Annotated in this window: 49 protein-coding genes (1 of these 49 running past the window's edge); 30 read left to right on the top strand and 19 right to left on the bottom strand. The window is 35.9% G+C overall.

Annotated features, from left to right (window positions below; translation table 11 throughout):
• A protein-coding gene (locus ACRD62_RS15970) for an aldo/keto reductase (RefSeq protein WP_430821116.1) crosses the window boundary here: on the top strand, positions 1–920 show its 3' portion. It extends 34 nt beyond the left edge of the window; the window shows 920 of its 954 coding nt (coding positions 35–954); the start codon falls outside the window, past its left edge; its stop codon occupies positions 918–920.
• 503 nt (positions 921–1423) lie between these two features.
• On the opposite strand, the gene ACRD62_RS15965 is transcribed toward ACRD62_RS15970, so the two are convergent.
• Positions 1424–1708 (bottom strand): hypothetical protein, encoded by a 285-nt coding sequence (locus ACRD62_RS15965; RefSeq protein WP_430821115.1) that lies wholly within the window; start codon positions 1706–1708, stop codon positions 1424–1426.
• A gap of 136 nt (positions 1709–1844) precedes the next feature.
• Positions 1845–1997: a hypothetical protein gene (locus tag ACRD62_RS15960; RefSeq protein WP_430821114.1), complete on the bottom strand. Its 153-nt coding sequence runs from the start codon at positions 1995–1997 to the stop codon at positions 1845–1847.
• A 520-nt stretch (positions 1998–2517) separates the two neighbouring features.
• Here ACRD62_RS15960 and ACRD62_RS15955 point away from each other — a divergent pair.
• The 7 genes from ACRD62_RS15955 to ACRD62_RS15925 all read left to right on the top strand — a co-directional run bounded on the left by ACRD62_RS15955 (position 2518) and on the right by ACRD62_RS15925 (position 7497).
• A complete protein-coding gene (locus tag ACRD62_RS15955) occupies positions 2518–2826 on the top strand; it encodes a nucleotidyltransferase family protein (RefSeq protein WP_430821113.1) in 309 nt (102 codons plus the stop codon).
• The gene (locus tag ACRD62_RS15950; protein ID WP_430821112.1) at positions 2816–3154 is read left to right on the top strand and encodes a HepT-like ribonuclease domain-containing protein; all 339 of its coding nucleotides are present in this window, start codon (positions 2816–2818) and stop codon (positions 3152–3154) included. The genes ACRD62_RS15955 and ACRD62_RS15950 overlap by 11 nt, the downstream gene beginning before the upstream one ends.
• 232 nt (positions 3155–3386) lie before the next feature.
• The gene (locus ACRD62_RS15945; protein WP_430821111.1) at positions 3387–4004 is read left to right on the top strand and encodes a hypothetical protein; all 618 of its coding nucleotides are present in this window, start codon (positions 3387–3389) and stop codon (positions 4002–4004) included.
• Positions 4005–4183: 179 nt separating this feature from the next.
• Positions 4184–4747 carry a hypothetical protein gene (locus tag ACRD62_RS15940; RefSeq protein ID WP_430821110.1) on the top strand — a complete coding sequence of 188 codons (564 nt, stop codon included), beginning with the start codon at positions 4184–4186 and terminating at the stop codon, positions 4745–4747.
• A gap of 201 nt (positions 4748–4948) precedes the next feature.
• A complete protein-coding gene (locus ACRD62_RS15935; protein ID WP_430821109.1) occupies positions 4949–5431 on the top strand; it encodes a hypothetical protein in 483 nt (160 codons plus the stop codon).
• A 266-nt stretch (positions 5432–5697) separates the two neighbouring features.
• Complete coding sequence (locus ACRD62_RS15930; protein ID WP_430821108.1) at positions 5698–6150, top strand: hypothetical protein; 453 nt, start codon at positions 5698–5700, stop codon at positions 6148–6150.
• A gap of 129 nt (positions 6151–6279) precedes the next feature.
• A complete protein-coding gene (locus tag ACRD62_RS15925; RefSeq protein WP_430821107.1) occupies positions 6280–7497 on the top strand; it encodes an alpha/beta hydrolase-fold protein in 1218 nt (405 codons plus the stop codon).
• Positions 7498–7902: 405 nt separating this feature from the next.
• On the opposite strand, the gene ACRD62_RS15920 is transcribed toward ACRD62_RS15925, so the two are convergent.
• The 4 genes from ACRD62_RS15920 to ACRD62_RS15905 all read right to left on the bottom strand — a co-directional run bounded on the left by ACRD62_RS15920 (position 7903) and on the right by ACRD62_RS15905 (position 16128).
• Entirely contained in the window at positions 7903–8556 is a 654-nt protein-coding gene (locus ACRD62_RS15920; RefSeq protein ID WP_430821106.1) for a DUF4395 domain-containing protein, read from the bottom strand.
• Between the two features lie 161 nt (positions 8557–8717).
• Positions 8718–10727, bottom strand: a complete 2010-nt coding sequence (locus ACRD62_RS15915) for a hypothetical protein (protein WP_430821105.1) — start codon at positions 10725–10727, stop codon at positions 8718–8720.
• A 37-nt stretch (positions 10728–10764) separates the two neighbouring features.
• Entirely contained in the window at positions 10765–13515 is a 2751-nt protein-coding gene (locus ACRD62_RS15910; protein WP_430821104.1) for a TonB-dependent receptor, read from the bottom strand.
• Between the two features lie 339 nt (positions 13516–13854).
• Entirely contained in the window at positions 13855–16128 is a 2274-nt protein-coding gene (locus ACRD62_RS15905; RefSeq protein ID WP_430821103.1) for an inorganic phosphate transporter, read from the bottom strand.
• 216 nt (positions 16129–16344) lie between these two features.
• On the opposite strand from ACRD62_RS15905, the gene ACRD62_RS15900 reads away from it, so the two are divergent.
• The 3 genes from ACRD62_RS15900 to ACRD62_RS15890 all read left to right on the top strand — a co-directional run bounded on the left by ACRD62_RS15900 (position 16345) and on the right by ACRD62_RS15890 (position 18730).
• On the top strand, positions 16345–17379 hold the full coding sequence (locus ACRD62_RS15900; RefSeq protein ID WP_430821102.1) for a sensor histidine kinase: 1035 nt from the start codon (positions 16345–16347) through the stop codon (positions 17377–17379).
• A gap of 81 nt (positions 17380–17460) precedes the next feature.
• Positions 17461–18162 carry a response regulator transcription factor gene (locus ACRD62_RS15895; RefSeq protein ID WP_430821101.1) on the top strand — a complete coding sequence of 234 codons (702 nt, stop codon included), beginning with the start codon at positions 17461–17463 and terminating at the stop codon, positions 18160–18162.
• 130 nt (positions 18163–18292) lie between these two features.
• Entirely contained in the window at positions 18293–18730 is a 438-nt protein-coding gene (locus ACRD62_RS15890; protein WP_430821100.1) for an SPOR domain-containing protein, read from the top strand.
• Positions 18731–18774: 44 nt separating this feature from the next.
• On the opposite strand, the gene ACRD62_RS15885 is transcribed toward ACRD62_RS15890, so the two are convergent.
• Positions 18775–19395 carry an HAD family hydrolase gene (locus tag ACRD62_RS15885; RefSeq protein ID WP_430821099.1) on the bottom strand — a complete coding sequence of 207 codons (621 nt, stop codon included), beginning with the start codon at positions 19393–19395 and terminating at the stop codon, positions 18775–18777.
• A 194-nt stretch (positions 19396–19589) separates the two neighbouring features.
• Between ACRD62_RS15885 and lysS the strand changes: the two genes are divergently transcribed.
• Positions 19590–21311 (top strand): lysine--tRNA ligase, encoded by a 1722-nt coding sequence (lysS, locus tag ACRD62_RS15880; protein ID WP_430821098.1) that lies wholly within the window; start codon positions 19590–19592, stop codon positions 21309–21311.
• 69 nt (positions 21312–21380) lie between these two features.
• Positions 21381–22391: an NAD(P)H-dependent glycerol-3-phosphate dehydrogenase gene (locus tag ACRD62_RS15875; RefSeq protein WP_430821097.1), complete on the top strand. Its 1011-nt coding sequence runs from the start codon at positions 21381–21383 to the stop codon at positions 22389–22391.
• Between the two features lie 69 nt (positions 22392–22460).
• Here ACRD62_RS15875 and ACRD62_RS15870 read toward each other — a convergent pair whose 3' ends face one another.
• The 3 genes from ACRD62_RS15870 to ACRD62_RS15860 form a co-directional block, all read right to left on the bottom strand.
• A complete protein-coding gene (locus ACRD62_RS15870) occupies positions 22461–24410 on the bottom strand; it encodes a CocE/NonD family hydrolase (protein ID WP_430821096.1) in 1950 nt (649 codons plus the stop codon).
• Between the two features lie 82 nt (positions 24411–24492).
• Positions 24493–24843: a hypothetical protein gene (locus tag ACRD62_RS15865; protein WP_430821095.1), complete on the bottom strand. Its 351-nt coding sequence runs from the start codon at positions 24841–24843 to the stop codon at positions 24493–24495.
• A gap of 180 nt (positions 24844–25023) precedes the next feature.
• On the bottom strand, positions 25024–25497 hold the full coding sequence (locus ACRD62_RS15860) for a hypothetical protein (protein WP_430821094.1): 474 nt from the start codon (positions 25495–25497) through the stop codon (positions 25024–25026).
• Between the two features lie 372 nt (positions 25498–25869).
• Here ACRD62_RS15860 and ACRD62_RS15855 point away from each other — a divergent pair, with 372 nt between their 5' ends.
• Positions 25870–26520: a CPBP family glutamic-type intramembrane protease gene (locus ACRD62_RS15855; RefSeq protein ID WP_430821093.1), complete on the top strand. Its 651-nt coding sequence runs from the start codon at positions 25870–25872 to the stop codon at positions 26518–26520.
• Between the two features lie 223 nt (positions 26521–26743).
• Here ACRD62_RS15855 and ACRD62_RS15850 read toward each other — a convergent pair whose 3' ends face one another.
• Positions 26744–27949 (bottom strand): multidrug effflux MFS transporter, encoded by a 1206-nt coding sequence (locus ACRD62_RS15850; RefSeq protein WP_430821092.1) that lies wholly within the window; start codon positions 27947–27949, stop codon positions 26744–26746.
• Between the two features lie 211 nt (positions 27950–28160).
• Positions 28161–29321 carry a hypothetical protein gene (locus tag ACRD62_RS15845; protein WP_430821091.1) on the bottom strand — a complete coding sequence of 387 codons (1161 nt, stop codon included), beginning with the start codon at positions 29319–29321 and terminating at the stop codon, positions 28161–28163.
• 176 nt (positions 29322–29497) lie between these two features.
• On the opposite strand from ACRD62_RS15845, the gene ACRD62_RS15840 reads away from it, so the two are divergent.
• From ACRD62_RS15840 to ACRD62_RS15800, 9 genes are all read left to right on the top strand, one after another.
• Complete coding sequence (locus ACRD62_RS15840) at positions 29498–30862, top strand: 3-keto-disaccharide hydrolase (protein ID WP_430821090.1); 1365 nt, start codon at positions 29498–29500, stop codon at positions 30860–30862.
• Between the two features lie 82 nt (positions 30863–30944).
• Positions 30945–32273, top strand: a complete 1329-nt coding sequence (locus ACRD62_RS15835) for a Gfo/Idh/MocA family protein (RefSeq protein ID WP_430821089.1) — start codon at positions 30945–30947, stop codon at positions 32271–32273.
• 68 nt (positions 32274–32341) lie between these two features.
• On the top strand, positions 32342–33145 hold the full coding sequence (locus ACRD62_RS15830) for an FAD:protein FMN transferase (protein WP_430821088.1): 804 nt from the start codon (positions 32342–32344) through the stop codon (positions 33143–33145).
• 29 nt (positions 33146–33174) lie between these two features.
• The gene (locus ACRD62_RS15825) at positions 33175–34449 is read left to right on the top strand and encodes a Gfo/Idh/MocA family protein (protein WP_430821087.1); all 1275 of its coding nucleotides are present in this window, start codon (positions 33175–33177) and stop codon (positions 34447–34449) included.
• Between the two features lie 434 nt (positions 34450–34883).
• Complete coding sequence (locus ACRD62_RS15820; protein WP_430821086.1) at positions 34884–35327, top strand: YybH family protein; 444 nt, start codon at positions 34884–34886, stop codon at positions 35325–35327.
• Positions 35328–35615: 288 nt separating this feature from the next.
• The gene (locus ACRD62_RS15815; RefSeq protein ID WP_430821085.1) at positions 35616–35996 is read left to right on the top strand and encodes a hypothetical protein; all 381 of its coding nucleotides are present in this window, start codon (positions 35616–35618) and stop codon (positions 35994–35996) included.
• Positions 35997–36011: 15 nt separating this feature from the next.
• Complete coding sequence (locus tag ACRD62_RS15810; RefSeq protein WP_430821084.1) at positions 36012–36890, top strand: DUF5777 family beta-barrel protein; 879 nt, start codon at positions 36012–36014, stop codon at positions 36888–36890.
• A 24-nt stretch (positions 36891–36914) separates the two neighbouring features.
• A complete protein-coding gene (locus ACRD62_RS15805) occupies positions 36915–37328 on the top strand; it encodes a c-type cytochrome (RefSeq protein ID WP_430821083.1) in 414 nt (137 codons plus the stop codon).
• Positions 37329–37476: 148 nt separating this feature from the next.
• Positions 37477–38925, top strand: coding sequence for a methyl-accepting chemotaxis protein (locus ACRD62_RS15800; protein WP_430821082.1), 1449 nt, complete (start codon positions 37477–37479; stop codon positions 38923–38925).
• Positions 38926–38999: 74 nt separating this feature from the next.
• Here ACRD62_RS15800 and scpA read toward each other — a convergent pair whose 3' ends face one another.
• The 6 genes from scpA to ACRD62_RS15770 all read right to left on the bottom strand — a co-directional run bounded on the left by scpA (position 39000) and on the right by ACRD62_RS15770 (position 46315).
• On the bottom strand, positions 39000–41156 hold the full coding sequence (gene scpA, locus ACRD62_RS15795) for a methylmalonyl-CoA mutase (RefSeq protein ID WP_430821081.1): 2157 nt from the start codon (positions 41154–41156) through the stop codon (positions 39000–39002).
• Positions 41157–41190: 34 nt separating this feature from the next.
• Complete coding sequence (locus ACRD62_RS15790; RefSeq protein WP_430821080.1) at positions 41191–41562, bottom strand: four helix bundle protein; 372 nt, start codon at positions 41560–41562, stop codon at positions 41191–41193.
• Between the two features lie 53 nt (positions 41563–41615).
• On the bottom strand, positions 41616–43478 hold the full coding sequence (locus tag ACRD62_RS15785; RefSeq protein ID WP_430821079.1) for a methylmalonyl-CoA mutase family protein: 1863 nt from the start codon (positions 43476–43478) through the stop codon (positions 41616–41618).
• Between the two features lie 201 nt (positions 43479–43679).
• Positions 43680–44129, bottom strand: a complete 450-nt coding sequence (locus tag ACRD62_RS15780) for a DMT family transporter (protein WP_430821078.1) — start codon at positions 44127–44129, stop codon at positions 43680–43682.
• A 139-nt stretch (positions 44130–44268) separates the two neighbouring features.
• Complete coding sequence (locus ACRD62_RS15775; RefSeq protein ID WP_430821077.1) at positions 44269–45234, bottom strand: ROK family protein; 966 nt, start codon at positions 45232–45234, stop codon at positions 44269–44271.
• Between the two features lie 100 nt (positions 45235–45334).
• Positions 45335–46315 (bottom strand): hypothetical protein, encoded by a 981-nt coding sequence (locus ACRD62_RS15770; RefSeq protein ID WP_430821076.1) that lies wholly within the window; start codon positions 46313–46315, stop codon positions 45335–45337.
• A 192-nt stretch (positions 46316–46507) separates the two neighbouring features.
• Between ACRD62_RS15770 and ACRD62_RS15765 the strand changes: the two genes are divergently transcribed.
• The 7 genes from ACRD62_RS15765 (at position 46508) to ACRD62_RS15735 (ending at position 55696) form a co-directional block, all read left to right on the top strand.
• Positions 46508–47131, top strand: coding sequence for a TetR/AcrR family transcriptional regulator (locus ACRD62_RS15765; RefSeq protein ID WP_430821075.1), 624 nt, complete (start codon positions 46508–46510; stop codon positions 47129–47131).
• 14 nt (positions 47132–47145) lie between these two features.
• Positions 47146–48474: a TolC family protein gene (locus ACRD62_RS15760; RefSeq protein WP_430821074.1), complete on the top strand. Its 1329-nt coding sequence runs from the start codon at positions 47146–47148 to the stop codon at positions 48472–48474.
• A 12-nt stretch (positions 48475–48486) separates the two neighbouring features.
• Positions 48487–49626: an efflux RND transporter periplasmic adaptor subunit gene (locus ACRD62_RS15755; protein WP_430821073.1), complete on the top strand. Its 1140-nt coding sequence runs from the start codon at positions 48487–48489 to the stop codon at positions 49624–49626.
• A gap of 23 nt (positions 49627–49649) precedes the next feature.
• Complete coding sequence (locus tag ACRD62_RS15750) at positions 49650–53078, top strand: efflux RND transporter permease subunit (protein ID WP_430821072.1); 3429 nt, start codon at positions 49650–49652, stop codon at positions 53076–53078.
• Between the two features lie 250 nt (positions 53079–53328).
• The gene (locus tag ACRD62_RS15745; protein WP_430821070.1) at positions 53329–54129 is read left to right on the top strand and encodes an adenine nucleotide alpha-hydrolase family protein; all 801 of its coding nucleotides are present in this window, start codon (positions 53329–53331) and stop codon (positions 54127–54129) included.
• A 30-nt stretch (positions 54130–54159) separates the two neighbouring features.
• The gene (gene larB, locus ACRD62_RS15740; protein WP_430821069.1) at positions 54160–54894 is read left to right on the top strand and encodes a nickel pincer cofactor biosynthesis protein LarB; all 735 of its coding nucleotides are present in this window, start codon (positions 54160–54162) and stop codon (positions 54892–54894) included.
• A 46-nt stretch (positions 54895–54940) separates the two neighbouring features.
• Entirely contained in the window at positions 54941–55696 is a 756-nt protein-coding gene (locus ACRD62_RS15735; RefSeq protein WP_430821068.1) for a hypothetical protein, read from the top strand.
• Positions 55697–55843: 147 nt separating this feature from the next.
• On the opposite strand, the gene ACRD62_RS15730 is transcribed toward ACRD62_RS15735, so the two are convergent.
• Positions 55844–57505: a PA14 domain-containing protein gene (locus ACRD62_RS15730; RefSeq protein WP_430821067.1), complete on the bottom strand. Its 1662-nt coding sequence runs from the start codon at positions 57503–57505 to the stop codon at positions 55844–55846.
• Between the last annotated feature and the right edge of the window lie 166 nt (positions 57506–57671).

Raw genomic sequence — 57671 nt, 5'->3', positions numbered from 1 at the left:
TGCCCATCCTGGGTTTAGGAACCTGGAAATCAAAAAAAGGCGAAGTTTATACCGCTGTAAAAGAAGCCATCAAAACAGGTTATCGTCATATCGATTGCGCTGCGATTTATATGAATGAAAAAGAGATTGGAAATGCCATTAAGGAGTGTATTGAAGAAGGCATTGTAAAACGCGAAGACCTTTGGATAACCTCTAAGTTGTGGAATAACAGTCATGCGAAAGATGCAGTTATACCGGCTTTAAAAAAGACTTTAAGCGATCTTCAGCTCGATTACCTCGACCTGTATCTTATTCACTGGCCCATTCCTTTTAAACCACAGGTATTTTCAGCCATGCGGGCTGAACATTATTTGTCATTGGAAGAAATGCCAATATCAGAAACCTGGCAAGGTATGGAGTCTGCTGTAGAGCAAGGATTAACCCGAAACATTGGGGTTAGTAATTTCAGCATCAAAAAGCTGGAAGATTTAATATCAAATTCAACCATTAAACCCGCTGTAAACCAGGTTGAGATCAATCCATATTTCCAACAGGATGCCATGCTGGAGTTCTGTAATGCCAATAACGTTTATCTAACTGCTTATGCTCCGTTAGGTTCATCAGACAGGCCTGCCGGCATGAAAGGGAAAGATGAACCTGTATTGTTTGAAGATCCTATTCTAAATGAACTGGCCGGTAAAAAAGGGTTATCAGTTGCTCAGATTATTCTGGCATGGATCAGGCAAAGAGGCATTTCAGTAATCCCAAAATCTGTCAACCCTGATCGGTTGAAACAAAACCTGGAATCGGTCAACATTGAACTATCCGATGAAGATATGGCCCTTATTAAAGGCATTAATAAGAACCGCCGTTTTATCGACGGTTCGTTCTGGGAAGTTCCGGGTGGACCTTATACCGTTCAAAATCTTTGGGATGAATAAATATGCAATAAATACATGTTACCTGTCTTATGATTTTTCGGCCTCAGTAGGGATGATTTTTTAATAGTAATAGGTCTTTAGTAAGACCGGGAAGCTCCGAGCTTGCCTCGGAGATCACCCGGCCGCACTTAAGAGCTACAATAGTAAATTATCATCGCTAATGCAGCCGCGGTCTTTTTTTGTTTACTTTTTTTGACTGAAGAAAAAAAGTAAAAGCCCGCCGGCTTGAGGCAAAAAAAGTAATTATATCTAAAAAATTAAATATAGAGCCTGGAAGTAAAGTGAACGTAATTGATCGATATTCAGATTGTATTCCTGAGTCTTCTTGCAGATGATTCTGATTTTAACCCTTTAATAAAACAAGGAAACATCAATAAATTTTATTTATCTCGCTAAGAACGCAAAGACAGAATTACTTTCTAAAATGCTAGATTTTAAAAAGCTTAATCCTTTTGCGCAAAAAGCACCAATAAGAAATCCTTGTGGATTTTAGGTGATAACTACTAACTCCTCTTTTTACGAACCAGTTGTAAGCCTCCAAACCCGGCAATAATGGCCATGTAAAAACCAAAATCGTACCACCAGCCCGTGTTAAACGATTCGTAAATGGTGATGGACGAATTAAAGAGTCCCATGATCAATGAAAAGGGTGCAATCCAGCCATGCCATATGCCGGTAAAAAAACCTGCCGGACTATCGGGGGAATAGTTTCCTCCGCCGGGTAAACAGGAGGTTAAAATCAAAGTAATACCAATAACTGTAAGAATTATCCAATATTGTTTCTTCATCGTTTGAGTTTTTTTTAGTTAATAGTTATGTTGATATTTAGTGGAAGGCTGAAGTAATGTACCCTTGTAATAACCTTAACCAGCTATTTACTAAATTACTGATTTTTAATATGAAATTGCAACCAGATAATTTTCTTTAAATATTCTGCTTCTCTGAAGTTGAGAAAATGTTCACAACAGGGATAATTGAAGTCTCAGACCAGGCTAAGTAAGGGTTAAATACCGTTCTGACCAAGGCATTATAAACACCATTACAATTACCACCTTTAGTAAGCCTTAAGACTTGCATCAAAACCACGTTAGGTTTTACTGAAAACCACGTTACGTTTCACCCAAAACCACACTAGGTTTTACCCAAAACCACACTAGGTTTTATCCAAAAGCACGTTAGGTTTTACCTAAAACCACAGCAGGTTTTGCAACTTGCTATATTCTTTTGAAAAACCGATCCGTATTGACCTATTCCCATAGGGAGTTTTGGTAAAAAACAATAAGATTGTTAAACTTAAAAAATATTTTATTAGCATAATAAGCAACTTCTGCTATTTTTGTAATTGACAATACTTAACCAAATCATATGAACCTGCACTTACCTCTATACAATTTGCAGCCACAACAAAATCCGGCAATCTTGTTATCCGTATCTAAACGATTAGTTTTTCTGAAACATTTATAAGTATTTAAAATGATTTTGTACTTATAAAACAGAAATTTAGTGTAGACAAAGTAGCAATAGCGAATATAAGGTAGTTAGGCTCAAGCATGGATTTGCATTACGTAATAATTTACTAAATTTGAAAAAAAAGAATATGCAAAGGATTCTTGAAAATAATATTGAGAACTTAAGGTCTCTTTGTCAGACCTTAAAAATTAAAAGTTTATATGCTTTTGGATCTGTTGTGTCAGGAAACTTTACAGACAAAAGTGATATTGACTTCTTAATTTCCTTTGCTGACAATATTTCCATTGAAGAATACACGGAAAATTATTTTGAACTTCAATACAGACTTCGAGATTTATTTAAACGAGAAATAGATTTAGTTACTGAAAGAACTTTATCAAACCCTTATTTTATTGAGAGTGTAAATGAATCTAAAGAGTTGATTTATGAAGCGTGAAATTAAGAAATACTTATTTGACATAAAGACTTCAATTAACTCTATTTTTGACTACTTAGGAAACGAAAGAAATTTCTTTGAATATCAAAATAACAAATTGCTCAGACGAGGAATTGAAAGAGAGATTGAAATTATTGGAGAAGCTATGAATAGGATTCTTAAAATGGACTCTTCAATTGAAATAAAAAATGCTCGACAAATTGTAGATACACGAAATTGGGTAATTCATGGTTATGACAAAGTTGATGATGTTGTTATTTGGGGTATAATAACAAACCACTTACCAAAACTAAAAACAGAAGTCGAAACTTTACTAGACAGTGAATAAATGCCAGAGCCTAACACGTTGCAATAGCGCATAAGGGTTACGTGATTGTTTGGAGGGTCTCAGCAAAGGCTACCAGCGCCAAATCGCAGATTTGGCTTTAAAATGAAAATGTGAATCAAATATGCGTTTTGGCTTAGCGCAATTATGAAAGTCTGTGAGGTTAAATCCCTTACGGCGCCATGCAACCACCGTTACCAGCAAGGCTAATGGCTAAACAAGAAACTAAGATATTATGAAAAAATGGAATAAAGATAACGCGTTAAATTCATTGCATGAAGTTGTTGATCAAATTCCAAATGTTCAATCTGCAGGAAGAGGTTCTCAACAACATATGAGATGGCTTGCCAATACTTTAAGACTATTAGAAGAAATATTTGGAGCTAATTCAAGATATTACATGACATTATCAAATTTTTCATGGCAACAAAATGGACAAATGATTATTCGAAGCTGGGACCCCGAAGTAGCTATTAATCATAAGCATCAACAAGCTTACATTGAACAGATGAATCAAGCAAGTGGATTAATTTTAGCTGCAATAGATCATTTAACAAATTCTGAAATTGATGATGTTTATGATGGAATCAATACCCCGGAAGAAACAAGTGAGTTATTCAAAATCATCAATCTCGGAAATAACAAACTACGTAAAATAATTAGGGACATTCCAACTAAAGAAAAAGAGATACAAGATAAGTATGAAGATTTATTAGTAGCAAATGATATTGATTACTCTAAACCAGACATTATGAACCTGAACATCTATCCGCTATATTGTTCCAGCACTACCGGGCAACTATGCTATCCTTATGTTTATTTTTCTTTATTTAAAAACCTTATAAACATTTAACGATCCAAAGCTATTGGCAAACAATGTTTATTCTAAGTAATGAATATAAGGTAGTAATAGACTATTCTACAATATCGCAAGTAATTAGTTTAGTGATCAATATAAAATTTGAACTTTGAATTTAGTTGCATCACAACTTGTCAAGGTTAATCACAAATAACCAAACAAATAATTTACACATGAAAAGAATTAAAAATTCACTGAGAGTAGTAACTCCATATGTATATGGAACTCTGTTTTTATTACTCATCCTATTAGTAAATCAAAGTTGTGCAGTTATTGCAGGTGGCAGTAAGTATTATGCACATGTTGTTGTTGATGGGCATCCTAGTGCTGAAATCAAGTATGATGGCTTAACAAAAGGATATGGTAATACAACAATTAAATTGCCCCGAAGGGATGCAGACAAAATACTTCTCACTATTAGTGATGATGGTTGTCCAACTATACAAAGAAGTTATACTCAAAGAACATTCCGTGGTTGGTCATTTGTTGGAACTTTGGTTACCTGGACAGGTTTAACTGTTAATGGTGGTCCTTGGTTACCAATTCCTTTTGGTGTCATGGTTGACGGCCCAACTGGTGCCTGGTGGAAACCTGATGTAAATGAAAATGGTATCTCAAAAACGGATTATAAAAATTACAATTACAATATTAAATATACTGAATGTGATAAAGCTGCAGATATCCAGGAAAATAAAGATGTTCAATCTAATTCTGAGATAGAGCTGACAGTAAATTAAGAATTTTCAATCTAATCAGAGACCATGGCTATTGTAAAATGAATTTAATAAAGCCCTGTATACTGAATGAAAGCATAACCGGGTTAAACTTCTTAAGTTATTGTCGTGTCGCGAGATATTGTGACACGACAATAAGATTTTATTTCATAAAACCTTTACATTGAAAAAACTAAACCTAACAATTAGTTCTTAAAATCAAATATGGATCTACTATTTAATAATGCCTGGATTTTCTTTATTGTTGTTACAATTCTGAATGGACTGATAATGAAGCATCGTTCCAAAAGGTATATTTCTGAGAACCCAGGTTTACAATTTGGATATGATAAGTATTTTAAGGGTTTGATTTTCTATGGAAATATACCTTGGATAATAATAGCCATTGGCAATCTAAGTGGATTAACACATTCCATTTTTGACTATGTCAACCCAAAAACAATGAATCCGATAGTACTGGTTTTTCATGGAGCCATCGCTTTTCTTTGGATATTATGTGTCAGGTGGGTGTATTTTAAAGGAGGTGCTGAATTTTTCGAAACACACCCCGGACTATTTCAAAAATCAAGTTTAAGTGGAAAAACTAACATAACAGCAAAACAGGTAAAATTGTATTTACCTTTAATAATACTATCCGGAATATTTGCAATGATTATGATGTGGACTACAGACTTTACAAACCCATAATTCCATAAGATAACTAGTACAATATCCGAAATAAAGCAAATATGTATTACCCTAAAATAGTACTTGATTAATATATCAGGAAATAAAACGAAGCCATTAACCTATTGAATAATTGATTGTTGCAAAATATTGCTTGCTTTTAGTCCCTTACCTTAAGAATCAAATCCCAATACCCAATAATAATGTTTCATATTAAAATTAGCATTCAACTCATTACATTAATTTTATTAATAATTGCAGGAAGTTGTGTACCAAAACCTGACTCCATGTTTTCTGATAGTGAAACAGCACACTTTAGAAACTATTCCCAAAATGACACTATTTGTTTTTGTGATTCAATAGGCAATGTTGAAAAAATTGTAATTCAATCTATTACAGGCAGCTATTCTCAAACTGGGTTATTAGATAAGTATACGGATTTGAGAGTTGTGATTGTAAACAATGATTCGGTCCAGGACCTATTTACTATTTCAAAAAGTTCTTATTCATTAAAATCCAACATTGCTATCAGTTTCAAAGGTTTTGTTAATAACACTGCTAATAAAAATTTTGAAAAAGTTTATCGTGACACCATATTACTGAATGGCAAGCAAATATCAAACTACTACAGGATAGAAAATGAATCAAAAGAACATTCCATAAAGAGCATTATCTGGACAGACTTAGAAGGTATGACAGCCTATCAATTAGATGATAACAGATGGATGACAATTAAATAAAAAATTACCAATGTACTTTACAAACCTCAGTTGTGTTTTGGTTGTACTTCGTCCTTAATTTTGAAGTAGTTGAACCACCTTGAAACCTTTTGGTTAATTTAATAGATCCTCACACTTCAAAATAAATATATGAGAACCTATTGCCTATTTTTATTACTGCTGATTATTACCTGTTCTGTCAAGGCTCAAGAATTCTCCTCGTACGAAAAACCGATTGAAACAAGCTTTTATTCTCAGGCTTTGAATGACTCAGTAGGGTTAGAAATTACCTTGCCAAAAGAACTCAGGAATCAAACAAATAAAGAGTATCCCATTATATATCTACTGGACAAACAGTTATTCTACAACTATAATTACAATCTACACACTATTGACTATTTAAGCACATTACAATGGATGCCGGCTGCAATAGTTGTAGGAATCAATTTTTCTCCAAAAAACAGAGGTTCCTGGACAACTCCTAATGAGTCTGGTGGAAAAGCGGATGATTTGATACTTTTTATTGAGGACGAGTTGAATAATGAGTTGAAGAAGAAATACCCTATCTCAGATTTTAATTTGTTGATAGGTCATTCTCGCACTGCCATTTTTTCATCTTATGCCTTATCAAAGAGTCCGGATTTTTTCAATGGCATTATAGCCAATAGTGTTTCTAATTTTGATTTTGGGGATAATTGGCAACAAAAACAATTTGAGATTTTCCTCAATAAGATTACTTCTAATTCCCATAAATACTATTACTATTTTTCAGTTGGAGAAAAGTCATATGGAGATTTACATGAATCAGCAGTAGACACCTTAAACGCTTATTTGAATAACAAGAAATTGCCTGAGAATCTGGAATGGAAATACTACAAGCATCAGATATCCCACAAGCTCACACCAGGAGTTACAGTAAGTAATGCTTTAAGTGATATCTTCAGAAATTACGGCAGAAGAATAGAAGTATGCTTTGATATTGCAAAGGCATCTAAAGATAAAGTACCATGGAATGATTTTTTGGAATTATATTCATCTATTTCATCTGAATTAGGTTTTACAGTCCAACCATCCGAACTGTTCTTCAATAGTATTGCTTCAGAGTATTACAATGATTATGATGGCATTTATGGAAACAAACACCTGCATTTTACGCTGGAAATTCTTTTTAGAGCAATAGAAAAGTACCCTGAAGATTATGACTACTATGGTTGGATGGGAGAAATCTATATTACAATCAACGATTTTGAGAAAGGGGAAAATTATCTCAACAAGGCAATTGAACTAATAAAAAAGGACACATCCATCACGGAATTTGATCGAATAAACTACCTTAAAGAAATAGAAGCATTAAAAAATACGAAATAGTGCTGGAAGAAAGGTTGGTAATTTGGAAAAACAGTTAGCAGACAAAAAGATTGAGAAAAATTTATCAATTAAATATCAATTGTAAACAATACTACAACTAAAGAAAGACAAGATAGATTCAAAGGGTCGCATCTAACTTAAAGTTTTATTATTCAATTGCCAACTGCACTAACACCCTACATTACATACTAGTAATCAATGTGTTTATTGTAAAAATATCAAATAAAAAATAGACTATTGAGAATAGTAAATAACTAACGCCCAAAAAATATTTATTACTCCGCTTATAACCAAAAAAACCGCAAATAACTGCTTACAGAAAAAAGGTCAATTCTTCGGGGCTGACCCAGGGGAGGGGGAATTTCTGAAGCAATCATTTGCGGTAAATTTTTCTGAAGCTTACTTTTAATCAGCTAGCTTTTCGTCAACAATTTCCCACAAGTCACGCGGTTGTTCTTTAAACGTGTCGTTAAACAAATAGGCTGAAGCAGTAATAAAACCAATAAATCCTATAAGTATTATAAAATGTGTAAAAGGAGTTTTCTGTATTGGCTGACGATCTTTCACTTCACATACTTCGCCCGGACAATACTGGGCCTTTTCTTTATAAACCCACTTATAAAAAAGGCATCCCAAACATATTCCAAAAGCTGACTCAAAGAATAAAAAGATTAAACAGATCAGGCAAATGAGTCCGGTAATAATGCTGTATGAATTTAAAATAACAATTAAACCCAGCATTATAACTGCCAAAGCAAATCCAATATTCCAGGCAAACTTTTTTTGCTTTGCTCCTACATACTCGGGTACCTGATTACTAACAATCAATCTTCCGATAATAAGCATGGGTGCATATCGTGGATTAATAAACAAACGGATACCGAAATCAAGAAGAAAACCAATAATGAAATATTTAAGCAGAAACATTTCTCCTTTAAAAATGGCTGTCATTATTGATATAAAAGCAAATAAAAACAGCAAGCCCGCTGATGCTCTGATCTCTCGTTCGTTTAAAACAGGTATTGTATAACCTTCTACATTTTGTCCAAACTGACTCATAAAGTTAATGATTAAGTGAATTTGCTAAAGTAAAAGAATACCTTCTTAAATCAAACCTTCTTGTCTTAAATAGTTGTTAAAATTTTTATAGCCTGCTTTTTAAGCGAAAAAAAGCGACAGAATAAAATCCTGCCGCTCTTTTGTATTTTAAAAAATATCTCTTAGAATGAAGCACTAATCCATGTCCAACCAGAGATATCTATGGCATTAGAGTCTTTACCTGAATTTAATGTATACTTGTGTGTTTCACCAGTAATAAGTGTTGCATCAGCTGCAGCTCCATTAATCTGAACATTTGCCAAATCACCACTGTCTTTCATATCTAAATCAACAGTGTATCCTTCCATATGTAAACCTGTAATGGTACCTCCTGAAACAGATTTAAATTGAAGTCCTGTACCAGAAGTTGTACAAATAGCTGTTACATTCTCAAATGTAGGGTTGTTATTCTCTTTATCTCCTTCAAAAGCAGTTGAAAAACCTTCAATAGTATGTGAAATATAGGTATTCACAATACCTCCACTCCAGCCTTCAGTCCAGTCTACAGCATCATCTTCATTGTTTTCAAGGTAAATATTAGTAACCATAGCTGCACCACCAAAGAACTCAACACCATCATCAGCACCGTTGATAACAGCAATGTTTTCCAATGTTGTACCTGATCCAACAGCATACAATGAAACTCCGTTATACTGAGACTCTTCGTTAATTTGAGCACCTGTACCTTTGATAACCAAATATGTTATTGAACCTGAGTTATCAGCATTGTCATTTCCACCATATACAAATCCTCCAACCTCAGCTACTGAGTTAGCACCTGAAGTAGTAACACCTTTACCACAAATGGTTAATCCACCCCAGTCTCCAGGATTAGCATCTGCAGATGACAAAATAACCGGGTTCGTATTTGTACCTTGAATGTCTATTTCACCACCCATTAATACAGCGATATAAACTTCTGTTCCTCCTGCATCAGCATGAATTTTAGTTCCTTCAGGAATTGTTAATTTAGCACCATCCTGTACAATGTATGCACCTGATAAACGATAGTATTTTGAAGCATCTAGAGTTACATCTCCGGTTACGTCACCATTTAATTCAACAACTTCAGCAACTTCAGCATCAATCCATGTCCATCCTGAGATATCCAATGGCTGAGCATCTTTACCTGAATTAAGAAGATATTTATGTGTTTCATCAACGATTAATGTAGCATCTGCATCTGCTCCCTCAATTTGAACAGCTGACAATTCACCATCATCTTTCATATCCAAATCAACTGCATATCCACTTAAGTATAAACCTGTAATGGTACCACCAGAAACAGACTTGAATTGTAAAGCTGTTCCTCCAGTAGTAGAAATAGCTGTAATATTTGTAAAAGTTGGATTATTGTTCTCTTTATCTCCTTCGAATGCGGTAGAGAAACCTTCAATTGTATGCTCAATATAAGCATTGGTTACAGATCCACTCCAACCTTCAGTCCAGTCGATAGCATCATCTTCATTATTTTGAAGGAAAATATTGGTTACCTCAACAGCTCCACCAAAAAACTCTACTCCATCATCTGAACCATTAATAACAGCAATGTTATTTACAGTGGTACCAGAACCAACTGTGTAAAATGATACCCCGTTATATTGTGACTCTTCGTTGATTTGAGCACCGGTACCTTTAATTACCAAATATTCGATACTACCTGAGCTATCTGTATTATCATCACCGCCATAGATAAAACCACCTACTTCTGCTGTTGAATTAGCTCCTGAGGTAGAAACTCCTTTACCACATAAAGTTAAACCTCCCCAGTCACCTGGAACAGCGTTAGGAGAAGACATAACAACAGGGTTTGATGCAGTACCATTAATTTTTATTTTACCACCCATCAAAACAGCAACATATACTTCTGTACCACCTGCTTCAGCTACAATCTGAGTTCCTTCAGGAATGGTTAAGGTAACTCCTTCTGAGATGATGAAAGCACCAGTCAACTGATACTGAGACATTGAAAGTGTGTAATCTTCATTAAGAGTACCTTCCATCACTCCACTTTCTAAATTTTCGATTACTTCATCTTTTGACGGAACAGGGTTATTGTTATCGTCACAACTTGAAAACAAAGGCGCAGCTATTGCAGCCAATGCCAATACTTTAAAAGCAAATTTTTTCATTTTTTCCATTTTTAGGACGTTAAATTATTTTTAACAATTAGTTTAGATCAATACTTAATCCAAGGCTCAACGAAACTCCTTTTTTGTAAGAACTCACAACTTCAGTCCTTGCAGGCTCATCGCTTGTTGGTACAATCAATTGGGTTTGTTCAACCTTAGGGTTCAACAGGTTTTTACTTGTAAATTTCAATGATATTTTTTCCGATAACTTTTTACTTAAGATCAAATCCAGTGTAACAAAACCTTTTTCAACAATCTCACTGTTAAACAAAGTCTCTCTTCCAGAATAACTTTCAGGTGCACCTAAAGCAAATACCTTATCAGAAGAATAGTTGCCGGATATAGTTGCCATAAATGCCTTAGGTTTATTATTGGTAAAGCTTAATGCACCATTTAAAATTAATTCAGATGCTCCTTCCAGATCAGATTCTGTTTTATTGAAATACTGGAATTCATCCAATAAATCCTGCTTAAACCACATTTTAGTTACATTCACTGTTAAGTCTAACTTAGGCATGTCAGATGTTACAGGTTTAATAAGGTCAATTCTTGATTCCAACTCAAAACCATAAACATTTGCCTTATCACCGGTATTAGCAAAGTAGAAATAGCCTGATGATCCTCTGGTTTGTGCACGGTTAATAGGATCATTAATAATCTTATAGAAACCGGCAACAGAAATTAACTGCCCAGGTGTTGGAAACAGTTCCCATTTAAGATCTGCATTGTAGTTTTCCGAAATTTTTAAATCAGGATTACCTTTTGTTACACGACCTGTAGGTGATACATACTCGAAAGGAGCAATCTCTTTAAACTCTGGTAAGGTTAACGTTTTACTGGCAGCAAAACGGATTGCACTTTTATCTGACAATTGATATTTCATATTAAGAGCTGGAAGTATATTGTTGTATGAATTAGAAGAACTTCCGATACGCCCAACGTAATTTGCCACATCCCAATTTACGTCCAGCTGATCAACTTCGAATCTTACCCCCACATTGGCACTAAACTTATTCACATCCAAACCAAAACTTGCAAAACCAGCATAAACAGATAGTTTTCCGTTATATAAGTCTGGCTTGCCTTCTCTGATTCTTATAGTGCCATCGTCATACAAATCTCCATCCAATAAAACCTCATCAACATTATCCAATGATGAAACAGATCTTCCTCTTGCATAAACTCCAATTGCCTGAGAATTAAAATCTCTTTTCTTCTGTCTGAAGTTTCCTCCAAAATCGATTTTCATCTTCTTACCTTCTTCATTTACGAAGAAGTATTCATTATTGATAAATCCGTTCAATTCACCATCCTCGATATTTTGCATTGATTTTTTCTGTTGATAATCGCCAACGTAAGCAAAGGCAAAAGTTCCATCAGATAAAATATTTCCCTGGTTACGAATACGATTAGGTTCTTCAGCATCAACCCTATTGTAACCAAATGCCCACTTCAACTCATCCTTTTCACCGAACTTATGAGTTCCTAATAACTGATTAATCAATAATGTAGTTTGTTTAAGGTTTTGGTCGCGAACAAAAGCACCATCTTCCTGCGGATCCTGGTCTCTTACATAGCCTTCACCATTTCTACCACTTTCATACAACTGATCAGTGGTTTTATGAACCAATAAGCTATTAAAGTTGATACTATGATTGATATTAAAATCGTAACCAAGATTCAATAAACCGGTTGTATTGTATTCGGTTTGAAATTGCTCAACATCATTATAACTGTTATTAAGGTTATTCATACGATAGCTTTGAAATAACCCTGTCTGATAACTTGAAGATCCTGATTGAGATACAGTAGCAAAAATGCTAAGATCTTTATCAGACAACTTAACCTTTTTACCACCCATTGCAGAAATACCATAGTTGAGTGGCATGCTCTTTTTAACAGTACTCCAACTTTGATATTGAACAGCATCTAATGTGTTGTATGGAGATGAATAATAACCCAGAGTTTGATCATTCAGGTTTTGAGTACCATAAAAATTACCAAATACTCCATTCGTTAATACATTAGTATTCGCTCCACCTGAAATCCCAATATTTACTTTATCTGTAAAAGTTTTGGAACTAATATCAACTGCTCCTGAAGTAAGATCAGCATAGTTTTCAACACTGTATGTTTTACTAACTCCAATATTCTTGATAACATTGGTTGAAAACAAATCCAGATCAATGTTCTTTCGTTCAACATCATCAGACGGTATAGGTAAACCATTCATTGTGGTTGACAAGTATCGATCGCCTAATCCTCTAATATAAACATCACCTGATCCTTCACTTTGAGCAACACCCGAAATTTTTGAAGTCGCATCTTCAGCATCTGATACTCCCAGAGCTGACATACGACTGGCTCCAATACTTTCTTTAATCACTTCAGCCTTCTTTTGCTCCAGCATCAAAAAGTTCTCCGATTCACGATTGGCTTTGGCAACAACCTGAACTTCTTCTAAATCCATTTCGGCAGTACCTAGTTGAAAATCTAAAACAGTCTCTCCATCAGCTGTAATAACCACACCTTGTTTTACTTGTGGTTCGTAAGAGATATACTGAACACGGATGTTATAAGTACCCGCTTCCAAAGGAGGCATTTGATACTCACCCATAAAGTTAGTAATGGTTCCGGTGGTTGTACCATCAACAACAATGGCAGCTCCTACCAACTCTTCTCCGGTAGCTTTGTCTGTGATTTTTCCTCTTAAAATTCCTGTTTGGGCCATCCCCTGTGAAAAAACGGCCACTAAGATTACAATGGTTGCAACGATTTGCTTTTTCATTTTTCCTCTCAATTCTTAAAAAATTACAGGAGCAAAAGTATGGCACCCAATCATGAGAGGCGATAAGAGATAATTAATTCAATTTTAAGTATTCGTTAAGTAGCTTTTTGATCTAATCAATTACATTACTGCACGTTAAGTTAATTTACCTGAGAATCATACAGAGGCTGTAAATTCGCACTTAAAGTTCATCTAACATTCAATTAACAATTGGTCTGATGATTTGATATTAAGTTAAAGAAAGTAACTTGACTTTGTCTTAATTTCCTGTTATCACAGACTAAAAAGACATATAATTAATAGAATTCTGAAGTGATAACTGCCCGGTATATAAAAAATCTACTTAGCAGCACCAATAAAATCACGGTGCGATTTCAGAAGGTTGATTGAATAAAGAAGAATGTTTTTTGTTTCGGCAAGTAAGTCGAGATATAAAATGCTCATGCGAGTTCGACCATGACCTGATTGAATTCGTTTAATCTGATTTTTACGAAGTTCTTCCAGAAATCCTAACAGGAAATTTTGTTTTATCACCATATCTCCTATCAACGCATATTTGTGTTCTTTCTCGATATGGACCAAATGATTGAAAAAAGCTGATACCTGATCGAGTAATTCCCTTATATCACTTTGCTGTTCGGCGTTTAATCCTTTATGATGATTTTCGAAATGGATATAAAGAGGTTTGGTAATACCAGTCAGACAATTCACCAACTCTGTAAGGTAATCAAAGGCCTGAATGAAATACTGACCTGAATCAATACCGTCTTCATTCATCTTTGAATAGGCGTAAAACATTTGGGATTTACCATTTCTGGCATACTTTCTAAGCTTATCCGCCTTACTGTTTGCTTCTCCAAGCTGACGAAGATCCTCATCTATAAATCCCTGAATAGCCAGTGTATATATTTTTGAAGCCTCTAATAAATTACGACGAATCTGTTCTCCACCTGATTCAACAAGAAAGTCCATGTTGGTTTCAGTTTCTTCATTGAATTCCTCTTTCAAGGCTTTCTTCTCTTCCAAACGACTATTATAATATCGTTTCGTTCTGAAAAGAATATATAATACCAAAGCGGTTGCAATAATAGTTGCCGGCCAACTTCCGTACCATATAATATAAGCAAAAATAAAGGCTCCTATAAAAGCAAGACAAGCGGTAAAAAACCAACCTCCGATAATCGTTAATACTCCGGATACACGATAAACGGCACTCTCTCGTCCCCAGGCCTGATCAGCCAGTGATGAACCCATGGCCACCATAAACACAACAAATGTTGTTGATAATGGAACACGCATATACGTACCAATGGATATTAAAATACTTGCAACCACAAGATTTACTGAAGCTCTTAAAGTATCGAAATACAAAGTTCGATCATTACCCCCGGAAGCATCATAACTTTCAACTCTTTTATATCTTGAGTCTAAAACATTTACCAGTTTAGATGGAAGAAGAGAAATAATTGCATGGTGTACCTGCAGAAAGTTTCTGACTATAACTTTTGAAAGATAGGAGGGTTCGAATCGCTCATAACCCACCGATTGTCTTCCAAGATAAACCTCTGTTTCGGTTACACCTTTCGCTTTACGCGAATAAAACATGGTAATGATCATTACAACACCGGCAAAAGCCAGAATACTTTGATAAGTAAAATCCTTCAGTATATCCTTTTCCAGAAAATTGGAACTCAAAAAATCCATTGAGAACGAATCGGGATCAATACTACCCGATGCCAGAAAAACTTTCAAACTTTCGAGAGCTGCAAGTGGTAAACCAATAAAATTTACCAGATCATTTGCAGCAAATGACATGGCAAGGGCAAATGTTCCGAACAAAACCACAATGCGCGGTATATCAGTATTAAATGATAAACCCAGAAAAAGAAACACAAAGGTACTTAAGGCAAAAACGCCAAAAAGTAATTCAGGTAAATACTGCTGAGCCATAATGAACCACTGAGCATCTCCAAATAAACTTCCACCAAGTGCTTTTTTGGCTACCATAAATACGATTGCGGTGATGGAGATTCCACCAACTATGGCAAAAAGAACTTTAAATCGGTTTTTATAGTTAAAGGTAAAAATCATTCGGGAGACAAACTGAACAATCATACCTACAATAAATGCCAGAAATATAGACAGAACAATCCCTGCCAGAATTACAAATGCTTTATCTGTGTTTATCAGGTTTTGTACTTCAACTCCATCGATTCTAGCCTGTCCTTTTTTGATAAAACTTAATGCCAATGCTCCACCCAGCAACTCAAAAACAACTGCCACAGTTGTTGAAGTGGGGAATCCAAGTGTATTGAAGCCGTCAATTAACAGAATATCTGTTAGCATAACGGCAATAAATACCACCATCAAGTCAGTAAAACCAAAACTCGAAGGGTAAATCACACCCTTACGGGCCACTTCCATCATTCCAACCGATAGAAAAACACCAATAATAATACCTGTTGCAGCAATCCAGTAAACTACTCGTCGATTGGCTACTTTGGATCCGATAGCAGCATTCAGAAAATTCACCGCATCGTTGGATACTCCAACAATCAAATCGGCCACGGCCATTAAACCAAGAAGAATTACTGCAATCCAGATAAACGTCATTTTACTAATTTTTCGCCGTAAAGATAGACTCAATATTTACAGCTAAGATAAAACCAATTGTTAAGATTTTGTTACCAAATTCAATTAATTAAGCCGTCATAACCAATAATTTGGGCTTTAATCCTTTAGATAACATTCCATTAACCTAAACCTTAGGTTTTATTAATAATTGAACTTGACATTTTTACTTTACCTTTGTTTCAAAATTAAAGACACATGAAATCGTTGGAACCTCAGAAAATTACAGGATTTATATCTTTAGGTTTTCTTTTATTGGCCGCCATCTTCTTTTTAGCAAATTTCTATAGCCCAAACTTATATTATTCTTTAGCCATTTCTATACCTCTTTTCTTTGCGTTATCATTTGCTTTGGTAAGTTATTTCATCAACAACTTTATCTATTCGCGAATTAAGCCAATTTATAAATCAATTCACGGATTTAAGCAGAATGATAATCAGACTGAAGATCCAAGTAAGAATGATATTCTTTCATCGATCAATAAAGAAGTTGCCGACTGGATGAATAACCGAAACCAGGAAATTCTGGAGCTGAAGCAAATGGAAAAATACAGGAAAGAATTTTTGGGTAATGTATCTCATGAGCTGAAAACACCCATCTTTAATATTCAGGGATATATATTAACCTTACTCGATGGCGGATTAGACGATCCTAACATCAACATGCTTTACCTTAACCGAACCGAGAAAAGTATTAACCGCATGATTAGTATTGTGGATGACCTTGAAGCTATTTCAAAACTGGAAGCCGGTGAGTTAGAATTGAATATTACTTCGTACAACATTATTCAAATGTTTGATGAAGTTATTGAAATGCAGGAGATTCGTGCCAATGAAAAACACATAAAACTGAAATTTGGTAAAGGATCAGAACGTCCTATCATGGTGAATGCAGATAAAGAAAGAATGTTTCAGGTAGTCATAAACCTGATTGTTAACTCTATTAATTACGGTAAAAAAGGAGGACAGACAACAGTCAGTTTCTATGATATGGATAATCGTGTACTGGTAGAAATAAAGGATAACGGTATCGGAATCGCCGAGGAACATCTTCCACGTATCTTCGAACGTTTTTACCGTGCTGATAAGAGCCGAAGCCGTGAGCAGGGAGGTACGGGCCTTGGACTTGCTATTGTTAAGCATATCATTGAGGCTCATAAACAAAGAATTAATGTAAGTAGTAAAGTTGGCCAGGGAACTTCCTTTACTTTTACTTTGGAAAAAGCTCCTTAATGTTATCTTTACATATTGATAATATTTAAAAAATATTTTTTTAATACTTACAGTTACTTTCGCAGTAAATTATAAATAAACATGGATACATCGAATTACAAAATACTTTTGGTTGATGACGAACCCGACATTATTGAGTTTTTGGGTTACAACCTACGAAAAGAAGGTTTTACTGTATTTACTGCCAACAATGGTGAACAAGGGTTAAAAGTTGCTCAGGCCGAAATTCCCGAATTGATTATCCTTGATGTGATGATGCCTGAGATGGATGGTATTGAAACATGTGAAGAAATTAAACGAATTCCGGCGCTTAAAAATTCTATTGTTGCGTTTTTAACTGCCCGTGGTGAAGATTATTCTCAGATTGCCGGATTTGATGCCGGTGCCGACGACTATATAACCAAACCCATAAAACCAAAAGTGCTTATTTCAAGAGTTAAGGCGCTTTTAAAAAGATATCATCCAAACGACGATTCCAAAAAAACCGAATCATCGTCTGAAACCATTAACATTGGTGATCTTACCATCGATCGCGAACGTTACATTGTAATCAGTTCAGGAGAAGAGATGGTTTTGCCAAAAAAAGAATTTGAGTTGTTACTTCTTTTGGTTTCAAAGCCTGAAAAAGTATTTACACGCGACGAGATTTACAACTCAGTATGGGGAGATAACATTATCGTTGGTGACAGAACCATTGATGTGCATATCAGAAAGTTACGAGAAAAAATTGGTCAGGACCACATTCGCACTATTAAGGGAGTTGGATATAAATTCGTAGACTAATCGTATAATTATTAACGACATAAATCAATTTCACAGTTAATTATTGCTCAAACTCATCATAATTATTACTTTTAGCAAAGATTATTATGAAAGGTAATCAGCAGATAAAGTGGAATACAAACTGTCGTTTATGAAAAATATTATTAGCATGATGCTTGTTATAGGTTTGATTACCTTGGTTAGCTCATGTAAAAACACTCCGGAGAAACAAGCTCAGAAACCACAGACTAAAGTGGTTGAAAAACCTGTAAAAGATACTCTTGCCGTAGATACGTTAAAAAAAGTAGCAGAGGTTGAGGTTAAAAAACCAGAGCCCCCTAAACCCGATGACAAGTACTTCTTAATAGCCGGAAGTTTCCAAAGCAGAGAGAATGCAGAAATTTTTAAACTACGTCTGGAAGAGCAAGGTTATTCATCCAACATAATCGAAAGAAGACACGGACCTAATACAGAGTTTTATAAAGTATCGTACAAATCGTTTTACGATAAAAATGAAGCTTTTGCCGAACTACGAAGAGCCCGAAATACAGAAGGGAAAGATAATGTGTGGCTTTTGGTAAAAAAATAACCAAATCAATTACATATATCAAAGGAGGCTTAACGCCTCCTTTTTTATTTAAATATCTCAACCATCGAATTAGATTTTGTCACCAACTGAGTTTTAAAGCCCAATTCTTCAGCTACCTGCAGATTGATTTCAGAATCATCAAGAAACAATGTTGTTTCAGGCTTTAATCCTGATAGCTCAATTACCTTTTCAAAAGCGCATTTTTCAGGTTTGCTGCATCCCAATTGATATGAATAATAGGCCGCTGTAAACAATTCTTCGATATGTTCATAGCCTTCCGCCATCTTACTAAACTTTTGTAGATGAATACCATTGGTATTACTTAAAATGTAGGTTGGATAATCTTGATGCAGCTTTTCCAGTATCTGTACTCTTTCGATAGGAAAGTCAACCAATATGGATTGCCAGGCGTCAATAATCTGTTCATCAGAAATATGAATGCCCGTTTCCTTTTTAATGTTGGAAAGAAATTCTCTTTCATCAATATCACCCCGTTCAAAAGCTTTAAACAAACCAATGTGATGACTTTTGGTTATCTGACTCTCAATACCTTTTAAGCCAATTTTTTTAAACCCATCAATAGCTTTTTGTACATCAATATCAATTATGACTCCTCCCAGATCAAACAAAAAAGCTTCAATCCCTTTGAATCGCTGTAAATCCATTTTATCGAAAATATTTTAATACAAGAATACATTAAAAATTGTAAGACTTATCAGAGTCTGCAACTTTGAACTGCCAAATTCAACTAAATACATTATCTTTGCAAGGATTTTTTGGCTTCATGTTAACTGAAGCCGAAAATGATAGCAACTTTTTAAAGTTGCTTTTATGTAATTCAGAAAAATTCATAAGCAGAATGAGTACGTTGGAACTGAGCGAACAGGAAATTATCAGACGCAATAGCTTGCAAGAACTGAACAAGTTGGGTATTAACGCATATCCCGCCGAACAATATAAAACCACTCACTTTTCAAGTGAAATAAAACAGGAATTCGATCCTGAAAAAGAAAACCTTAAGGAGGTTTGTATTGCAGGTCGAATCATGAGTCGTCGTATTATGGGTAAAGCCTCGTTTGTTGAGTTGCAGGATTCAGAAGGACGTATTCAGATCTACCTTAATCGCGACGATTTATGTCCGGGTGAAGACAAAGAACTTTACAATATAGTATTCAAAAAATATTTAGATATCGGCGATATCATTGGTGTGAAAGGTTTTGTGTTTAACACTCAAATGGGTGAAACCACCGTTCATGTCAAAGAAATGACCATCTTAAGCAAATCGTTAAAACCTCTTCCGATTGTTAAAGAAAAAGATGGTAAATCCTATGATTCTTTCACCGATCCTGAACAGCGTTATCGTCAGCGTTACGTTGATTTAATTGTGAATCCGGCGGTAAAAGACGTCTTTAAAAAGCGTGCAACCATTATCAAAACCATGCGTCAGATGTTCGACGAGATGGGTTATCTTGAAGTTGAGACACCAATCCTGCAATCCATTCCGGGTGGTGCTTCTGCACGTCCGTTTATCACGCATCACAATGCATTGGATATTCCATTGTATTTGCGTATTGCCAATGAGCTTTATCTTAAGCGATTAATCGTTGGTGGATTTGAAGGTGTTTACGAGTTTGCCAAGGATTTCCGTAACGAAGGAATGGACCGTACACACAACCCTGAGTTTACTGTAATGGAAATTTACGTGGCTTACAAGGATTACAACTGGATGATGGAATTTACCGAAACCATGTTGGAAAAAGTAGCCATGGCTTTACACGGTACCACGAAAGTTAAGATCGGTGATAAAGAGATTGATTTCAAAGCTCCTTATCGTCGTTTGAGTATGATTGACGCCATTAAAGAATATACAGGCATCGATATCACGGGCATGAATGAAGAACAGCTTCGTGCTGTTTGTTCCGATTTGGAAATCGAAATTGACGATACCTTTGGGAAAGGTAAGTTGATTGATGAGATTTTTGGTGAGAAATGTGAAGGTCATATGATCCAGCCTACATTTATTACTGATTATCCGGTTGAGATGTCACCCTTGTGTAAGAAACACCGTGATAATCCAGAATTAACAGAGCGTTTTGAATTGATGGTTAATGGTAAAGAGCTTTGTAATGCTTACACCGAGTTAAATGATCCAATCGACCAGTTGGGACGCTTCCAGGAACAATTACGACTGTCGGAAAAAGGTGATGATGAAGCCATGTTTATCGATCACGATTTTGTACGTGCTTTGGAATATGGTATGCCTCCTACTTCGGGTATGGGTATCGGTATCGACCGTTTAACCATGTTTATGACAGGCGAAGAATCAATTCAGGATGTATTATTCTTCCCACAAATGCGTCCTGAGAAAAAACCTCAAATAGATACTGATGACAAATTTACTGCTTTGGGTATTCCTGAAGAATGGGTATCTGTTATCAGAAAAGCAGGATTCAACAAAGTTAGTGCGTTGAAAGAAGTAAAGCCTGGAAAACTATTTCAGGACATCTGCGGACTGAACAAAAAGCATAAATTAGGCTTAACCAATCCTTCACAGGACGACGTTATAAACTGGTTAGCTTAAACTTTAAGAGATATTTAATAAAACAAAAGAGGCATTCTTGCCTTTTTTGTTTTATTTTAATGGTTTAAAATGAACCAAATGCATATGGATGAAACATCAACGGTAGGAATAATTGGTAGCGGCAGCTGGGCTACAGCCATAGCAAAGATGTTGTTGAACAATGTTCCTTCTATCAACTGGTACTTCCGTAACCCAATACACATTACCGAATTCAAAAAGAAAAAACACAACCCTAATTACCTTTCAAGTGTGATGTTTGAAACAGAGAATATTTTCTTCTCTGACGACATCAATGAAATTGTAAAAAGATCAGATATAATCATACTAGCTGTTCCTTCAGCGTTTATAAAATCAGCACTTTCCGATCTTACTGAGCCATTGAATGATAAATTCATTGTATCGGCTATTAAGGGTTTGGTTCCCCAGGTAAACTTGATTATCGGACAGTACCTGCATAAATTTTACAACGTACCAACCGACTCTATTGGAGTTATCAGCGGACCTTGTCATGCTGAAGAGGTTGCACTGGAACGTTTGTCTTATCTTACGATTGCTTGTCAGGATATTAAACTTGGGCGAAAATTTGCCTCATTCCTCGATTGTTCCTATATCATGACATCTGTAACGGATGATATTTATGGGACTGAGTATTCAGCTGTTCTGAAAAACATAATGGCTGTTGCTTCCGGTATTTGTCACGGATTAGGATATGGTGATAACTTCCAGGCAGTTTTAATATCCAATGGAATACAGGAAATAAAAAGATTTGTAGATACAGTACATCCGATAACACGTGATATCAAGAGCTCGGCTTATCTTGGTGACCTGCTGGTAACAGCCTATTCGCAATTCAGTCGAAACCGGATGTTTGGTACCATGGTAGGTAAAGGATACTCGGTGAAATATGCACAAATGGAGATGCTGATGATAGCCGAGGGATATTATGCAGTTAAAAGTATTAAGGAGATCAATGATAAATACAAAGTAAACATGCCAATTTGTGAAGCAGTTTACAATATTATCTACGAGAAAATATCACCAGCCATTGAAGTTAGGTTGCTGACAGAACATTTAAGATAATCCCGACTTAGTCGGGATTTTTTATTGGTTTACTAATTCACCACAATTTAATTAATAAGAAGTTAAGCACTATTCCTTCAGCAGGTTAACTTCAATAAAAGATTGGTTTTTTGTTGAGTGATAGACCTTATGCGTCGCTTTTATAAAATCGTCAGGCAAGGCCTCAAATATATTATCCACATATTTCTGCGGATTTCGGTCAACTAAAGGAAACCAGGTACTTTGAACCTGAATCATTATCTTATGCCCTTTTTTAAAGCAATGTAATACATCCTGCAACTCCAGATTAATATCTTCTACTTTACCCGGCTTAAAAGGCTCAGGGTGTTCATAACTATTACGGAAACGACCACGGATTACTTCGCTGCGAACCATTTGTTGATATCCGGCCATTTTTAATCCTGGTCTGGTGTGTGCATTATCCTCCGCATCGGATGGATAAACATCAATTAATTTCACTACCCAATCGGCATCGGTTCCGGTTGTAGATACTTTTAAACGAGCCATTAATGGTCCCGCTAAAATCACCTCCTCATCCAGTACATCCGTTTCAAAAACCAGTACATCAGGTCGACGGGCAGCAAAACGCTGATCATCAGTCATGTATTCTTTGGTCATACCAAATGCAGTCTCTTCGGTATATGGAACAGGCTTTGAAGGGTCGCTAACGAATTCATCAAAAGGTTGTTCTGTTGATTTAACAGCTGAAAACGACAGTTTGCCCTCCTCATGAAAAAAGAGTTTTTTTGACTCCACATCTTTTGGCGGCCATTGATCGAACTCTCTCCATTCGTTTTTACCAGTCATAAACAGTGTCCCTTCAGCCACATCCAAACTACCTTCATCCTTGAGATAATACTTAAAAAACGGTAGTTCAATCTGGTGACGATAATACAACGATGTTTTTTCCTCGAAAGAAACATTTCCCAAATAATCGCCATCTGTGCGAGCCCATCCACCATGAATCCATGGACCGATTACCAAACGGTTGTTTCCATTTGGTGAATTTTTCTCAATGGATCTGTAAGTTTTAAAAGTACCATAAAGGTCTTCTGCATCATACCATCCACCAACAACCAAAACAGCAGGTTTAATATCTTTCAGATGAGGAAGAATATTTCTGTCTTGCCAGAATTGATCGTAATTTGGATGCTTAGCCAATTCATTCCAGAAGGCAATGCTATCGCCAAAAAAGTATTTTTTTACATTTGACAATGGTCCAAGCTTCATGAAAAAGTCATATCCATCAGGATTCTTCCAGTCATAGGGTTCAAGCCAGTCTTGATATGGACTTTGCCGGGGAATATCCATTGCAGCAAAAAATCCCATGTTTAATAAAAAGAAAGCACCATGATGATGTGGATCATCGTAGAACCAATCTGAAATAGGTGCCTGGGGTGATACACATTTTAAAGCAGGATGAGCATCAATAGCTGCACATGAAGTATAATAACCCGGATATGAAATCCCCCACATTCCGGCTCGACCATTATTGTTTTCCAAGTTTTTAATCAACCAGTCGATAGTATCATAAGCATCTGAACTCTCATCCACATCACTATTTGAGTTTTTATTCGCAATAAAAGGAGCCATATGTTGGTAAGTACCTTCCGACATAAATCGACCTCTAACGTCTTGAAATACAAAAATGAATTTCTCACGAAGAAACTCAGGAAACAAACCCCTTCTGAAATTAAATCCATAATCCTCACCATAGGGTGCTACATTATATGGAGTACGGTTGTATAATATAGGATAGCTCTCCGAGTTATCCTTAGGGGTATAAATGACTGTAAACAATTTAACCCCATCGCGCATGGGAATTTCTACTTCTAATTTGGTATAATTTTCAAGCAAATAATCTGTATCGTGATTGCTACCCTCAGTTATATTTACATGTCCTATAAAAATACCAAACAGCAATATTATCCTCAGTATACTATTTTTAACTGCATCCACAGAACGGGTATTATGACTTATAATAATGTACTTAACTATTAGTTTCGGTATTTGATTCATATCATTTATTTAATCTACAAGATGCTCTACGAACTTATTTCAAATAAGATATACGTAAGATATAGTAATTAGTATATTTTTTCTAGAGCAAGCTAAAAATGAAAGTCCCAAAATAAACTAAAAGATTTGTCAAAGTGAATAATTTAGTCTTAAGTTTTTCAGCATAACTATACCATAATAACAATCCACTGACAAAAAATCCTATAACATAAAGTATAACAATAAGAAGGAAGGCAAAAATTCCTAACGGATTAAAATCATCATCTAAACGATAGAAAAACCAAAAACAAAAGATTGAGTTAACTGATAAAATAACAGAAACCAGTCCTACTATTATCTCTGAAATTGAATATTTTTTTTCGTTAAACTTTTCTTCTTTCTTGTCTTCGCCACCATTATCTATTAAAGGGTGCTTAAATATTCTTTGTGGCATCTAAAAAAATAAAAATAGATTTATTACGGCTCAATAAGAACAGGTATTCATTCCTGAAATCGATTTTATAAATTAATGAATAATCGTCAAGTGTAAAAGAATAATTATTTTTTAACGCATATGTGTTTTAGTACGTTGACGTAATTCAGAACAAAAATAACATAATCTCCTATTCCAAAGCTATTTATGGGCCGAAAAATTAAACCCTATTTGAAAACCAAATAGTGCTGTTGCTTCTGCATCATAACCATCCAAACCAGCAACGAGTCCGGCAAAGAATTGATCGGAGAAATGGTAATTATAAAAGATCTTCCCGTAATAGGGTTCAATTGATTGATTTGTTTGATTTCCAAATTCTATAAGTTCAACTTCACCATTAAGACTATAAACTGAACGTGTTGTAGAATAACTTTTAAATCCAATACCTGTACCAATAGCTAATTCATGCTTTGCAAGATTTGGATTATTAAATAATTCAAAGGGTTTAAACAATAACAACAAACTTGCAGAGCCCATTAAATCACCTCCATAATTTGTTTGATCTATACTACCATCAAAAGAACTTAGGGTACTATTATTTCTTGCATTCCAACTATTCTCAATATTATTCGAAGGAATAGTTGAAACAAAGCTAAAAGTAGGTGCAATCTCCAATGATTTAAAAAGTGGGATACCAATATCAAAAGAATAGAAATATCCGTCAACCGCATTAATTCCACTGGCGGTTCAAAAACTTCCTCTTATCGCCCACCTTTGTTGGGCTTGTAAATTTATAGTAATAACACTAAAGAAAAGTGCTAAAAGTAAAATTAACTTATTCATAGTTTATTAGGTTTGGAATTAAAAATACACCATCAAGATAAACAAAATATTATTATTTTGCTATACATTTATTTCAATTGAAGCAAAGAAATATCAAAGAAATCAACTCAAAAGTTCCAATAATATGAGTTGATTAATATAAATGACTTATCTTTTTGTTTATTATTATATTTCAACTTTGTAAATAGTTACTATTAATTAGATATGAAAAACCCTAAAGAACAAACGAATAAAAAACTACTTATTGAAATAGGGTTAGTTCTTTTGACCGGAGCAGGAAAATTTTTGTTTATGGATTATCTTAATTGGCGCTTACTTTTTATTGTTTGTGCAATTACTTTTTGGGTATTATATGTAGTATTTATTCAAAAAAAAGATAAAGAAGCTTTACACATGTGGGGCTTTCGGACTGATAATTTTTGGAAAGTAACAGGCATGGTGACACCATTTGGAGTTATAGCCATTATACTATTTACATTAATAGGTTGGTACCAAAACACACTTAATTTTACATGGCACCTGCTGCCCATCCTGATTTTATATCCCATGTGGGGTATTGTTCAGCAGTTTTTAGTCATTGGAATTATTGCAGGCAATCTACAATCAATGAAGACATATAAAATTCCTGCATTTATAAATATTATTCTTACAGCAATATTATTCGGATTATTCCATTATCCATTTTGGTGGTTAGTGACCGGCACATTTTTTCTCGCATTATTTTACGGCTACATTTATCTTAAGCAACGAAATATTTATGTGTTGGGCATTTTTCACGGATGGTTAGGTGCATTGTTCTATTATACTGTAGTAGGCCGGGATCCTTTTTTGGAAGTGTTTGGTAAATACTTTTAGAAAATATCTATCAAAAAACATTTAGACCCAATAAAAGAGGTATAAAAAGACTTCCAGATTTGATAATGAGCAGTAGAAGATATATTGAAAAAAACTAAGAAATAGATAATTCTGGTAATTTGTATTCTATACCAATTATCAATGATTGGTATAGAACATTTTCCATTTCACTATTAAATAATTTCTTAAAAAAACCAACCTTTAAATTCTAATCCTAATTGCATTATTTTATCACTTGTTTGTTGAAAGACCAAAAAAAGATCACAGCAATAATACTGCAGACCAGCATGGTCGAGCCAATTGGAAGAAGTGTTCCATTATAAAACAATGCTGGCATAGATCCAACAACAAAACTCATAATAAAACGGGTAACACCAATCATTGCATTGGCCGACCCACTAATTTCTGGTAGGAGATTTAAAATCGTGGCAGTAGCATTCCCAAAAACCATTCCTAAACTACCTATATATAAAACTACTCCACCAAATACAAGTGAAAAATTCGCATCTTTATTTAATGTTGCAATAAAAATAATTAGTCCGGCAAGCAGTTGAAGTACCAAACCAAACTTAAGCATACTCTGAGGTTCAAATTTCTTAAGCAACCTATTGTTTACAAACGACAAAACAACATTTAAGGCTACATTGGCCGCAAACAACAAAGGGAATACTCTGGGTTCGAGACCAAAATATTCGAGATACATAAATGAAGAGCTCGTAATAAACACGAACATACCAGACATTGAAAAAGCAGTGGCAATCAATAACAGAACGGCCTTTTTTGAGCGAAAGAAAATCAGATATTTCCCAATAAACTGTTTCCATGTTATTCTACGCTCAATCAAATGCTTCTCCCTTGATTCAGACATAAAAATGACAAACAGAATCCATAAGACTAAAGCAAAAACAGCCAGGAAATAAAAAATAGCATGCCATCCAATTAATTGACCTAGAGCTGTTCCAATAATTGGAGCAACAAGTGGCGCAAACATCATTATCATACCAATTACTGTAGCAAGACGCGCAACCTGCTTCCCCTCAAACCAGTCTCGAACAAAAACCATAGCTGTTACCGATGCAAAACCTCCACCAAAGGCCTGAATCGCTCTTAAAATCCAAACCTGTTCAATAGACGAACAAAAGGGAATAATAATAGCAGCTATACCATATAACGAAATACCTGTCATAGCAAGAGTCTTCCTTCCAAAGGCATCAGATAATGGTCCTCCAAAGAAATTACCCAAGGCGAATCCTAAAAAATAAACGGTCAATGAAATTTCTACCTTACTTATATTAACACCAAAGTAATCAGCCATAATGGGCATCGATGATAGATAAGTGTCAATTGCCAGAGGCGACATTGCTGTAAGCATGGCCAATAATAAAGTGATGGATGGCAAAAAGTATTTCGAATGTCGGTTTATAGGCATATAAAAATTGTTTATCATTAAAAAAACAACCGTTTCTTCAATGGCTTAATTAAATTTTAAAATAAATGTTGGAATTAGAAAAACTCTGACAGATTATAAAATCAAGACAAAATTAAAACAAATGAATTGTTTTAATGGTATTACATGAGTTAATAAATCTAAAGTTTATTGAATAAGATTTCTATCGCTAGTTTAAAAAAGTTAGGAAAGATTACTTATTGTCATCCAATAGTATAAGCTTAAGATCCAGATTTGTTCGATTCTTACCACTCACATAGAATAAGGCAATAAACTCCTCTGTTTCTTTGAGATGTTTATCGGAGAATGATCGAATGGAATCTTCATTGGTAAAGAATTCTGCCATGGCAGTTAGTCCCAATCCATGATCGGCAAAAAACATAATATGATTGGTATTATTAGAACCTTTAAATTTAGCCGCAATAGCATGTTCAAAGGTTCTAGAGTCTGATTTCAACTTCCATGTTGAGTCAGTTTTTGATTCATCACCAGTATAACTAATATAGACATTGTCTGCAATATTACCCGACAACTTTATATTAGTTGAGAATTCATTAAACACATCTCTGAACTGCGTATGGTAACGCATTGGACTCAAATAAATAATATTTTGGTCTTTTATATCACTTATTAAAAAATCCGTAGCTCTTCTAACTGCAAAATCTTTTCTGTGAGATGTGAATAATCGAGAGAAATGTCTTAGTGTTGCAGCATCTTCAAATGTGACATAATTATTCCAGGCTGGTTCATAACTATCTTCAGGAAGATTAAGGGAATCCAACATCTTTTGTAGTTGGAGGTCAGAATTAATACGTGTATCTCTGTGAAAGATAAAACTGCCGCCTGGTCCGGGACCTGAATAGCCATAAATGGGGCTTAAGTATAATGTATTTTGATAATTGTTCTTAAAAATAGACGACCATATTCTATCTTTTGGCTTACTGCTAATTAAAAATAATACGGCCAATAAAAGGATAAAGAAGAATGCCAGTATAATGGAAAAAACAGGCTTCTTTCTGCCAGATTTGCCATTTGTTACCTCTTTAAAACTTACTTTATATTGCCCTGTTTCAATAAAAATAGCGATAGGATCATTCTGTCCTTCTTCCTCGAAGTATCTCTTTAGTTTTTTTCGTAAATGGTAAATATTAACCCTGACAGTAGCTTCACTTTTTTCCTGTTCATATCGCGCACCAAAAATCTCATGACCGATATCGGCTGCTGTAATTTCTGCATCCTGGATCGACTTCTCAACAAGAAACTTTAATAAAACATTAGTGGTAGTCGATTTTGAGAATGTTTTACTACCAAGTATGCGTTTTAACGTTTCTTTTTTGTCTTGTTCTGTAATCATTAGGATCTTCTTAAATGTAAAGAAAACAAAAAATACAATCCTCACAAAACTAAGACCTTAAGTCTTGTGTTTTAACCGTTAAAACAAGGGTAAAAACAACGTAAAAACCGCTTTTAATAAGTTAGTTGAGTTAAATTTAAAAACATTCGTTTTTTAACAGTTAACTCAAGTATGATATGAAAATAAGAAGTATTGTCTCTATCCTTTTCATTTTTGCTCTTTCGATACAAGCGCAAAAAAGTTCAAAAGAATTATTTAATGGAAAAAATCTTAAAGGTTGGCAACCACTTAACGGACATGCCACTTATATAGTTGAAGATGGCGCTATTGTTGGAATAACAACCGAAGGATCTCCAAGTACCTACCTTGCTACCAAAAAACAATTTACCAACTTCATTCTTGAATATGAAATAAAAATGGATGGCGGTCTCAACGGTGGCGTGCAGATTCGAAGTCAATATGACAAGACCAGGGGAGTTCATAGTGTTTATGGGCCACAGGTTGAAGCCGATGATTCACCCCGCGGATGGTCTGGAGGTATTTATGATCAAAGCCGAAATAACTGGCGGTATCCTGTTGAGTATAATCCAGAAGTTAAAACGGCGTATAAAAACCAGGAATGGAATAAGGTAAAAGTGATTGCTGCAGGTAACAGAATCGCAACCTGGTTGAATGGGGTAAACATTGCTAATCTGATTGAAGAAGAAATTGAGACTGGATTTGTGGCTTTACAGGTTCACTCTGCCGGGGGCGAATCAATCGGTAAAAAAACACGCTGGAGAAATATTACCATTAAAGAGATTCCAGCTGATTATGAATTTGAAACAACAGCTCCTGAAATTAGCTACTTAAAGAATACTCTGACAAAAAATGAGACCGCTGACGGTTGGAACCTACTTTGGGATGGAAAAACAACACAAGGTTGGCGCGGAGCCAAACTTGACGATTTTCCAACTAATGGCTGGACCATTCAGGATGGAATTTTATCCGTACAATCATCAGGAGGAGCTGAATCTGAAAATGGGGGCGATATTGTAACCACTCAGGCATATAAAAACTTTATTCTGGAAGTCGATTTTAAATTTACCAAAGGAGCCAACAGTGGAATTAAATATTTTGTAAATACCGAATTAAATAAAGATAAAGGTTCTGCCATCGGATGTGAGTTCCAGATTTTAGATGATGATATTCACCCTGATGCTAAAAAAGGAGTTAATGGTAACCGCACTTTAGGATCACTCTACGACCTGATAAAAGCAAGTGGCAGAGAATATATTCCATCGCTTGGCCCATTGAAATATGTAAACCAATATAATTGGAACAGAGCCCGTATTGTTGTTAATGGCAAAAAAGTGGAACATTACTTAAACGGCTGCAAGGTGGTTGAGTATGTACGAAACACACAACAATGGAGAGCTTTGGTTGCTTACAGCAAATATAGTATATGGCCGGGCTTTGGAGAAGCCGAGGAAGGCCTGATATTACTTCAGGACCATGGTGATGAAGTTCACTTTAAGAATATTAAAATAAAGGAACTATAAAAAACCCTGAGAATATACTGTATAACTTACATAACAAAGTCATGAATGCATTTCACATATTAAATCCAATTTTCTATTTAAAATGACAACACGAAGAAACTTTATAAAAAATACAGCCCTTGGCATGGCAGGTATCAGTTTACTGAGTTCAACAAAGGCGTATGCCAACATCATTGGCTCCAATGAAACTGTTAATGCAGCCATCCTGGGAACAGGCGGACGCTCTTATGCTTTAGCTCAATCGATTGGTCTTGCCAGTAACATCAAATTAGTTTACGCATGCGATGTTGACTCTAACAGGTTAAATGATTTTAAGAACTATTGCAATAAAACATTGGGCTATGAACCATCATTGGAAAAAGACTTTAGAAAAGTTCTTGAGAAGAAGGATGTAGATGCAATATTAATTGCAACACCTGAACATTGGCATGCCCCGATGGCGATAATGGCATTACAGGCTGGTAAACATGTGTATGTCGAAAAACCCTGTAGTCACAATCCATATGAAACAGAATTGCTTATTGCTGCCCAGGCAAAATATCAAAAAGTGGTTCAAATGGGCAATCAACAACGATCATCTGAGAGTTCATCCATTGCTATTAAAGATATTCGTGACGGCCTAATTGGGGACGTTTATAATGCAAAAGCATTTTATTCCAATACCAGAGGTCCTATTGGTACAGGAAAAGTAGTATCTGTTCCCAACCATCTTGATTGGGATTTATGGCAAGGGCCCGCTCCACGTGAAAACTACAGAGATAATGTGCATCCGTATAACTGGCATTGGTTTAAGACCTGGGGCACGGGAGAAATACATAATAACGGAACCCATGAAATTGATATTTGCCGATGGGCTTTAGGTGTTGACTATCCTATTCGTGTTGTTTCAACCGGAGGAAGACTTCATTACAAAGGTGATGACTGGGAATGGTTTGATACACAATTGGCAAGTTATGAGTTTGAGGGTGGTAAAATGCTTTCATGGGAAGGCAACAGCTGTAATGGGTTTAACAAAGGAGGCGGCCGTGGAGTTTATATATACGGGACCAAAGGTTCAATGCATTTGAATAGAGAGAAATATACTTTATATGATCTTGGAGGAAGAGAAATTAAAACTGTAAACGAACAACATAAAGGTACTTCAAATAACACGGCTGATTTATCCGGATTTGATGGATTGACAGTCAAACATATTCAGAATTTCGCCAATGCTATACGTACCAATGAGCAACTAAAATCGCCTATCGCTTCTGCAGGAATTTCAACTCAGTTATGCCATTTGGGTAATATAGCTCAAGAGGTTGGAGAGAGTCTTAAGATTGATCCTGCTACAGGAAAGGTAGTTGGCAACAAAGCAGCAGCTAAACTCTGGAAACGTGAATACGAAAAGGGCTGGGAACCCAAAATATAATCTTAAAAAACACAAAAACCTATCTTACACTTCAGTGAGATAGGCTTTTAACTTTTTATTGTATCAAAATGAATATCAATCTTTTTCATAAAACCTTTTTGTCGATGAATACCCGTATGGATGTTGTATTATGGGGAAATGACTATTCGTTGCATTGTGAGGTTTTTGAGGAAATCAAGAAAAAAACTATTGATCTGGAAAGAATTTTTAGTCGTTTTGATTCTCAGGCAGAGACCTTTTACGTAAACCAAAATGCATTTAAAAAAGAACTAAAAGTTAGTTCCGTATTATTTAAAGTAATCGAAAGTTGTATTGAATTTAAAAATCTTACAGAAGGTTACTTCGATGTTTGCTATCAAGGTAGAATGAATGAAGACCTTACAGAGAGGAATGATTTACAACTAAATAATAATACATCCGGGATCAGGTTTTTGAATGACAACATCAAACTGGATTTTGGTGCAATTGGCAAGGGAATTGCCTTAGCTCATGTTCGTAACATCTTAAAATTATATGGGATCGAAAATGCATTGGTTAGTTTTGGCGAAAGTTCAGTACTAACAGTTGGAAGGCATCCATTTGGAGAATATTGGCCTTTTTCATTTCAATCTCAGAACGGAATTAATGAAGAACTGCAACTCACAAACGATTGTATTTCCATTAGTGGATTACATAATGGAATGGCTCATATCAAGAATCCTAAAACAGGTCAATTATGCCAATCAAAAAGGACTGTTTGTGTTGTAACTGATGACCCTATAAGTGCCGAAGTGTTATCAACAGCTCTAATTGCAGCACCCATTGAAAAGCATTCTCAAATACTAGAAAATTTCAAGGTCAGGAAAGTATTGTACAACTCATTTTCAGCCTAATTAACACAACCTAATCATTGAAAATATCCATGAAGGGAAACAGAAGAGATTTTATAAAAAAAACTGCCATAGCAGGTGCCGGTTTGGCTTTAGCTGCTTCTCCATTTGGCAGAACATTTGCGGCCTTAGCCAGCGATAAGAAAGTGCGTCTGGCTGTTATCGGAACCGGTAGTCGAGGAAGATATCTTATGGAACTTCTCCTGGCTCAAAAAGTGAATCCTAATTATGAACTTGTTGCAGTATGTGATAATTACGGACCAAGCTTAAATGAAGCAGTTGCTTTAGCGAAACGATATAAAATTAATCCCAAAACCTATACTGACTATAGCCAATTAATCAACCAAAGCCCGGTTGACGGTGTTATTATTGCCACTCCTTTGCACCAACATGCTCATATTACTATCGATTGCCTGAACAAAGGTATTCATGTATTGTGTGAGAAAGCTATGGCTCGTACTCTGGATGATACGAAGGCTATGTATGATGCTCATATAAATTCCGGATCAATCCTATTGATCGGGCATCAACGGCTTCATAGTAATCAGTATATAAATGCTTTGGAGCGAATTCACAATGGAGAAATTGGAGTCATTGGTCAGATGAAAGCCTATTGGCACAGAAATCATAATTGGAGACGGGATGTACCGGATAATCAACCTGATCTGGAGCGCAAAATTAATTGGAGACTTTATAAAGAATATTCAGCCGGCCTTTTAACCGAATTAATGTCTCATCAGTTACAGGTTGCGAATTGGGCAATGAAGAAATACCCTGTTTCTGTTATGGCTACAGGTAGTATTCAATATTATAAAGATGGAAGGGAAGTACCCGATAATATGGCAGCCATTTTTTCATATGATGATGGTACCCAATTTATCTATGACTCAATGACTATTAACAAAGCCGAAGGATGTGAAGAACATATAATTGGTGATTATGCGACTATGAAATTAGAGTCAAATAATATTTTACGGGAAGACCCAATTAAACCCGAACCTGCACCAGGTATTGCTCAATTGATTAATGACATTCAGAATGGTCTCTTTAAAAGTGCTCCCATCGGAGGTTCAAGTTGGGCCGCAGAAACAGCCGTAAGCTACAATGGTGAAGAGATTTACAAAGGTCAGGATGGAGATGGAACCCGGGAGGAAATCGTTCATTTTATAGACTATATCCAGCAAAAATCATCCCCTGAATGGATGACAAAAGAAGGTTATTATACAAGTATCTGGTCACTATTAACTGAGAAATCCATAGAATCAGGTGAGCGAATCACATGTCCTGATAAATATCTGATCGGATAAAATTGTTCATGGAATTTGGTATAACTCAAATCAGAAGAATTATGAAAGACATCACAATAAAAAGCAAAAATATCCGCAGAGAAATGATTATCTGGCTACTTCTCCTTGGCATATCATTTGGCCTTAATATATATTCCATCATTAAATATCAATCTCAATGGAGCGAATTGTATAGTTCATTGGGTTTTGTAATAGCAATAAGTTGTACTCTATATATTGCAATCGCAATAATCCGATTGTTTTATTGGGTAATACTCAAAATAGTACGTCGAAGTTAAAATGCATGCTATAACAACATCAGGATAATTATTGGATTAACATATTTTTCTAAAGCCACTTCTATTTTGAGGTGGCTTTTTTAATCGCAAAAAATGATGTTGACAAATGGCAATAAGGCGCCATAACTTTATGCTTTTCAGATTAAAATGGACATCATGAAAAAACCAGTCATTTACTTTTTCGTTAGCTTACTTTTATCCAGTCAAATCGTTCTCTCTCAGAATATGCAGAAAGAAATTGAAAGTACCATTGAATCTATCATGCAGAGTTCAATGGATAAAGACATTGATAAGTCGATGTCGTTCTGGAATAACAGTGACGACTTTCTACTTATTGTGGATGGACATGAATATAACATTACTCAATTAAGAGAAATGTATGAAAACTTCCTAGGCAATATGGAGAAACAAGAGGTACTTAAAAATTCTGTTGAGGTCACTCCTCTTGGCAAGTATATTGCTCTTTGTATCTGGAAAGGTACAGAATCTATTAAAATGAAAGACTCAGAAACAGTTGAAGCCAATTGGATATCGACACTGATTATGGAAAATAAAAAAGGGGGTTGGGTCATCATACATGGCCATACCACCCATTATTAATAAAAACGATAAGCGAATAAAGGTCATCCAAAACAAGATGACCTTTTTTTGAATATGATCTACTCTATTTTAGAGTAAATTCTGCAATCCTAAAAACTACATAAACGTTAAATTGTACTATACATAATTTATGTTTGTTTATGCATGCATGATAGAGGAATAATCCTATTAAAAAACTATATTAAATTAAATAAATTCTGAACTTATAATATTACAGCTATTTAGATTAGTTCTTAAGTATATTTAATCTATTTTTATAATAATAACTTAACTATAGATAAGCATCTTATGTATAGATTTGTAACCAAACCAGCATTTTTATTTATCTTCCTTCTTTCAGTATGCTTTCTCAGTAATTGCCAATACGAGTATGTTGAAATTGATCTGCCAAATGAAACTGTTCTGGTTAGCTTTTCGGATGAGATACTACCAATCTTTGACAACAATTCTTGTACAGCCTGTCATTCAAATGGATCAATAATTGATTTACGACGGGATAATGCCTATAGTTCAATTGTTCCAGATCTCATCAATAAAGAAGATCCATCTCTAAGTCTTATTTACCAATATCCTAATCCAACCTATAATGGTCACCAATATAAGAAATATACTCCATACCAGGCTGCGTTAGTATTTAATTGGATTAAACAAGGTGCCATGAATAATTAAACGTCCTTTAAAACTATGAAAAGAATCCTTCCTATAATATTATTATCATTCACATTCATTTCGCTATGGGGACAGCAAGAAACCCCGAATAATGATAAACCCAAAGATCTTCCAGTCAGGGAACCTTTTCTTAGTGGAGTTTTATTAGATAACCAAACTACTTTTGTCCCCGTTAAGAACACATTTGAATATGTGATACAGCATAAGTTTGGGACAATGGATAATGGTTTTAAAGATGTATTTGGCATCTATGCACCTTTAGCATCAATAAGAATGGGGATAAACTATGTTCCAATTAAAAATATGCAAATTGGATATGGATTAAGTAAACATAGGATGTATAGTGATTTTTCAGTTAAATACACTATTGCCGAACAAACCCGACAAAATTCTATGCCTGTTGCCATTACCTTATATGCAAATTGTGCAATTGATGCTCGTGACAAAGATGTATTTGGAAAAAATTACACATTTAAGAATCGTCTTGCTTATTTCTCTCAAATTATTCTTAGCAGAAAGTTCGGGGAACTCATGACAATCCAAGCCAACGGTAGTTTTACACATTATAATAAAACTGACCTTGAAATTGACCATGATAAAATTTCAATTGGAGTTAACGGTCGAATTGCCATTAATTACAAATACTCCATTATATTTCAATACGATCACCCTTTAAAATTAAACTCTATTACAGAGCATCGTGAATTTGTGGACCATCCTAAGCCAAATGTTGGAATTGGATGGGAAATTAGAACTAGTGCACATGTATTTCAGTTGTTTGCCTCTTCTTCCGACAATTTTGTTTCACAACATAACACCATGTTTAATCAGAATGATTGGTTAGATGGTCAGCTTAAATTTGGTTTTACAATTACACGCTTATATAATTTTTAGTACCAAAATTTAAAATTACATAATATGAAAAAAAATTTCATTCTTATCCTGGGATTCAGTGTTATTCTCACAGTATCCATGTCGTTTATCCCAGGAGATAATCAAGATTACAAGAAAAAGGAGGTTCCAAAAGAGTTTGTAGAGAAAGAAAATCCTTATAAGGGAGATGAATCTCTTAAAATGATAGGACTTCGAAACTTCAACCGACATTGTGTATCATGCCATGGAAAAAAAGGTAAAGGAGATGGAGTGATGGCTAAGAATATGAAAGTTTCACCAGGCGATTTAACCTTACCAGAAATGGATCAATATACAGATGGTGAGATTTATTACTTATCATTTATTGGTATAGAAAACAGACCTGATTTTTTAAAACTAATTCCAAGCGAAGAAGATAAGTGGGCAGTTGTGAACTTCGTGCGTACACTGAACGATTAATTGGTTCTGAAAGTTGAAATCGCCATGATAGAAACGTAAACCATTCGATTGTTGAGATAGCTTAGAAAATATTCCCCCATATTTTTTGGAAGTCTTCAATGCTTAGAATCAGTTAAATTAACCAAACTACAACTTATAATAACCTGCTATGTCATTGAAAAGAAAACTAATATTCCTTGTGATTCTTCCTGTTGTAGCCAGTGGAGTAATTGCACTTATTGTATCTTCATTCAGAATTTATGATCAGGGACTCGAAGATCTTGAAACCAAAAGTAATGACATCTTAGATTTATACACCGTTCATTTCTTAAGATATCATACAGATGGTAGTATGTCAGAAGATAATAATGAATCTTTGAACAGTTCCTACAATTTTCGCATTGTATCTCAGAACGCTCTAAATGAAGCTCACAACTCCACACCAGAAGAAGTTGAATATGAAAAAACACTTTCTGAAGGTGATCTGAATAATCTGAAAATCATTGATGAAAATTCAAGTGAGATGAAGATTATCAGACCGGTATACTACTCTGAAGAACAAAACTGTGCCTTCTGTCATAATCAGAACCAGAGTCTAAGTGTATCATCCGGAGATCATATCCGTGGTCTTTTTATTGTTTCATCAAGTTTAACACCAGTATACTCCAATGTCAAAAAATCAATATTTCAGATTTCCGGATTTAGTATTATCATAGCCATAATAGCGATAGTATTAGGTATAATAGTAATCCGGAAAATCAGTAAGTCTATTAATAACATTTTGATAGCAAGTAAAAAAATTACTGAAGGAGATTTAAGTACAGACATTGAGATAAATAATAATGATGAACTTGGGGAGATTGCATTTAGCATACAGAAAATGATTGAAAGTATGCGAAGGATACTTCAAACCATTATTTCTGGTGCCGATCAATTAGCCAAAACAGGAGAAAAGATTAGTGAAAATTCTTTAATTGTTTCACAAGCTGCAACCGAACAAGCCAGCTCTATTGAAGAAGTATCAGCCGCGATGGAGGAAATGTTAGCTTCGATCCAGCAAAATACGATGGTGAGTGGTCAAACACGTGATAAGGCACAACTTGCTTATAAGTCCATGCAGGACGTGGGAAACTCGGCTGACAAAAGTATGGAGTCGATACAAAGTATTTCAGATAAGATCATTATTATTAATGACATTGCCAGTCAAACTAACATTTTAGCTCTTAATGCAGCTGTTGAGGCAGCCCGGGCTGGTAATGAGGGGAAAGGATTTGCTGTTGTAGCTGGTGAAGTGAAAAAACTGGCAGATTTAAGCACCAAAGCTGCCGATGAAATTATCAGATTATCAGGCTCCTCAGTTAAAGTAACAGCTGAGGCTGTTGAATTAGTATCAAGGACTTTACCAGAAATTGAAAAGACAGCAGAATTGAGTCAGGAAGTAAATGCAGCCAGTAATGAGCAAAATATTAGTAGCGAGCAGATTAATTCAAGTATAATCGAATTAAACCGATCAACTCAATTAAATGCTTCAACAGCAGAAGAAATGGCTTCCAGTGCCAGAGAACTAAACTCACAGGCACAACAATTCAAGGAAATAGTATCATTCTTCAAGTTATAAACGAGATAACCTAGAAAATATAAAGCCACCTTTATAGGGTGGCTTTAATATTGAATTAGCTATAATTCTATTTTTTATTCAGCGTGTTGTTCAATTAACAGGTTAAGAATATCACAACCTGCCTTGGCAACAGAAGTACCAGGACCAAAGATAGCCACAGCACCTGCATCGTAAAGGAATTGATAATCCTGAGCTGGAATTACACCACCACAAATTACCATGATATCCTCACGACCCAAATTCTTCAATTCCTCAATAATTTGAGGAACCAATGTTTTGTGACCGGCAGCCAATGAAGAAACTCCCACAACGTGAACGTCGTTTTCAACAGCTTGCTTAGCAGCTTCGGCAGGCGTCTGGAACAATGGTCCCATATCAACGTCGAAACCTATATCGGCATAACCTGTTGCAACTACTTTAGCACCGCGGTCGTGTCCATCCTGACCCATTTTAGCGATCATGATACGTGGTTGACGACCTTCTTTTTCGGCGAAATCCTTAGCCAACTGCTGGGCTTTTGCAAACTCTTTATCGTCTGCTGCTTCTGCACTGTACACTCCTGAAATTGATCTGATTACTGCGTTATATCTACCAACAATCTTTTCACAAGCATCAGAGATCTCACCTAATGAAGCACGTTTTTGAGCAGCGTCAACTGCTAACTCAAGTAAGTTACCTTCACCGGTTTCAACTGCTTTGGTAATTGCAGCCAATGCAGCTTGTACCTCTGCCTCGTTACGGTTAGCGCGAAGTTTTTCCAAACGCTCAATTTGCGAACGACGAACTTCTACGTTATCAACATCCAAAATGTCGATAGGATCTTCTTTCTCTAAGCGGTACTTGTTAGTACCCACGATAGTTTGCGTCTTACTGTCGATTTTAGCCTGTGTACGGGCAGCAGCTTCTTCGATACGCATCTTAGGAATACCTGATTCGATCGCTTTAGCCATACCACCTAACGACTCAATCTCCTGGATGTGAGCCCAGGCTTTGTCAACCAACTCCTGAGTTAATGACTCAACATAGTAAGAACCGGCCCATGGGTCAACAGCCTTACAGATTTGAGTTTCATCCTGGATGAAGATCTGAGTGTTACGAGCAATACGAGCTGAGAAATCAGTAGGTAAGGCAATCGCCTCATCCAATGCGTTGGTGTGTAGCGACTGAGTGTGACCTAAAGCAGCACCCATTGCCTCGATACAAGTACGTCCAACGTTGTTGAAAGGATCTTGCTCAGTCAATGACCATCCTGAAGTTTGCGAGTGAGTACGCAATGCTAACGACTTAGGATTCTTAGGGTTGAATTGCTTAACAATTTTAGCCCATAACATACGTCCTGCACGCATTTTGGCAATCTCCATAAAGTGGTTCATACCAATAGCCCAGAAGAATGACAAACGAGGAGCAAATGCATCGATGTCCAATCCGGCTTGCGTACCTGCACGAAGGTATTCTAAACCATCAGCTAAAGTATATGCCAACTCAATATCAGCGGTTGCACCTGCTTCCTGCATGTGGTAACCCGAGATAGAAATAGAGTTGAACTTTGGCATCTTTTGAGAAGTATATTCAAAGATGTCAGCAATAACTTTCATTGAGAACTCAGGTGGGTAAATATATGTGTTACGCACCATGAATTCTTTCAGGATATCGTTTTGGATAGTACCTGAAAGTTGCTCTAATGTAGCACCTTGCTCTAAACCTGCAACGATGTAGAAAGCCATTACCGGCAATACAGCACCGTTCATTGTCATTGATACTGACATTTTATCCAATGGAATACCATCGAATAATACGTTCATATCAAGGATAGAGTCGATAGCCACACCAGCTTTACCTACGTCACCAACCACACGCTCGTGGTCTGAATCGTATCCGCGGTGTGTAGCCAGGTCGAATGCTACAGAAAGACCTTTCTGACCAGCAGCCAGGTTACGACGGTAGAATGCGTTTGACTCTTCAGCAGTTGAGAAACCTGCATACTGACGAATAGTCCAGGGACGCATTGCGTACATACCTGAGTATGGTCCGCGAAGGTATGGTGGTAAACCCGAAGCATAGTTCAAGTGCTCCATTCCTTCCAGGTCATCTTTGCTGTAAACTGGTTTAACAGGGATCTGTTCGGCTGTCATCCAGTCTTTTTCAATCCCGTGTTCTTTTTCCCAGGCTTTGGTGTCTTTTGACCCGTCAGCCTTGGTTTTAATATTTATGTTTTTAAAATTTGGTCTCATTTTTTAGATTTTTAGATGATTAGACAATAGACAATTAGAAATTCTCTGAAAGGACTTTAGTGTCAAACGATGAAATCATTTTTTGAAGTTCATCTAATTTTACTAAAAACTCCTCCAGAATAGATTCTATTATAAACTCAAGATCAAATGATAGATACAATTGAGTTTCCAGCTCCAATGCTGAACTATAAGCAATTTCCAGAAAGCGACTAAATTCCTTATTCGTTTTTCTACCGGTTCCTTCTGCAATATTTGAAGGGATAGAAACAGAAGCTCGTCTCATTTGGCTAACCAATCCATAAATTTCAGATTGAGGAAAATCAGATGTAAGCTTGTAAATATCTTTAACAAGAGATCTGCTTTTCTGCCAAATTTGTAGTTCCTTAAAATTATGCTTCCTTTTCATTGCAACAGATAATATCAATCAGATTATCTATAAGTCTATAGTCTCAAAGTCTACTATTCTAATATCATTTTGTTGAACCCTTGAAGAGTCTCCAACACGTTTGAACGAACATTAACGAAGTTGGTAATACCTTTCGCTTTCAATTCTTCAGCACAAGCAGGAGCTCCGGCTACAACTAAAGGAGTATCGCCTAATAATTCGAACGCTTTAGGAGCAGCTTCTGCATATTCGTCATCAGAGCTACATAAAACAACAATGTCAGCACCGGCAGCTTTAGCAGCTTCCACACCTTCTTCAATTGTTTTGAATCCTAAGTTATCAGCGATTTCGTATCCTGCACATCCAAAGAAGTTACCTGAGAACTGAGCACGAGCTAAACGCATTGCAAGATTTCCGTATGTTAACATAAATACCTTAGGACGTTTTGCTGCTTTTTCAGTAGCTAAACGCAATGCTTCAAACTCATCAGCTGCACGGAAAGTAACGATTGGCTCAATTTCTGTTTCGCCCTGACATGAAGTACAAACTTTCTCTAATTTAGAGAAGTCGATTTTTGAAGAAATTACTTCACCTGTATTAGGATACTGGTTAGTACCTAACAAGTTTTCGCGACGAGTTGCTACTGCTATACGACGTTTGTCAGCAGTTTCTTTAACCATTGCCTGAATAAATCCTTCTTTTAAAGCAGCCAAGTAACCGCCTTTTTCTTCAACCTCAACAAATAAAGCCCATGCCTGCTCAGCAATGTTATCTGTTAAGTTTTCGATATAATATGACCCTGCTGAAGGGTCAACAATCTTGTCGAAGTGAGATTCTTCTTTTAATAATAATTGTTGGTTACGTGCAATACGCTCAGAGAATACATCAGTTTCTTTATATAAAGCATCGTAAGGCTGAACTGTTAGTGATTGAGTTCCACCTAATGTTGCCGACATAGCTTCTGTTTGAGTACGTAACATGTTTACGTTTGGATCGAAAATGGTTTTATTCCATTCTGATGTTTCACTGTGAACATGCAATTTACATGCCTCAACGCTTGATGGTTGGTATGCCTCTACAATTTTAGCCCATAGCATACGTCCAGCTCTCAACTTGGCAATTTCCATGAAGTAGTTACCACTTACACCAAAGTTGAATTTGATGTTTGCAGCAGCTGCATCAATAGAAAGACCTTTTTCAGTTAACTGAGCCAGATACTCGTTACCCATTGCTAATCCAAATGCCAATTCCTGAACGATAGATGCTCCGGCATTGTTGTAGTGCTTAGCGTTAACAGCAAATGTTTTGAATTGAGATAAGCCTGAAGTTGCTTCAACCAATTCTTTAACACTGTTAATAGCTTTGTCCATTTCGCAACAAGCTTTACCCTTAATGGTTAAGTCACCAATTGGATCGAAGTTGATTGAACCTTTTACTTCAGCTACATTGCTTTTTTCAATTACTGCAACAACCGCTTGCGTCAACAAGCTGTTTCCACAACAAGCTGAGAAGTTAATTTCTACATCTTCTGAAAGAACACCAGCTAGTAAAGCCTCGATGTTAGCTTCTGTAATGATTTCTTTATCTTCGATAATAAAACCAATACTGTCTACTCCTTTAGTAAGAAGATTTACTGCTTTTTCGTTTGCTGCTTTTACATCAGTCACTTTAATGTCCTGACGTACGAACCATTTATTGCTTTTAGCGTTATTACCTCTAACATAAGGAAACTCGCCAGGCTGGCTCTCTAAGTAATTTAACGAATCAAGGTCTTCAGAGCGGTAAAAAGGTCGAACGTTGAACCCTTCATTGGTTCTCCAAACGAGCTTCTTTTCAAAGTCTGCTCCTTTCAGGTCTGCTGTGATTTTATCCATCCACTCTTGAGTAGATACGGGTGGAAAATCACTAAATAACAGTTGTTTTGTTTTATCTGCCATAATATATAACTGTTTGTTTTTTTCCGAAGGCGCAAAAATACACCTTTTCATGAGACTAAAACGAATATTTAACGCTTTTTAAAACTGTTCTTAAGCATGATTATCAATATCATATGCAGTAATTGGCATATGTTGATGGCATCAATTTCTCTCCAAGTGTTAACAAATCAACAGGTTATTAAAGTTTTTTTTCTTTAATCATTAAAAACGCTGAATAAAAAATACTCCAACGATAATAAAAAGAATACCCGCAATTTTTCCAATTGAAACAGGCTGAGGATTAACACTAAACCACCCAAAGTGGTCAATAACAGTTGCTACAATCATTTGACCGCCTATGGTAGCTCCCAGCATGGTTGCAACACCAATTTTGGGTATTAAAATAACAACTGAAGATACAAATATCGCCCCAAGCACACCTCCAAAAAACAGGTATACAGGAATTTGCGATAACACTTCAGCCTTCGGGATTTCGGTTCTGAGTATGAGGTTTAAGATGAACAGACAAATGGTTCCAACCAGAAAATTGGTAAACGATGCCTGAATAGGATGCTTAAGAAATCCTCCCAATTGAGAGTTAATACTTCCCTGAACAGCTAAAAGTCCACCAATTAAAATGGCAATTGTTGTTAATACGTATTTTATATACATAAATACTATTGAGTGTTTGCGTTGCAAAGTTAAGGTAAATGCCAGAGAGATGCCATATTATTATGGATGACAATACGCTTAAAACGAAAAACGGGTCAATCGTAATTGATTGCCCGTTTGAATATTTGAAGTTTATTTTTTAATTTTTCATTTCCTGCCATACTACAGCACTGGCACCCAATATTGCAATTTTAGCACCATCAAGCTTCGATGGAAGTAGTTTTACCTTATTACTATATAAGAAACACATATTTTCCTCCATTGCTTCTCTGGTTGGAGTAAAAATATAATCACCTGCCATGGCTAATCCACCAAATAAGAATACAGCTTCAGGACTTGAAAAGGTTACAAAATCAGCAATGGCTTTTCCCAGCATCTTTCCAGTAATTTCAAAGGCTTTCAGAGCTAGTTCATCTCCCTTCACAGCAGCATCATAAATCATTTTTGATGTAAAGTTAAGTGCAGGAACATTTCTAAGCTTACTCTCTGTTTTAGTAGTAGCAATCAGTTCTGATGCTGTTCTGCAGATACCTGTTGCTGATGCATATGTTTCAAGACAACCTTTTCTACCGCAACCACATTCCCGTCCATTTGGATCAATAATCACATGTCCTAATTCACCGGCAAAACCATCATGACCCAAAATTAGTTTACCATTTGCCACAATACCACTTCCTACTCCTGTACCCAGAGTCAACATAATAAAATCATTCATTCCCTTTGCTGCTCCGTACATCATTTCTCCAACAGCTGCCGAATTGGCATCATTGGTTAAAACAATAACAGGATAATCATAGAATTCTTTCATCAGCTTCACAAAAGGTACCCGATCACCCCAACCCAGATTACTTGCTCCAACTATTTCACCGGTATAATAATTGCTACTGGGAGCACCGATTCCAATCCCTTTTACTTCAATAGTACCATTCAGATGAAAAACTGTTTCATTGATTTTTGAGGTAAGTGTATTTAAATAGTTATTGATGTCGGTATTTGTAAGAGTTGGTGTTGATGTCTCAGCAAGTATATTACCTTCCCGGTCAACCACCCCAATAACAGTATTTGTTCCTCCAATATCAATCCCTATCGCAACTTCAATTTTCATGAGTAATATTACATTTATGATTTATCCGCAGCAAAATTGGGGAATTTAAATGTTTAGGAATTGTAATAATGTATAAATAAATTGTACTATCGGGTTATTATTAAAACATCTTGGTACCCCACAAACCTTTTTGTCTGCTTTGTTTCTTTCCAAAATACCAATTGATATCTATAAGCGGAAGAACACTTAACTTATTTGGGGTATTGTAATTAGCTATAGATAATATATATCCAATATTAAACGATAGAGTAGGTGTTATAAACGTTTGCAATTCGGTAGATTGTTCGAATGCCTGATTACCTGTAAAATTTCCCCTGAAATACTTTAACTGCCCTCCAAGCATCAACATGTTATTAATTTCCCAGTCAGCTCTCACCTTTGCGTATCCAATTGCTCCTTTACCGGTTAATGAAGGACTTCTGTTGGTTAAGAAGTGTTCTCTCATTTCAGTTAATCCTGATTCGCCAAAAGAGATTCCAACATCAACACCAATACCTGCTGAAAGAATAACAAATGGTTGATCGTTGCTGCAACGATTATCACTGGAAATGTACTTACTAACTATTAATTCATTTTTAATAGATAAAATAAATGGAATTTGCACAGCACTGTCAACAATTGACGTAAGGTTATTTTTCTGTGCAAAATTTATTCCGGGTGTAGAAGAATATACCCCATGTTTAGTGGCTACATACCAATTATTATTTGCCCATCTCTTTTTAAGAGTAAGATTGGGTACCCAGTAATTCATAAATACATTGGATGAAACTTCCAAACCGGGTTTAATACCATATCTTGACGGAGAGATTAAGCTAATGTTTCCTGCTTTTGGATATACAGTATTGGCACTCTCGCTATGCCAGAGAATATCATCGCGAGCATCATTTTGCCTGGCTCCCATGGGTTGCATTGGATTAAAGGCATTCATATCCTTATCCTGTTCAAATGCTTTCTCTTGCCGTTTTCTTATTTCTCTTTTAGAAGTTCCTTTATTCAACTTACGCTTTTTGTTTTGAGCATTTATACCCTGTGCAAACGAAAGTATGCAAAAAAGAACGGCTATGTTTAAGATTAATTTCATCCCATTAAATAATAGCTAAACGTCTAATTAATAGCTTTTAGTCTTTACAATGACAAATAAATTTCCAATTGACCCTTTTTTATTGATGAATTCATCTTTTCTATTGACATTTTATCTAGCTTAATGTAAACTTGGGAAACTTTTAACACTTTTTTAGTTTCCTAATCGAATTAAGTTCCCTACATTCGCGGAATGGAAGATAAGCGTCAAAATATAATTGAGAAAGCTTTTGAGCTTTACCATCAATACGGAATTAAAAGTGTAAGTATGGATGATATTGCCCGTAATATGGGCATATCAAAAAAAACACTTTATCAATATATTTCTGATAAAAATGAATTGGTTGAATGCGTATTTCAGTATTCCAAAGCATACATCGAAGATGTATTCTCTGCCTTCAAAAGGGATGATTTAAATGCCATTGAACAGAATTTTGAACTTAGCGATAATATCAGGAAGAAGAATCAGCGATTCAAACCTACCTTCTTGTATGATATGAAAAAATACTATCCGGCTCTTTTGAGAGAGTTAAAGGATATAAAGTTTAAGATAATATATGAGTCAAATTTAGCTAATCTAAAAAAAGGGAAGGAAGAAGGCTTTTATATGGAAGATATAAATGAACATATCATAGCCCGCATTATGGTATCCTACCACCTTTTCACATTTGATCCGGGTAATGGTTTGTTTACTGATACTGAGGTAATGGATATGGGCATCTTTGAAGAAGTATACAAATATCATTTCAGAGGAATTTGCACACCCAAAGGTATTGAAGAACTGAACCGCTTGTTTTGTAAAAATAATAATCAATAATAAATCACACAATTATGAAGAATGCGCTTATTGCGATAGCAATGTTAATGGCGTCCTTAACACACACCTTTGCCCAAAATGATTCTTTAGCATTTTCACTGCAGGAAGCTTTGGATTATGCAACAGAAAATGCTTTTGATAGTAAAAGTGCCACCTATGATATTGAGGCTGCGGAAAAAAAGGTTATGGAGTATATTGCCATTGGTTTACCACAAGTCAGTGCAGAAGGACAGCTAACTGATAATTTAGCTATTCAGGAAAATGTAATAACCATGACACCTGAAGGAGAATCTGATCCAATTCGTCTTAAAACAAAATTTGGACAGAAGTACAACTGGAACGCAACAGGAACCGTAAATCAACTACTTTTTGATGGTTCCTATTTGTTGGGTGTTAAAGCAAGTCGAATCTACGTACAAATCAGTGAAAGAAATAAGGAAAAAACGCAAATAAATGTGCGCGAGGCTGTGGCAGAGGCATATTATATTGCTCTGATCGCTAAAAAAAATCTGGAAACCTTTAAAAAGAATCTGGAAGTTAACGAGCAAACACTGAAAGAAACCAATGCCTATTTCGAAAACGGGTTTCGTGAGCTAACGGATGTTGATCAATTACGACTGATGGTTAATAATTCGCGTAACCTGTTGCTCGATGCCGAACGTCAACTTGTGATTGCTGAAGCTGTGTTAAAGTATTCTATGGGATTATCGATTGATCAACCTATTAAATTGACCAATAGTTTGCAAGACATTCTTTCACCCGTTGAAACATATTTACCAGCTTCTAACGTGTTTGATGTAAAATCACATATCGATTATTCCATTCTGGAAACCCAGGAAGAAGTGCAACGAACATTAATCAAAAATGAGCGGGCTCAATATTATCCAAAAATAAATGCCTTTTACAATATAAGCTATATCGAGTTTGGCGATGAATTTAAAGCGATGGATAATACCAATTCACAAATTGTGGGTCTCTCATTAACCATGCCCATTTTTAAATCAGGAATGCAAAACGCACGTGTACAGCAGGAAAAGATTAATTACCAGAAGCTGCAAAACCAAATGCGTCAGATGGAAGAAGGCTTAAAGCAGCAATTAATGGTTGCAGAAGCTAATTTTAAGAATGCACAGGCTGTTTACCTGAATGATAAAGAAGGTGAAGAGATTGCCTTTCGTATTTACGACCGAACACGTATCAAATTTGCAAACGGATTGAGTTCCAGCACAGAGCTTTCGCAAAACGAAGGTCAGTATATTCAATCACAAATCAGTTATATTCAGTCGACTCTCAACCTGCTGGATACCCACATTAAATACTTAAAAGCTGTTAATCGATTATAACCCTAGCTTGTCATGAAAAATAATAGAAACCAAATAATGAAGAAATTTGTATTTATTCTGTCTGTGCTGTTTTTAGCCTCATGCGCAGCCACAACAGAAGATGCCCGAAAAGAGAAGGAGGAGGCACTTGCTACCTATAAGAGTGAGTTCTCGGAACTGAAACAGAAGATCGCCAAATTAGAAAAGGAATTGGCCGAAGATACAGGAGAAGGTGTTATTTCGGTAGTAACAACAGAAATACAACCCATTCTTTTCGAACACTTTGTTGATGTGTCGGGTCAGGTACAGGCCGATAAGAATATTGTAGTAAGCCCTGAGTCATCCGGTAAAATTGTGAGCATCGATGTAAAAGAAGGACAGCGTGTTCAAAAAGGACAGGTTTTGGCTCGTTTAAATACCGAAATGATTCAACGTAGTCTGGATGAGATAAATATCAACCTTGATTTAGCAAAAACTACTTTTGAGCGTCAGTCAAACCTTTGGGAACAAAACATTGGTTCTGAAATGGAATATTTACAAGCCAAATCACAGATGGAATCGTTGAAACAAAAAAAGGAAGCACTAGAAGCTCAGGTCGATATGGCAGTGGTTCGCGCTCCCATCAATGGTATTGTAGATGAAATCATTCAGCGTCAGGGTGAGATGGCAAGTCCTGCAGCACCGTTTGTACGTTTGGTTAATATCGATCAGGTATATATCAATGCTGATGTTTCAGAGATTTATTTGCAAAAAATAAAGGCAGGTGACAAGGTAAAAGTCAACTTCCCTGTATTGGATAAAACCATTGAAGGAGAAATTTATCGTACCTCATCAGTTATTGATCGCGATTCACGTACTTTTCGTTTGCGCGTTAATTTGAATAACCCGGAGAACGATTACAAACCAAACATGCTGGCTGTTCTTAAGTTGAAAACCTATTCAGCCGAGAATTCTATTGTTGTTCCATCTATTTTAGTGAAAAAAGACTTTAGCGGCGAATTTGTTTTTATCGCGTCACAAGACGAAGGTAAATCCATTGCCAAGAAACAATACATCAAAACCGGAATCAAGGATAACAATAATACTCTGGTAACAGAAGGTCTTAGCAAAGGTGACCAGCTAATTACTACAGGCTATGCTCAGGTTGTTGACGGATCAGCAATTTCATTGTAATACCTAAACCGAAAATTGAAACAATGACAGAAGATAATAGACCCAAGGAAAAAGTTTCGACCCGGAAATTTAAACCTACATTTTGGGCCCTGGATAATAAAAATACCATCTACATCCTGACTCTATTCCTAATAGTTGCAGGATGGTTAGGGTATACGTCGATGCAACGCGAACTTTTTCCGGAGATTGTGATACCATATATCTCGGTTAGCACACCTCATCCCGGCAATAGTCCGCTCGATATAGAAAACCTGATTACACGACCGATAGAAAAAGAACTGAAAGATCTGAATGGTGTAAAACGTATGTCATCCAACTCTTTTCAGGACATGAGTTTGATAATTGTTGAATTCGAAACTGATGTAGCTGTTGATCAGGCAAAACTTGACGTTAAAGACAAAGTAGATAAAGCCTTAAGTGAGCTTCCGGATGATTTAATGGACGAACCAATTGTTGATGACATTGACTTCTCAGAGTTCCCAGTATTAAACATCAACCTTTCTGGTGATTATTCTATTTATGAGCTGAAAAAATTTGCCGAAGAACTACAGGACGATTTTGAAACGTTGCGCGAAGTTCGTGAAGCAGATATTCGTGGTGTTGATGAGCGTGAGATTAAAATCCATGTGGATCCTTATCGATTGGAAGCATACAACCTTAGCTTCATGGATATTGAACTGGCTGTTCAGACTGAGAATTTTACAGTTGGTGCCGGCGAAGTTAAGGTAGATGGTACCCGTCGATCCATTCGTGTACAAGCTGATTACACCAACATGGAAGAAATCCGCAATACCATCGTAAAGGAAGTGGATGGCCGTGCTGTGTACATTAAAGATGTGGCTGATGTAATTGATGGTTTTGAAGAACAGAGTTCGATCTCAAGGTTAAACCATAAATCGGTTGTAACCCTCTCGATTGTGAAAAAAAGTGGTGAAAACCTATTGGATGCAACGGATAAGATTCTAGGTATAATCAAAGACAAACAAGAGAGTGAAACGTTACCAAAAGATTTGACCATCACTGTTACAGATGATCAGTCGGTGTTTGTTCGCGACCAGATTACCAATCTTGAGAACAGCATTTTTCTGGGGATGATCTTTGTTATGATCGTTTTATACATGTTCTTAGGTTTACGTAATGCCATATTCTCGGGTCTGGCCATACCAATGTCTATGATCATCTCTATGATGATTCTGAAACAGATAGGCTATACTATCAATACTATGGTTCTTTTCTCGCTGGTACTGGCCTTGGGTATGCTGGTGGATAACGCCATTGTGGTTATTGAAAACGTGTACCGGATGATGGAGCATGGGGTCAAACCGTCCAAGGCAGTGAAGAACGGAACCAGCGAAATTGCTATTCCAATTATTTCATCAACTGCTACTACGCTGGCGGCTTTTATTCCATTGGTTTTCTGGCCTGGTATTGTGGGTAAGTTCATGAGCTATTTACCAGTTACATTAATCATAGTACTCTCCTCTTCACTTTTTGTGGCCTTGGTACTTAATCCTGCCTATGCCTCTAATTTTATGAAGCTGGAAGATGTTAAAGAAGAAAAAAGCTTTCGGAAATATTTTTATGTAACAGGCGCAATTGCTTTCTTAGGTGTTATTGCATATTTGTCGGGAAGCATCTTATGGGGTAATATCCTCATTCTTCCTTTATTGATTACAGCACTTAATAAATATGTGCTAAAACCTTCTGCTATCTGGTTTCAGCATACATTTTTACCATTTCTCGAAAACCAGTACGAAAATACACTTCGTAAAGCTTTAGGTCGCAGAACCAGTAAATGGTTGTTTGGCGGATCTATATTCTTGTTTCTGTTTTCAATTGTTTTTTATGGAATGATACAAACAGAAGTATTGTTTTTCCCTCAGAATGAACCTCAAACTATCTACGTTACCATGGAACTACCCTTGGGTACTGACATATCAGTAACAGATCAGGTAACTGTGGATGCCGAGAACATTCTGTACGAAACACTGGATCCTTACATGGATATTATTAAGTCTGTAGGAGTTAGTGTTGGAACCGGAAAAGGTGGTTTATTCGATTCAGGTCGTTCGCCCAACAAATCACTTACCACCATTACCTTTGTTGATTATCAGTATCGAAACGGACACAGCACCCGTGAAATAATGTCTAAATTAACGGATGCATTTAAAGGTTTTGTGGGTGCGAAATTCTTTATTGAAAAAGAAGATAACGGACCTCCTGTTGGTAAACCTATCAACATCGAAATTGGCGGTGACAATTATGAAAAGCTAATTGATTTAACAGCTGACATTAAACGTGTTATCGATGAAGACCATATTCCCGGAATCGAAAACCTGGAAATGGATCTGAACATCAATAAGCCAGAAATGCAAATGTTTATCGATCGTGATAAGGTTCGTCGAATGGGCCTTTCAACACAGGCTGTAGCAATGGCTTTGCGAACCTCTCTTTATGGTAAAGAGATCGGCAAATTTAAAGATGGTGAGGATGAATTTGATATCATGCTTCGTTTAAAAGACGAATACCGCAATGATGTTTCTACTCTCATGAATCAAAAACTAAAAGTAGATAAAAATGGTGTTCATCATCTGATTCCTATTTCGGCTGTAGCTACATATGAATATGCATCGACTTACGAAAAGATTATTCGTGTTGACAACACAAGGGTAATCACATTAAGTTCAAACGTAATTGAAGGTTACAATGCCAATGAGATAAATGCAAGAATTCGTGTTTTACTTGATGAATATACAATGCCCGGCAACTACTCCTGGAAAATGACCGGTGAACAGGAAAATCAACAGGAAACAGCAGACTTCCTGGTTGGAGCACTACTGTTTGCTTTGGCCTTAATTGCAATGATTCTGATTACCCAATTCAATTCGGGAGCCAAGCCATTAATCATCATTGGAACTGTTGGACTAAGTACCATTGGTGTATTTATGGGATTGGGAACCTTCAAAATGGATTTCGTTATCCTGATGACAGGTTTGGGTATTGTATCGTTGGCCGGTATTGTGGTTAACAACGGTATTGTATTAATTGACTACATCGATCTGGTACGAAAACAGAAGAAGGATGAACTGGGAATGAGCGAACATGGCCGATTATCACGTCAGGAAGAAATTGACAGTATCATTCGAGCTGGTAAAACACGTCTTCGACCTGTATTACTAACAGCCATTACTACCGTATTAGGACTAATACCAATGGCTATTGGTTTGAATTTCGACTTCTTCAGTTTATTTGAAAAGCTCGATCCAAACATTTATTTCGGAGGTGATAATGCTGATTTCTGGTCGCCAATGGCATGGACTGTTATTTTTGGATTAACAACCTCAACAGTTCTTACCCTTATTATGGCTCCGGTAATGTATAACCTGGCAGTAAGAGCACGCAACAAATTATTCAAACCGAAAGACGAAGATTTGGTTAGAAATGATGTGTAAACAAAAACATAAAAATGACTCACAAATGTGGGTCATTTTTGTTATGTCAAATTCCACCTACGTCACAACTTAACGTATAGTATTCATTTACTGATACATAAAAACAATTTTATAGGACCGACTTTAATAGTATTATCATTCGTCTCAAGCTTATCGAAATGAAGTTTAGCTAGTTTTTCAATAAATCTTCCTATCTTCAACAGGCTAAACCCATTAGTACCCGTTGATTATCTAACTTAAAGCTTGCAAAATGACCAAAGCAGATCAGCTTATCCAATGGTTTAAGCAAAACACCGAAGGTTACCTGTTGTTTTCAGGAGGTTTTGACAGCAGTGCAGTACTTGGAGCTGCAATGAAAGCAAATTCCAACATTATTCCTGTATGGGTTGATAATGGTTTTAACCGTGCTTCGGTAGATTCTATAAAGGTTCAAGCCAGAAATTTGGGTTCAACAAATCTTCAGATATACAAAATTAAGCCAAGCGAAACAGTAAAAGAAAATCCGGTTAAAAGGTGTTATTTCTGTAAAAGCAGCATTTTGGCTCAAATACCCAAAGATGCTTTAGCAATTTACGATGGTACAACAGCAAGTGATCTGGGAAATTTCAGACCGGGTAAAATAGCATTGGATGAGTATGGAGTGAGGTCACCATTAGCTGAATTGGATATTACATCCAGCGAAACAAAAGACATTGCCATCGAATTTGGAGCTGATCCTTTGTTAGCTAATTTAGAAAGTTGCCTTGCAACACGTATCAATTATAAACACTTTTTATACCCTGAACGCATTTCTGTAATTAAAGAAATCGAAAAGTTCGTGATTGATAAAACAAACGATTTTGATGTGCGTTGTCGTTTTGATGATGATGAACACATAAGAATAGAATTTTCAAAAGCCGAAAGTTACTTAGCTTTAGCTGATACAGAATTTAGAGAACATTTATTTGATTTAGGAAAGGAAGCTGCTTTATTTATTACCATTGATATCAAACGTTCAAGACCCAATGAGTATGATAAGCGAATCAACAAGGTAAAAAAAGCATACGTTTAGCAGCAAGCAAATTTTCAGAAAAGAGTAAAAATGACATTCGACGAGTTATTTGACAAGATACAAAGTGGGGAGATTTCAAAGGAGGAAGCCCATCAACATTTTTCACTGGAATGGATGGAAACAGCCAGTCGTTATATTCTGGATGTAAACCGAGGTATGCGAACCAATATTCCGGAGATTATTTATGGCGAATATAAAACGTTGGATCAAACCCTTGAACTAACTACTAAACTTCTTGAAAAACATCCTCGTGTTGTCATTTCCCGAAGTCCTTTTTATAAAGAGTTGAATGATCATTTTAAAGATCATTATCCTGTTTTATGGTCGGTAAATGCTACTGTTATTGGTGAAATGCCAAAGCCCAAAGGAAAAGTTTTGGTGATTAGTGCCGGTTCGGCAGATCATCCTGTAACCTACGAGTGCGAAGTGATTTTAAAGGCGGTAGGTGTTGAACCTCTCGTTTTCGAAGATCGGGGTATCGCTCATCCAACCCGTGTTTTGGAAGCCATTAAATCAGGAGTTGAGCAGGATGTGGCAGCTGTGATTGTGGTTGCCGGAATGGAAGGAGCACTGGCTCCATTTGTATCGTCATTGGTTGCATTACCTGTAATTGGCGTTCCTACATCGGTGGGATATGGTTTCAGAGCCAAAGAAGCTGCATTAACCAGTATGCTGGCCAGTTGTGCTCCCAACCTTACCGTTGTTAATATTGATGGTGGATTACGTGCTGCTGTTGTGGCAGCTCTGATAGCTAAGAACCGTTAATTTCTTAAATTTTTTCTGTATTACATTCTATACCTAATCTAACACTATGCCATTTAAACTGTCAATAACTCTTATAGTTATTTCATTATTAACCTCTTGCAATTGGTCTCATCAAGCGGCAGACATTAATTTATCTGATTTTTATCGTGTTTATTTCGAGAAAAGACAAGATAAAATAATCATGTATTCTGAAGCAGATTCTTTAAATTCTAAAATCAAATTAAAGGAATTTGGCAATGCCATGTGGGCATATAACGATTACCTGTTTCGGAATTACTCGGAAACGACAAAATTGTACTCTCACTTTAAATCCTTATTGCCCGACACCAGCTTAATTAAGCAAGAATTCAATGCTGCCTTAAACAACGACAATAAATTTAAGGACATTTTTAAAAATAGTTTATACAAAAAGTCCATCCCTTCTATCTCCATTGATTCTTTAGGTATTATTGCTTCGCGATTTTATTTGGTTGATAAATTTCGCAACCAGGTTTACGTTCACCTTTGCGCAAATATTAATGAAGTACAAAGTCTTGAGCAAAACGAATTTTCGCCTTTCTTCAACGCTTTTTGCTTTATGACAATTCGTAACAACGACGAGGCTTCTGACTTAGCCTCTACTTTGTTAATTCCTTATTCCAGCGAATTGAATAACTCTGAAGGCATCAGTGATGAACGCCTTGTTGAAATAAAAAAAGAAGTTTTCGAAGCAGCCTCAAAAAACAAACAATTACAGCAAATACTTATCAAGGAATACAATAAAAAACGAGAATTTCTCAATTTCGAATTGAAGATAAATTAATCATCCTTAAAAAAAAATGATCTCTTTTTTAATTGGAGAATTGATTAACTGATGCGCATGCTACAGTATTAATTGCCAAAAATTGAAATATATCAGAAAAAAAGCCCGATTAGAATTATTACACATTTCTAACCGGGCTTCATTGTATTATTTTATGATTATTTTATGGATGTAGCGTTTTTCTGCATTGGTAATTTGTATGATATACATTCCGGCAGTCAATGTTTTTAAAGTTATTTGTCTGTTTTGTGTTATTTCACCACTATCTACAAGGCTTCCATTTATGTTGATTATAGAATAATTACATCCGGAAAGCTTTGCTTCATTCTCAAATCGAACATTTAAAATACCATCATTAACAACTGTTGGCCATACCTTAAGATCACTATTTGTATGCATCATGTCACCCAAACCATTAATCTGATCTTCAGGATAAAGCTGTTTTGTTGGTACTATTTCTTTCATTTGCATATCACTCGACCAATGAAACTTAATGTTCGCTCCACCTTCGTATTCACAGTAGTCAAGTTTTATATCATATTTTTTTCCGGCCTCAAGATCAATCGATCCACTATATTCTATATCCCAATCATTGATCCACTTATCGATAATTAATTGATTATTAATCCATAATCTACGGCTATTATCACTTGTTATATAAAAAGTATAGGTGCCTGTGAAGAGCGGTTCAATTTTACCCGACCATCTGATTGAAAAGTTGTCAACTGGCATTCCTGCTAAAGGAGCTCCGGTTCCCCAATCAAAATTTACGGACTCATCAATTCTTGATCCTTTTAACACATTAAAATTGTTACCGCTATAGTAATCGGCTTTTAAACCCGTTCCTGTACCAGAAGGTAATTCAATAATCTTGAGTGAATTTATGCGTTTGTTCCAGTTATCAAGATAACTCATATCACCTGTGATACAGGTATAATCGCCCAAAAAATTATCTTCAGAATATACAACAACACCATAACCTGGCTCAACTTTTACAGACGTAATATTATTCGCACCAATACCCAGTGTATTCAGACTTTCGGAATCATACTCTCCCAATGCCAGCGAAATCTCATAGCTACCATAATAATCCCAATTATCATAAAAGGAAGCAACTGAGTTTTCGGTATTCTTCTCCACCTGGACTAAAATGTTTTTTGTGTAATCAACTCCGTCAGGATCTACGTATTTTACAATGTAATTACCTCCTGATTCAATTGTAATATCAGATAGCGTAACCATATTGGAATTAGAAGTAAATCCATCCGGACCTTTCCAACTCCAGTTTCCTTCCTTATATTCGGGTTCTAACGATACAGATTCACCTTCCAGTACTTTAATGTAGGTTGTATTTACAGACTCTTCATTATTTACACTTATATAAGATTTAATGCCTGTACCTTCAAAGATTGGATTGATTACTGAAGTCCATGATGACGGACTCATTCCGGTATCATTAAATACCCAGATAAATCCACCTTTCACATCACAATTATCCCTCCAGCCGGTCATTATGCTGTTAACTGAATTTTTATCATCATAGTTTAATTTGCCAGCCCATACGGGGACATCGCCAATTTTCCAATCACAAGGATTATTATAGGCGCCGCCATCATAACATTGCACGTAATTTCGTTCAATTGCACCGGGTCTGGCCTGATTAACACTGGAAACCAATGAATTCCAGAAACTATTATAGGTATAAGGAGCAATGGTTGATGTAAAGCCAAGATCATAAAGCATAATCGTAAATTGAGATGCTGTTGTTACATCATAACCATGCTCATCATCATTATTAACAATATTCATTTCAGGAACCGCTTCAATAAGTGCTTTAAAATTCTTGTAAAGAATACTGTTAGAACCAGTTCCTTGTGAATTAATTAGGGATATTCAGAAGTTGATTTATTTCTTTGATAATTAAGTAATTATCACTATCTTAAAAGTGTAACAAAACCCCGAAAACAGGCACTTT

Origin of the sequence: Carboxylicivirga caseinilyticus (genome assembly GCF_050589785.1) — a bacterium.
GTDB classification, from domain to species: Bacteria; Bacteroidota; Bacteroidia; order Bacteroidales; family Marinilabiliaceae; genus Carboxylicivirga; species Carboxylicivirga caseinilyticus.
Note: the sequence above shows the minus strand (reverse complement) of the source record. Positions and strands in the feature narration are given on the sequence as shown.

Coding starts and splice junctions, on each gene's coding strand:
- ACRD62_RS15910 (WP_430821104.1), bottom strand. CDS start 13,515: ATGAAAAAGCAAATCGTTGCAACCATTGTAATCTTAGTGGCCGTTTTT.
- ACRD62_RS15900 (WP_430821102.1), top strand. CDS start 16,345: ATGAAATCGTTGGAACCTCAGAAAATTACAGGATTTATATCTTTAGGT.
- ACRD62_RS15800 (WP_430821082.1), top strand. CDS start 37,477: ATGTCATTGAAAAGAAAACTAATATTCCTTGTGATTCTTCCTGTTGTA.
- ACRD62_RS15755 (WP_430821073.1), top strand. CDS start 48,487: ATGAAAAATAATAGAAACCAAATAATGAAGAAATTTGTATTTATTCTG.
- ACRD62_RS15890 (WP_430821100.1), top strand. CDS start 18,293: ATGAAAAATATTATTAGCATGATGCTTGTTATAGGTTTGATTACCTTG.
- ACRD62_RS15885 (WP_430821099.1), bottom strand. CDS start 19,395: ATGGATTTACAGCGATTCAAAGGGATTGAAGCTTTTTTGTTTGATCTG.
- ACRD62_RS15955 (WP_430821113.1), top strand. CDS start 2,518: ATGCAAAGGATTCTTGAAAATAATATTGAGAACTTAAGGTCTCTTTGT.
- larB (WP_430821069.1), top strand. CDS start 54,160: ATGACATTCGACGAGTTATTTGACAAGATACAAAGTGGGGAGATTTCA.
- ACRD62_RS15810 (WP_430821084.1), top strand. CDS start 36,012: ATGAAAAGAATCCTTCCTATAATATTATTATCATTCACATTCATTTCG.
- ACRD62_RS15750 (WP_430821072.1), top strand. CDS start 49,650: ATGACAGAAGATAATAGACCCAAGGAAAAAGTTTCGACCCGGAAATTT.
- ACRD62_RS15765 (WP_430821075.1), top strand. CDS start 46,508: ATGGAAGATAAGCGTCAAAATATAATTGAGAAAGCTTTTGAGCTTTAC.
- ACRD62_RS15840 (WP_430821090.1), top strand. CDS start 29,498: ATGAAAATAAGAAGTATTGTCTCTATCCTTTTCATTTTTGCTCTTTCG.
- ACRD62_RS15805 (WP_430821083.1), top strand. CDS start 36,915: ATGAAAAAAAATTTCATTCTTATCCTGGGATTCAGTGTTATTCTCACA.
- ACRD62_RS15735 (WP_430821068.1), top strand. CDS start 54,941: ATGCCATTTAAACTGTCAATAACTCTTATAGTTATTTCATTATTAACC.
- ACRD62_RS15960 (WP_430821114.1), bottom strand. CDS start 1,997: ATGCAAGTCTTAAGGCTTACTAAAGGTGGTAATTGTAATGGTGTTTAT.
- ACRD62_RS15745 (WP_430821070.1), top strand. CDS start 53,329: ATGACCAAAGCAGATCAGCTTATCCAATGGTTTAAGCAAAACACCGAA.
- ACRD62_RS15930 (WP_430821108.1), top strand. CDS start 5,698: ATGTTTTCTGATAGTGAAACAGCACACTTTAGAAACTATTCCCAAAAT.
- ACRD62_RS15785 (WP_430821079.1), bottom strand. CDS start 43,478: ATGGCAGATAAAACAAAACAACTGTTATTTAGTGATTTTCCACCCGTA.
- ACRD62_RS15730 (WP_430821067.1), bottom strand. CDS start 57,505: ATGAATATTGTTAATAATGATGATGAGCATGGTTATGATGTAACAACA.
- ACRD62_RS15905 (WP_430821103.1), bottom strand. CDS start 16,128: ATGACGTTTATCTGGATTGCAGTAATTCTTCTTGGTTTAATGGCCGTG.
- ACRD62_RS15945 (WP_430821111.1), top strand. CDS start 3,387: ATGAAAAAATGGAATAAAGATAACGCGTTAAATTCATTGCATGAAGTT.
- ACRD62_RS15925 (WP_430821107.1), top strand. CDS start 6,280: ATGAGAACCTATTGCCTATTTTTATTACTGCTGATTATTACCTGTTCT.
- ACRD62_RS15875 (WP_430821097.1), top strand. CDS start 21,381: ATGAACCAAATGCATATGGATGAAACATCAACGGTAGGAATAATTGGT.
- ACRD62_RS15850 (WP_430821092.1), bottom strand. CDS start 27,949: ATGCCTATAAACCGACATTCGAAATACTTTTTGCCATCCATCACTTTA.
- ACRD62_RS15895 (WP_430821101.1), top strand. CDS start 17,461: ATGGATACATCGAATTACAAAATACTTTTGGTTGATGACGAACCCGAC.
- ACRD62_RS15780 (WP_430821078.1), bottom strand. CDS start 44,129: ATGTATATAAAATACGTATTAACAACAATTGCCATTTTAATTGGTGGA.
- ACRD62_RS15950 (WP_430821112.1), top strand. CDS start 2,816: ATGAAGCGTGAAATTAAGAAATACTTATTTGACATAAAGACTTCAATT.
- ACRD62_RS15870 (WP_430821096.1), bottom strand. CDS start 24,410: ATGAATCAAATACCGAAACTAATAGTTAAGTACATTATTATAAGTCAT.
- ACRD62_RS15820 (WP_430821086.1), top strand. CDS start 34,884: ATGAAAAAACCAGTCATTTACTTTTTCGTTAGCTTACTTTTATCCAGT.
- ACRD62_RS15855 (WP_430821093.1), top strand. CDS start 25,870: ATGAAAAACCCTAAAGAACAAACGAATAAAAAACTACTTATTGAAATA.
- ACRD62_RS15815 (WP_430821085.1), top strand. CDS start 35,616: ATGTATAGATTTGTAACCAAACCAGCATTTTTATTTATCTTCCTTCTT.
- ACRD62_RS15760 (WP_430821074.1), top strand. CDS start 47,146: ATGAAGAATGCGCTTATTGCGATAGCAATGTTAATGGCGTCCTTAACA.
- lysS (WP_430821098.1), top strand. CDS start 19,590: ATGAGTACGTTGGAACTGAGCGAACAGGAAATTATCAGACGCAATAGC.
- ACRD62_RS15865 (WP_430821095.1), bottom strand. CDS start 24,843: ATGCCACAAAGAATATTTAAGCACCCTTTAATAGATAATGGTGGCGAA.
- ACRD62_RS15790 (WP_430821080.1), bottom strand. CDS start 41,562: ATGAAAAGGAAGCATAATTTTAAGGAACTACAAATTTGGCAGAAAAGC.
- ACRD62_RS15825 (WP_430821087.1), top strand. CDS start 33,175: ATGAAGGGAAACAGAAGAGATTTTATAAAAAAAACTGCCATAGCAGGT.
- ACRD62_RS15830 (WP_430821088.1), top strand. CDS start 32,342: ATGAATATCAATCTTTTTCATAAAACCTTTTTGTCGATGAATACCCGT.
- ACRD62_RS15935 (WP_430821109.1), top strand. CDS start 4,949: ATGGATCTACTATTTAATAATGCCTGGATTTTCTTTATTGTTGTTACA.
- ACRD62_RS15835 (WP_430821089.1), top strand. CDS start 30,945: ATGACAACACGAAGAAACTTTATAAAAAATACAGCCCTTGGCATGGCA.
- scpA (WP_430821081.1), bottom strand. CDS start 41,156: ATGAGACCAAATTTTAAAAACATAAATATTAAAACCAAGGCTGACGGG.
- ACRD62_RS15770 (WP_430821076.1), bottom strand. CDS start 46,315: ATGAAATTAATCTTAAACATAGCCGTTCTTTTTTGCATACTTTCGTTT.
- ACRD62_RS15845 (WP_430821091.1), bottom strand. CDS start 29,321: ATGATTACAGAACAAGACAAAAAAGAAACGTTAAAACGCATACTTGGT.
- ACRD62_RS15775 (WP_430821077.1), bottom strand. CDS start 45,234: ATGAAAATTGAAGTTGCGATAGGGATTGATATTGGAGGAACAAATACT.
- ACRD62_RS15915 (WP_430821105.1), bottom strand. CDS start 10,727: ATGAAAAAATTTGCTTTTAAAGTATTGGCATTGGCTGCAATAGCTGCG.
- ACRD62_RS15965 (WP_430821115.1), bottom strand. CDS start 1,708: ATGAAGAAACAATATTGGATAATTCTTACAGTTATTGGTATTACTTTG.
- ACRD62_RS15920 (WP_430821106.1), bottom strand. CDS start 8,556: ATGAGTCAGTTTGGACAAAATGTAGAAGGTTATACAATACCTGTTTTA.
- ACRD62_RS15940 (WP_430821110.1), top strand. CDS start 4,184: ATGAAAAGAATTAAAAATTCACTGAGAGTAGTAACTCCATATGTATAT.